At 71.0% G+C, this 57,031-nt stretch carries 52 protein-coding genes (2 of these 52 only partly in view); 17 read left to right on the top strand and 35 right to left on the bottom strand.

What is annotated here, in order from left to right:
• Positions 1-334, bottom strand: the 5' portion of a protein-coding gene (locus FB559_RS19630) for a stage II sporulation protein M (protein ID WP_141956978.1). Its footprint begins 665 nt before the window's first position; the window shows 334 of its 999 coding nt (coding positions 1-334); the start codon lies at positions 332-334; the stop codon falls past the left edge of the window.
• 47 nt (positions 335-381) lie between these two features.
• Here FB559_RS19630 and FB559_RS19625 point away from each other — a divergent pair, with 47 nt between their 5' ends.
• The gene (locus FB559_RS19625; RefSeq protein WP_246121753.1) at positions 382-1,308 is read left to right on the top strand and encodes an RDD family protein; all 927 of its coding nucleotides are present in this window, start codon (positions 382-384) and stop codon (positions 1,306-1,308) included.
• A 3-nt stretch (positions 1,309-1,311) separates the two neighbouring features.
• Here FB559_RS19625 and FB559_RS19620 read toward each other — a convergent pair whose 3' ends face one another.
• The 3 genes from FB559_RS19620 to ahcY (FB559_RS19610) all read right to left on the bottom strand — a co-directional run bounded on the left by FB559_RS19620 (position 1,312) and on the right by ahcY (FB559_RS19610) (position 4,687).
• Complete coding sequence (locus tag FB559_RS19620) at positions 1,312-1,872, bottom strand: hypothetical protein (RefSeq protein ID WP_141956977.1); 561 nt, start codon at positions 1,870-1,872, stop codon at positions 1,312-1,314.
• Between the two features lie 134 nt (positions 1,873-2,006).
• Positions 2,007-3,260 carry an adenosylhomocysteinase gene (gene ahcY, locus FB559_RS19615; RefSeq protein WP_141956976.1) on the bottom strand — a complete coding sequence of 418 codons (1,254 nt, stop codon included), beginning with the start codon at positions 3,258-3,260 and terminating at the stop codon, positions 2,007-2,009.
• Positions 3,260-4,687 (bottom strand): adenosylhomocysteinase, encoded by a 1,428-nt coding sequence (gene ahcY / locus FB559_RS19610; RefSeq protein WP_141956975.1) that lies wholly within the window; start codon positions 4,685-4,687, stop codon positions 3,260-3,262. Before ahcY (FB559_RS19610) ends, ahcY (FB559_RS19615) begins: the two co-directional genes overlap by 1 nt.
• 109 nt (positions 4,688-4,796) lie before the next feature.
• On the opposite strand from ahcY (FB559_RS19610), the gene FB559_RS19605 reads away from it, so the two are divergent.
• The 3 genes from FB559_RS19605 to FB559_RS19595 all read left to right on the top strand — a co-directional run bounded on the left by FB559_RS19605 (position 4,797) and on the right by FB559_RS19595 (position 7,738).
• A complete protein-coding gene (locus FB559_RS19605) occupies positions 4,797-5,135 on the top strand; it encodes a MerR family transcriptional regulator (RefSeq protein WP_141956974.1) in 339 nt (112 codons plus the stop codon).
• 477 nt (positions 5,136-5,612) lie between these two features.
• Complete coding sequence (locus tag FB559_RS19600; RefSeq protein WP_141956973.1) at positions 5,613-7,067, top strand: sensor histidine kinase; 1,455 nt, start codon at positions 5,613-5,615, stop codon at positions 7,065-7,067.
• Positions 7,064-7,738: a response regulator gene (locus tag FB559_RS19595; protein WP_141956972.1), complete on the top strand. Its 675-nt coding sequence runs from the start codon at positions 7,064-7,066 to the stop codon at positions 7,736-7,738. Before FB559_RS19600 ends, FB559_RS19595 begins: the two co-directional genes overlap by 4 nt.
• 68 nt (positions 7,739-7,806) lie before the next feature.
• Here the strand turns inward: FB559_RS19595 and FB559_RS19590 are convergent, their stop codons facing one another.
• The 5 genes from FB559_RS19590 to FB559_RS19570 form a co-directional block, all read right to left on the bottom strand.
• Positions 7,807-8,742, bottom strand: a complete 936-nt coding sequence (locus FB559_RS19590) for a cation diffusion facilitator family transporter (RefSeq protein ID WP_141956971.1) — start codon at positions 8,740-8,742, stop codon at positions 7,807-7,809.
• A 24-nt stretch (positions 8,743-8,766) separates the two neighbouring features.
• Entirely contained in the window at positions 8,767-9,915 is a 1,149-nt protein-coding gene (locus FB559_RS19585) for an SIS domain-containing protein (protein ID WP_141956970.1), read from the bottom strand.
• Positions 9,916-9,946: 31 nt separating this feature from the next.
• Entirely contained in the window at positions 9,947-10,120 is a 174-nt protein-coding gene (locus FB559_RS19580; RefSeq protein ID WP_141956969.1) for a Trm112 family protein, read from the bottom strand.
• Positions 10,117-11,475, bottom strand: coding sequence for a phosphomannomutase/phosphoglucomutase (locus FB559_RS19575; RefSeq protein ID WP_141956968.1), 1,359 nt, complete (start codon positions 11,473-11,475; stop codon positions 10,117-10,119). Before FB559_RS19575 ends, FB559_RS19580 begins: the two co-directional genes overlap by 4 nt.
• Before the next feature lie 62 nt (positions 11,476-11,537).
• Positions 11,538-11,900, bottom strand: a complete 363-nt coding sequence (locus FB559_RS19570; protein WP_141956967.1) for a DUF3499 domain-containing protein — start codon at positions 11,898-11,900, stop codon at positions 11,538-11,540.
• Between the two features lie 325 nt (positions 11,901-12,225).
• Between FB559_RS19570 and FB559_RS19565 the strand changes: the two genes are divergently transcribed.
• The gene (locus tag FB559_RS19565) at positions 12,226-12,681 is read left to right on the top strand and encodes a metallopeptidase family protein (RefSeq protein ID WP_141956966.1); all 456 of its coding nucleotides are present in this window, start codon (positions 12,226-12,228) and stop codon (positions 12,679-12,681) included.
• Positions 12,682-12,789: 108 nt separating this feature from the next.
• Here FB559_RS19565 and FB559_RS19560 read toward each other — a convergent pair whose 3' ends face one another.
• The 4 genes from FB559_RS19560 to FB559_RS19545 all read right to left on the bottom strand — a co-directional run bounded on the left by FB559_RS19560 (position 12,790) and on the right by FB559_RS19545 (position 18,910).
• A complete protein-coding gene (locus tag FB559_RS19560; RefSeq protein ID WP_141956965.1) occupies positions 12,790-14,358 on the bottom strand; it encodes a DUF5719 family protein in 1,569 nt (522 codons plus the stop codon).
• Positions 14,355-17,309 (bottom strand): glycosyltransferase, encoded by a 2,955-nt coding sequence (locus FB559_RS19555; RefSeq protein ID WP_141956964.1) that lies wholly within the window; start codon positions 17,307-17,309, stop codon positions 14,355-14,357. The genes FB559_RS19560 and FB559_RS19555 overlap by 4 nt, the downstream gene beginning before the upstream one ends.
• 179 nt (positions 17,310-17,488) lie before the next feature.
• On the bottom strand, positions 17,489-17,752 hold the full coding sequence (locus FB559_RS19550) for a WhiB family transcriptional regulator (RefSeq protein ID WP_141956963.1): 264 nt from the start codon (positions 17,750-17,752) through the stop codon (positions 17,489-17,491).
• Between the two features lie 264 nt (positions 17,753-18,016).
• Positions 18,017-18,910 (bottom strand): hypothetical protein, encoded by an 894-nt coding sequence (locus FB559_RS19545; RefSeq protein WP_141956962.1) that lies wholly within the window; start codon positions 18,908-18,910, stop codon positions 18,017-18,019.
• 95 nt (positions 18,911-19,005) lie between these two features.
• On the opposite strand from FB559_RS19545, the gene cofD reads away from it, so the two are divergent.
• Positions 19,006-19,950 (top strand): 2-phospho-L-lactate transferase, encoded by a 945-nt coding sequence (cofD, locus tag FB559_RS19540; RefSeq protein ID WP_141956961.1) that lies wholly within the window; start codon positions 19,006-19,008, stop codon positions 19,948-19,950.
• Positions 19,947-21,230 carry a coenzyme F420-0:L-glutamate ligase gene (locus FB559_RS19535; RefSeq protein ID WP_141956960.1) on the top strand — a complete coding sequence of 428 codons (1,284 nt, stop codon included), beginning with the start codon at positions 19,947-19,949 and terminating at the stop codon, positions 21,228-21,230. Before cofD ends, FB559_RS19535 begins: the two co-directional genes overlap by 4 nt.
• A 101-nt stretch (positions 21,231-21,331) precedes the next feature.
• Here the strand turns inward: FB559_RS19535 and FB559_RS19530 are convergent, their stop codons facing one another.
• The gene (locus tag FB559_RS19530; protein ID WP_141956959.1) at positions 21,332-21,697 is read right to left on the bottom strand and encodes an Mth938-like domain-containing protein; all 366 of its coding nucleotides are present in this window, start codon (positions 21,695-21,697) and stop codon (positions 21,332-21,334) included.
• 63 nt (positions 21,698-21,760) lie between these two features.
• Positions 21,761-24,322 carry a bifunctional FO biosynthesis protein CofGH gene (locus tag FB559_RS19525; protein ID WP_141956958.1) on the bottom strand — a complete coding sequence of 854 codons (2,562 nt, stop codon included), beginning with the start codon at positions 24,320-24,322 and terminating at the stop codon, positions 21,761-21,763.
• A 170-nt stretch (positions 24,323-24,492) separates the two neighbouring features.
• On the opposite strand from FB559_RS19525, the gene FB559_RS43980 reads away from it, so the two are divergent.
• A complete protein-coding gene (locus FB559_RS43980; RefSeq protein ID WP_185792299.1) occupies positions 24,493-24,633 on the top strand; it encodes a hypothetical protein in 141 nt (46 codons plus the stop codon).
• Here FB559_RS43980 and FB559_RS19520 read toward each other — a convergent pair.
• From FB559_RS19520 to FB559_RS19500, 5 genes are all read right to left on the bottom strand, one after another.
• Positions 24,618-25,523, bottom strand: a complete 906-nt coding sequence (locus FB559_RS19520) for a DNA-3-methyladenine glycosylase family protein (protein ID WP_246121752.1) — start codon at positions 25,521-25,523, stop codon at positions 24,618-24,620. The genes FB559_RS43980 and FB559_RS19520 overlap by 16 nt on opposite strands.
• A gap of 13 nt (positions 25,524-25,536) precedes the next feature.
• Complete coding sequence (manB, locus tag FB559_RS19515; RefSeq protein WP_281286333.1) at positions 25,537-26,589, bottom strand: mannose-1-phosphate guanylyltransferase; 1,053 nt, start codon at positions 26,587-26,589, stop codon at positions 25,537-25,539.
• Between the two features lie 53 nt (positions 26,590-26,642).
• Positions 26,643-27,770 carry a glycosyltransferase family 4 protein gene (locus tag FB559_RS19510; RefSeq protein ID WP_141956956.1) on the bottom strand — a complete coding sequence of 376 codons (1,128 nt, stop codon included), beginning with the start codon at positions 27,768-27,770 and terminating at the stop codon, positions 26,643-26,645.
• A 19-nt stretch (positions 27,771-27,789) separates the two neighbouring features.
• Positions 27,790-28,143, bottom strand: a complete 354-nt coding sequence (locus FB559_RS19505) for a helix-turn-helix domain-containing protein (RefSeq protein ID WP_141956955.1) — start codon at positions 28,141-28,143, stop codon at positions 27,790-27,792.
• Positions 28,144-28,209: 66 nt separating this feature from the next.
• On the bottom strand, positions 28,210-28,917 hold the full coding sequence (locus FB559_RS19500; protein ID WP_141956954.1) for a class I SAM-dependent methyltransferase: 708 nt from the start codon (positions 28,915-28,917) through the stop codon (positions 28,210-28,212).
• 114 nt (positions 28,918-29,031) lie between these two features.
• Between FB559_RS19500 and FB559_RS19495 the strand changes: the two genes are divergently transcribed.
• The 3 genes from FB559_RS19495 (at position 29,032) to trxA (ending at position 31,030) form a co-directional block, all read left to right on the top strand.
• Positions 29,032-29,580 carry a DUF6886 family protein gene (locus FB559_RS19495; RefSeq protein ID WP_141956953.1) on the top strand — a complete coding sequence of 183 codons (549 nt, stop codon included), beginning with the start codon at positions 29,032-29,034 and terminating at the stop codon, positions 29,578-29,580.
• A gap of 62 nt (positions 29,581-29,642) precedes the next feature.
• Positions 29,643-30,581 (top strand): lysylphosphatidylglycerol synthase transmembrane domain-containing protein, encoded by a 939-nt coding sequence (locus FB559_RS19490; protein ID WP_141956952.1) that lies wholly within the window; start codon positions 29,643-29,645, stop codon positions 30,579-30,581.
• Between the two features lie 98 nt (positions 30,582-30,679).
• Complete coding sequence (gene trxA, locus FB559_RS19485) at positions 30,680-31,030, top strand: thioredoxin (protein WP_141956951.1); 351 nt, start codon at positions 30,680-30,682, stop codon at positions 31,028-31,030.
• A gap of 137 nt (positions 31,031-31,167) precedes the next feature.
• Here trxA and FB559_RS19480 read toward each other — a convergent pair whose 3' ends face one another.
• The 5 genes from FB559_RS19480 to FB559_RS19460 all read right to left on the bottom strand — a co-directional run bounded on the left by FB559_RS19480 (position 31,168) and on the right by FB559_RS19460 (position 37,838).
• On the bottom strand, positions 31,168-32,037 hold the full coding sequence (locus FB559_RS19480) for a class II glutamine amidotransferase (RefSeq protein ID WP_141956950.1): 870 nt from the start codon (positions 32,035-32,037) through the stop codon (positions 31,168-31,170).
• Between the two features lie 26 nt (positions 32,038-32,063).
• Positions 32,064-33,485: a glutamate decarboxylase gene (gene gad, locus FB559_RS19475; RefSeq protein WP_141956949.1), complete on the bottom strand. Its 1,422-nt coding sequence runs from the start codon at positions 33,483-33,485 to the stop codon at positions 32,064-32,066.
• A 215-nt stretch (positions 33,486-33,700) separates the two neighbouring features.
• The gene (locus FB559_RS19470; RefSeq protein WP_141956948.1) at positions 33,701-34,795 is read right to left on the bottom strand and encodes a glycosyltransferase family 4 protein; all 1,095 of its coding nucleotides are present in this window, start codon (positions 34,793-34,795) and stop codon (positions 33,701-33,703) included.
• A complete protein-coding gene (locus FB559_RS19465) occupies positions 34,792-35,688 on the bottom strand; it encodes a glycosyltransferase family 2 protein (RefSeq protein WP_185792298.1) in 897 nt (298 codons plus the stop codon). Before FB559_RS19465 ends, FB559_RS19470 begins: the two co-directional genes overlap by 4 nt.
• 53 nt (positions 35,689-35,741) lie before the next feature.
• Positions 35,742-37,838, bottom strand: coding sequence for a hypothetical protein (locus FB559_RS19460; RefSeq protein ID WP_246121748.1), 2,097 nt, complete (start codon positions 37,836-37,838; stop codon positions 35,742-35,744).
• Positions 37,839-38,290: 452 nt separating this feature from the next.
• Here FB559_RS19460 and FB559_RS19455 point away from each other — a divergent pair, with 452 nt between their 5' ends.
• The 3 genes from FB559_RS19455 (at position 38,291) to FB559_RS19445 (ending at position 41,744) form a co-directional block, all read left to right on the top strand.
• Entirely contained in the window at positions 38,291-39,049 is a 759-nt protein-coding gene (locus FB559_RS19455; protein WP_141956947.1) for a TIGR03089 family protein, read from the top strand.
• 5 nt (positions 39,050-39,054) lie between these two features.
• Positions 39,055-40,461 carry an LCP family protein gene (locus FB559_RS19450; protein ID WP_246121747.1) on the top strand — a complete coding sequence of 469 codons (1,407 nt, stop codon included), beginning with the start codon at positions 39,055-39,057 and terminating at the stop codon, positions 40,459-40,461.
• Between the two features lie 149 nt (positions 40,462-40,610).
• A complete protein-coding gene (locus FB559_RS19445; protein ID WP_141956946.1) occupies positions 40,611-41,744 on the top strand; it encodes an acyltransferase family protein in 1,134 nt (377 codons plus the stop codon).
• On the opposite strand, the gene FB559_RS19440 is transcribed toward FB559_RS19445, so the two are convergent.
• From FB559_RS19440 to wecB, 3 genes are read right to left on the bottom strand one after another with little or no spacing between them, the layout of a single operon-like run.
• Positions 41,674-43,908, bottom strand: coding sequence for a glycosyltransferase (locus FB559_RS19440; RefSeq protein WP_141956945.1), 2,235 nt, complete (start codon positions 43,906-43,908; stop codon positions 41,674-41,676). The genes FB559_RS19445 and FB559_RS19440 overlap by 71 nt on opposite strands.
• 8 nt (positions 43,909-43,916) lie before the next feature.
• A complete protein-coding gene (locus FB559_RS19435) occupies positions 43,917-44,600 on the bottom strand; it encodes a hypothetical protein (RefSeq protein WP_141956944.1) in 684 nt (227 codons plus the stop codon).
• Positions 44,593-45,681: a non-hydrolyzing UDP-N-acetylglucosamine 2-epimerase gene (wecB, locus tag FB559_RS19430; RefSeq protein ID WP_141961793.1), complete on the bottom strand. Its 1,089-nt coding sequence runs from the start codon at positions 45,679-45,681 to the stop codon at positions 44,593-44,595. The genes FB559_RS19435 and wecB overlap by 8 nt, the downstream gene beginning before the upstream one ends.
• A gap of 59 nt (positions 45,682-45,740) precedes the next feature.
• On the opposite strand from wecB, the gene FB559_RS19425 reads away from it, so the two are divergent.
• The 3 genes from FB559_RS19425 to FB559_RS19415 all read left to right on the top strand — a co-directional run bounded on the left by FB559_RS19425 (position 45,741) and on the right by FB559_RS19415 (position 49,605).
• Positions 45,741-47,165, top strand: a complete 1,425-nt coding sequence (locus tag FB559_RS19425) for a glycosyltransferase family 4 protein (RefSeq protein ID WP_246121745.1) — start codon at positions 45,741-45,743, stop codon at positions 47,163-47,165.
• A gap of 13 nt (positions 47,166-47,178) precedes the next feature.
• Positions 47,179-48,447 carry a nucleotide sugar dehydrogenase gene (locus tag FB559_RS19420; protein WP_141956942.1) on the top strand — a complete coding sequence of 423 codons (1,269 nt, stop codon included), beginning with the start codon at positions 47,179-47,181 and terminating at the stop codon, positions 48,445-48,447.
• A gap of 69 nt (positions 48,448-48,516) precedes the next feature.
• Entirely contained in the window at positions 48,517-49,605 is a 1,089-nt protein-coding gene (locus FB559_RS19415) for a glycosyltransferase (RefSeq protein WP_141956941.1), read from the top strand.
• 13 nt (positions 49,606-49,618) lie between these two features.
• Here the strand turns inward: FB559_RS19415 and FB559_RS19410 are convergent, their stop codons facing one another.
• The 7 genes from FB559_RS19410 to FB559_RS46455 all read right to left on the bottom strand — a co-directional run.
• Positions 49,619-51,406 (bottom strand): outer membrane protein assembly factor BamB family protein, encoded by a 1,788-nt coding sequence (locus tag FB559_RS19410; RefSeq protein ID WP_185792297.1) that lies wholly within the window; start codon positions 51,404-51,406, stop codon positions 49,619-49,621.
• A 218-nt stretch (positions 51,407-51,624) separates the two neighbouring features.
• Positions 51,625-52,458 carry a glycosyltransferase family 2 protein gene (locus FB559_RS19405; protein WP_141961792.1) on the bottom strand — a complete coding sequence of 278 codons (834 nt, stop codon included), beginning with the start codon at positions 52,456-52,458 and terminating at the stop codon, positions 51,625-51,627.
• Between the two features lie 23 nt (positions 52,459-52,481).
• Positions 52,482-53,273 (bottom strand): CDP-alcohol phosphatidyltransferase family protein, encoded by a 792-nt coding sequence (locus FB559_RS19400; RefSeq protein WP_141956939.1) that lies wholly within the window; start codon positions 53,271-53,273, stop codon positions 52,482-52,484.
• The gene (locus FB559_RS19395; protein WP_141956938.1) at positions 53,251-54,324 is read right to left on the bottom strand and encodes an iron-containing alcohol dehydrogenase family protein; all 1,074 of its coding nucleotides are present in this window, start codon (positions 54,322-54,324) and stop codon (positions 53,251-53,253) included. The genes FB559_RS19400 and FB559_RS19395 overlap by 23 nt, the downstream gene beginning before the upstream one ends.
• Position 54,325: 1 nt before the next feature.
• The gene (locus tag FB559_RS19390) at positions 54,326-55,057 is read right to left on the bottom strand and encodes a phosphocholine cytidylyltransferase family protein (RefSeq protein ID WP_141956937.1); all 732 of its coding nucleotides are present in this window, start codon (positions 55,055-55,057) and stop codon (positions 54,326-54,328) included.
• Positions 55,057-55,791: a DUF5941 domain-containing protein gene (locus FB559_RS46460; protein WP_185792296.1), complete on the bottom strand. Its 735-nt coding sequence runs from the start codon at positions 55,789-55,791 to the stop codon at positions 55,057-55,059. The genes FB559_RS19390 and FB559_RS46460 overlap by 1 nt, the downstream gene beginning before the upstream one ends.
• 57 nt (positions 55,792-55,848) lie before the next feature.
• Positions 55,849-57,031, bottom strand: the 3' portion of a protein-coding gene (locus FB559_RS46455; protein WP_141956935.1) for a CDP-alcohol phosphatidyltransferase family protein. 476 nt of this gene lie beyond the right edge of the window; 1,183 of the gene's 1,659 nt are visible here — the last part of the coding sequence; the start codon falls outside the window, past its right edge; the stop codon is at positions 55,849-55,851.

The following is a 57,031-nucleotide window of genomic DNA, read 5'->3' as shown; positions in this document are numbered from 1 at the left end:
TGCAGATCACGGCCGAGCCCAGCCACCACCAGCGCGCCCGGTAGGCCATCGCCGGGAACGAGACCGTGAGGAACCGGGTGACGTCTCGCCACATCGGCGCGTGCGAGCCGGTCACCGCCGCGCGGCCCCTGGCCACCAGCGACGAGAGCCGGCCGACGAGCGCGGGCTCCGGTGAGCTGGAACGGACGACCGACAGGTGGGTCGCGGCCCGCTGGTACAGCTCGACGAGCTCATCGATCTCGGCACCCTGTAGCTTTCGCGTGCCGCGGTTGACGAGTTGCTCCAGGCGCCGCCATTCGGCGTTGTGCGCGGCTACGAAGGCGTCGACGTCCACAGACGGGCACACTACTCTCAAGCGGAGATCTCGACTGGAGGGCGCGCGTGCCCATCGAATTGGTGACCGGCGAAGCCGTCGCACTCGACATCCGGGTGGCGCGGCTGGCCAGCCGCGCCCTCGCACTGTTCATCGACATGCTGCTGCAAATCTTCGTCCTTTATTTCTGCCTCATCTTCGTCGGCCTGTCGGCGGCCGTACTCGACTCCGCCGTCACGACCGGACTGGTGATCGTCTTCACGGTCGCCGTGTTCGTCGGCTACCCGACGATCACAGAGACGCTGACGCGCGGCCGTACTCTCGGCAAGCTCGCGGTCGGACTGCGCGTGGTCGGCGACGACGGCGGCCCTGAGCGCTTCCGGCAGGCCCTCATACGCGCGCTGTCCGGCTTCCTGGAGATCTGGGGGCTGGTCGGCTCGCCCGCCCTCATCGCCTCGCTCCTCAACCAGCGGGGAAAGCGGCTCGGCGACGTGTTCGCGGGCACGATCGTCATCCAGGACCGCGTGCCGGTCAACGTCTTCCTCGGCCCGGTCGCGATCATGCCGATCCGGCTCGCGCCGTGGGCGCGCTCGCTCGAGCTGGCCATGCTGCCGGACACCGTGGCGCTGGCCGCGCGGCAGTACCTCACCCGGTTCTGGGAGCTCGCACCCCTCGTCCGCGACGAGATGGGGCAGCGGCTCACAACGGAGGTCCTGTCGTACGTCAGCCCGCCGCCTCCGCCGGGCTTCCGGCCCGAGATCTACCTGTCGGCCGTCCTCGCCGAACGCCGCCACCGTGAGGAGATCCGTCTCGCCGAGCGTGCCGCGCGGCGCCTGGCGATCAGCCGGCGCGGACTCCCGCCGGGTCTCGCACCGCCCCAGCCGCCGATCATGGCCGGCGGTCCGCCCCCACCTCCGCCGTACGGGCCCGGTCCCGGTCCCATGCCGGGCTGGGAGTGGAACCGCGGCGCTCCGGGCAGGCCGCCCGGCCGCTGACCCTCAGGGGAAGTTGGGTGGATCCTCCAGGCCGGCCAGCTCGATGCCGGGAGAGGCGAGGACCACGTCCCCGGCCAGGTAGGACTCGGTGACCTCGCCGGTCTCCAGGTCGGTGACCTCGTAGCGTTCGACCGGCAGCCGTCCCTCGTCCGCGTCGTGCCAGGCGATCTCGGTGAGCCTCCAGCGCTGCGGCACCGTACGTACGCCCAGGGCGGGCTCGGTCAGCACCAGCACGCGTACGTCGGCCTGCTCACGCTCGGCCAGGCCCAGCGAGCGGGCCACGGCGACGAGCAGGCCCGGCGACTCCCCGAGGAAGCCGGCGGCGCGAGCGGAGTTCTCCCGGCCCCCCGTGACCCACAGCAGCTCGGGCCCTGCGGCGCCGCCGCGGAGCACGTGCTCGCCGGCGGTGACCTGGAGCCGCGCCGGCCGCCAGCGCCCGTCGGCGACCAGTTCGACGGTGCCGCCGTCCGAGCGCTCGGCGTTGTAGCGCCACCCACCTCCGTCGGGCGCACAGGAGAAGCGCTCCTCGACCTCGGACTCATGGAGGTACGTTCCGCGTGGCATGGGCCAAATCTATGGGCGAACGCGGGTGCGTACCGCGACCGCCCCTCGGCCGTGCCGCACTCGGCGGCGACGAGAACGTGCCCCGCCGGTCGTGACGACCGTGCGGGGCACGAGTGGCGACCTCGGCGGCCGGGTCAGGAGCCGCGCCGCCAGGACGACAGGTAGATCTCCTGGTCCTGGGTGAGGGCGTCGATCTCGATGTCCATCGAACCGAGCTTGAGCCGGGCGACCTCGGTGTCGATCGCCTCCGGTACGTCGTACACGCCCGGGGCGAGATCCTGGCCGACGAGCCACTCACAGGTGAGTGCCTGGTCGGCGAACGACATGTCCATCACCGCGGCCGGGTGGCCCTCCGCCGCCGCGAGGTTCACCAACCGGCCCTCGGCCAGGAGGACCAGGCGGCGGCCGTCCGCCAGGACGTACTCGTCGGCCTGAGGGCGTACCTCGTGGCGGATCTCGACCGTGAGGTCGGCCAGCGCGCGTACGTCGATCTCCACGTCGAAGTGGCCCGAGTTGGCGAGGATCGCGCCGTCCTTCATCCGGGCGAAGTGCTCGGCGCCGATGACGTCGGTGTTGCCGGTGACGGTGATGAAGATGTCGCCGTCCTCGGCGGCCTGCGCCATCGGCTGCACCCGGTAGCCCTGCAGCACGGCGTCCAGCGCCTTGACCGGGTCGATCTCGGTGACGACCACGCGGCCGCCCATGCCCCGCGCCCGCTCGGCCAGGCCGCGGCCGCAGTAGCCGAAGCCCGCGATGACGATCGTCTTTCCGGCCAGCAGGGTGTTGGTGGCCCGCACGATCCCGTCCAGCGTCGACTGCCCGGTGCCGTACCGGTTGTCGAACATGTGCTTGGTGTCGGTGTCGTTGACCGCCACCATCGGGAAGCGCAGGGCGTTCTCGCGGGCCATCTGGTGCAGCCGGATGACGCCGGTCGTCGTCGACTCACAGCCCGCGCGTACGCCGTCGGCCAGGTCGAGACGCTCGGTGTGCAGCGTGTTGACCAGGTCGCAGCCGTCGTCCAGGACGAGGTCGGGGCCGATCTCCAGCGCCTGGTGGATGTGCCGGTAGTAGCCGTCACGGTCCACGCCCTGCCGGGCGAAGACGGCCGCGCCGTACTCCTTCACGAGCGCCGCGGCCGTGTCGTCCTGCGTGGACAGCGGGTTGGAGGCGGCCAGAGCCACCTCGGCGCCGCCGGCCTGGAGCGTACGGATGAGGTTCGCGGTCTCGGTGGTGACGTGCATGCACGCGGCGATCTTCAGGCCGTCCAGCGGGCGCTCGACGGCGAACTGTTCCCGTATCCGCCGCAGCACCGGCATGGAGCGGTCGGCCCACTCGATACGCCGGACCCCGGACTCGGCGAGCCCGGGGTCCGAAACATCTGAACTCATCAGTACCGGTAATGGTCCGACTTGTACGGGCCCTCGACGTCGACGCCGATGTAGGAGGCCTGCTCCTTGGTGAGCTCGGTGAGCTTCACGCCGAGCGCGTCGAGGTGGAGGCGGGCGACCTTCTCGTCGAGGTGCTTGGGCAGGGTGTACACGCCGACCGGGTAGGCCTCGGTCTTGGTGAACAGCTCGATCTGGGCGATCACCTGGTTGGTGAAGGAGTTCGACATCACGAAGCTCGGGTGGCCGGTGGCGCAGCCGAGGTTCATCAGCCGGCCCTCGGCGAGCACGATGATGTTGTGGCCGTCCTCGAAGGTCCACGTGTGGACCTGCGGCTTGACCTCTTCCTTCGTGATGCCCGGGATCTTCGCCAGGCCGGCCATGTCGATCTCGTTGTCGAAGTGGCCGATGTTGCTGACGATCGCCTGGTGCTTCATCCGCGCCATGTCGGCGGCGCTGATGATGTTGAAGTTGCCGGTCGTCGTCACGAAGATGTCGGCGATCTCGACGACGTCGTCCAGCGTGGTGACCTGGAAGCCGTCCATCGCGGCCTGCAGCGCGCAGATCGGGTCGATCTCGGTGACGATCACGCGGGCGCCCTGGCCGCGCAGCGCGTCCGAGCAGCCCTTGCCCACGTCGCCGTAGCCGCAGACGACCGCGACCTTGCCGCCGATCAGCACGTCGGTGGCGCGGTTGAGCCCGTCGATGACGCTGTGGCGGCAGCCGTACTTGTTGTCGAACTTGGACTTGGTGACCGAGTCGTTGACGTTGATCGCCGGGAAGGCGAGCGTGCCGGCCTTGGCCATCTCGTACAGGCGGTGGACGCCGGTGGTGGTCTCCTCCGTCACGCCCTTGATGCGCTCGGCGGCCTTGGTCCAGCGACCGGAGTCGTCGACCGTACGGCGGAGGAGGTCGAGGACGACCTTCCACTCCTCCGGGTCGTCCTCGGCGGCCGAGGGGACGGCGCCGGCCTTCTCGTACTCGGCGCCCTTGTGCACGAGCATCGTGGCGTCGCCACCGTCATCGAGGATCATGTTGGGGCCCTCGCCATCGGGCCAGTTGAGCGCCTGGTCGGTGCACCACCAGTACTCCTCCAGCGTCTCGCCCTTCCAGGCGAAGACCGGAACGCCCTGCGGGTCCTCCGCGGTGCCCTTCGCGCCGACGACGACCGCGGCGGCGGCGTGGTCCTGGGTGGAGAAGATGTTGCAGCTCACCCAGCGGACGTCCGCGCCCAGCTCGACCAGGGTCTCGATCAGCACGGCGGTCTGGATCGTCATGTGCAGCGAGCCCATGATCTTCGCACCGCGCAGCGGCTGGGACTCGGCGTACTCCTTGCGGACCGACATGAGGCCGGGCATCTCGTGCTCGGCGAGGTTGATCTCCCTGCGGCCGAATGCCGCGAGCGACAGATCGGCGACCTTGTAATCCATGCTTGCTTAGCTCCCTGGGCTCGGTATCAGGACCGAGTCTAGGCCGGGCTCGCCGGGCGATGCACGGCCGAGTGGCCGTTTCTAACACAGATTTGTCAGAATAAGCCTCATGCGCATCACGGAGGCCGCCCAGCGGCTCGGCACCTCGCCCCGCATGCTCCGCTACCGCGAGGCTCTCGGACTGCTCCCCCCGACCCGTGAGCCGCGAGGGCACCGGCGCTTCGGCGAGGACGAGCTGCGCGCGGTGGCGCTCGCGCTGACGCTGGAGAAGCGGTACGACATCAGCCCTGGAGAGCTCGCCTTCGGACTGCGCGTGCTGGCCGAACCCGACGTACGGGCGTCGGTACGGGAGCTCGGCGAGCGTATCGGGCGACTGTCCGCACCGCCCGCACGCGCCCTGGACTTCGAGAAGGAGAAGGCCCTGCGCCTGTTGCGCGGCAGGCGCTAGCGGGCGCCTTCAGGTCGCCGACCGCGGCCTGCGGCCGCCAGGGCGGAGACCCTGGGGCCGGGGCCGTCAGTGACCGCCGCGCGGCGGGGAGCCGATGTGCGTGGAGGGCGGAGACCCTCGCCTGGGTGGCCGGATCGGGACGACCCCAGCCCATGGTGTGCCCGATCGTGCCGCCGATGGGGAGTACCCACAGGAGACCAATGACGGCCGACGGCCACCCGGCGAGGGAGACCGGTCGCGCCATCCGAACCCCCGAGGGTCGGATGACGGACCAGGGACAACGCCTCCGGACCCCCTAGTACGGAGACGCCGTGCCCTTGTCACATCCATGAAGTTACGTCGTCGGCCCCCTCCACCGCGTCCCCCTGAAGGAGGGACCTCGCGTCGTCCTGCAGGTGGACATCGAACCGATCTCAGGGAGGTGAAATCGTTCCGTACGGTGAGGCGAGCATCGCCCTCCGCGGGTGAAGATGAAGGGTGACTAGCGAAAAACCTGACTTCCTCCAGGAAGCCGGACCCGCGGCATGGCGTCTGGCGGCTCAGGTGGTCACCGCCGTCGGCCAGGTCCTGCTGTGGATCATCACCGGCATCACCCGCCTGCTGCGACCGCTCACGAACCGCCTCGTCGCCGCCCTCTACGGCCGGAACACGCCGCCCGCGCCGCCCCCGTACGTCGCGCCCGACGGCACCCTCTACGCGCCGCGGGGCGGCCCTCCCGGTCCACCGCCACGTACGCCCCCGCTGGTGCGCTGGGCCCGCGCCTGGCGCCGCTTCGGCACGTCGTGGTGGTACGGGCCGGTGACCGGTGCGGTGCTCGCGCTCGCCGCGCTGTTCGAGCTTCCCCTGCACCACCTCGATGCGGTCAGCCTCAACGGCGGGTTCGCGCTCGCCTCAACGGTGCCGTTGATGTTCCGGCGCGAGTCGCTGCGGCCCGCCGCGGCCATCACGCTCGGGGCCCTCGCCGCGAGCCTGCTGTCCGGGCAGGCGCTCCTCGCCACGACCGCCTTCGCCGGGCTGTACACGCTGTTCCTGCTGGCCCAGCAGCTGCCGCGCCAGTCCACCGGCGTGCTCGGCGTCGGCAGCGTCGTGACCGTCGCCGTCGTCTACCTCGCCGCCGGCAGTCTCGACCAGATCCCCTGGCCGGCCGCCGTGGTCGCCGTCGTCGCGGCCCTCGGACTGGGTGACGCACGCCGTACGGTCGAGACGGCCGAGGCCAGCATGGACGAGGAGCGGGAGCGCAACAGCGAGACGCTGACACGCCTGAACGCCGTCCAGCACGAACAGGCGGTCCTGCGCGAGCGGGCGCGGATCGCGCGCGAGCTGCACGACGTCGTCGCGCACTCGGTCTCGATGATCGCCGTCCAGGCCGAGACCGCTCCGTACACGATGCGCGACCTGTCCCCCGAGGCCAAGAAGGGCTTCGCGGAGGTGGCCGGCGCGGCGCGCGAGGCGCTGGAGGAGATGCGGCGGCTGCTCAGCGTGCTGCGCGCCGACCCGGGCACCGAGCCCGAGGTGACGCCGCAGCCCAGGCTCGACCGGCTGGGCGAGCTCATCGACAGCCACCGGGGCGCGGGCGGCCAGGCGCAGCTGAGCGTGCACGGTTCCGTACGCCCGCTGTCCACGACCATCGAGCTGTCGGCGTACCGCATCGTCCAGGAGGCGCTGACGAACGCGCGGCGGCACGCGCCCGGCTCACGGGTACGGGTCGAGCTGAACTACCTCGGTGACCGGCTCGCCGTACGCGTCGTCGACGACGGCACCTCGGTCCCGGTCACGAAGGTGGAGGACCGGACCAAGGTGATGGGGCATGGACTCGTCGGGATGCGCGAGCGCGCCACGATGCTCGGTGGCCGCTTCGCCGCAGGTCCGCGTACTGAGGGTGGATTCGCCGTGCAGGCCGAGCTTCCGGTAGGCCAGAATCGGCATTCATGATCCGAGTGCTGATCGCCGACGACCAGACGATCGTGCGCGCCGGTTTCGCCGCACTCCTCGCCGCCCAGCCCGACATCGACGTCGTCGCCCAGGGCGGTGACGGCCGGGAAGCGGTACGGCTCGCCGAGACCCACCGCCCCGACGTCGTCCTGATGGACATCCGCATGCCCGGCATGGACGGCATCGACGCGACCAAGCGGATCCTCGCCGACCCCGCCAACGCGTCGACCCGCGTCCTCGTACTGACCACCTTCGACGTGGACGAGTATGTCTACGAGGCGCTGTCGGCCGGGGCCAGCGGCTTCCTGCTCAAGGACGCGACGGCCGACGACCTCGTCTCGGCGGTACGCGTGGTCGCGCGCGGCGACGCGCTGCTCGCCCCCCAGGTGACGGGACGGCTGATCAAGGAGTTCTCCCGCCAGCGCCGGGCCAGGCCCCGGCCGGCACCGGGCCTGGCGACCCTGACCGCACGCGAGACCGAGGTGCTCGGCCTGATCGCCGGCGGTCTGTCCAACGGCGAGATCGCCCGGAGCCTGGTGGTGAGCGAGCACACGGTCAAGACACACGTCGCGCGGGTGTTCACCAAGCTGGGCCTACGCGACCGCGCACAGGCGGTCGTGCTCGCGTACGAGTCGGGCCTGGTCACACCGGGCGGCGCCAGGGAGGACTGACCGCCCCCGAGGCGCAGGCCACGGGGGCGGTGCCGTTCGCCCGGCCGACCGCACGGGACGGCGACGTGTCAGCCGGCGTTCTCCGGCTTGGTCCGGGCCCGGTCGAGGTCGGGCTCGATGTAGATGTGGCGGGCCATCGGGACGGCCTCCCGGATCCGGCTCTCGGCCGCGTCGATGGCGCGGGCCACCTCGGCGGCCGTGTCATCGTGGGTGACCGCGATCTTGGCCGCGACGAGCAGCTCCTCCGGCCCCATGTGCAGGGTGCGCAGGTGGATGACCCGGTCGATCACGTCGACCGACTCGAGCTCGGCGATGATCTTCTTCTCGATCTCGCCGACCGCGGACTCGCCGATGAGCATGCTCTTGGTCTCCACGGCCAGCACGACGGCCACGAAGGCCAGCAGCAGGCCGATGACGGCCGAGCCCACGCCGTCCCAGATGCCGTTCCCGGTGATCACGGCCAGGGCGACGCAGATGAGGGCGACGACGAGGCCGATCAGCGCCGCGAAGTCCTCCAGGATCACGACCGGCAGCTCGGGAGCACGTGCCCGCCGGATGTAGGCCACCCAGCTGTGCTTTCCCCGGGTGAGGTTGGACTCCTTGATCGCGGTACGGAAGGAGAGGCCCTCCAGCACGATCCCGAAGGCGAGCACGCCGAACGCCCAGAGCGGATCGTCGATGTCGTGCGGCTCGTGGATCTTGTGCCAGCCCTCGTACAGCGAGAAGAGCGAGCCGACGGTGAACAGCACGACCGCGACGATGAAGGCGTAGAAGAAGCGTTCACGGCCGTAGCCGAACGGATGTTTGCTCGTCTCGGCGCGTTTCGAGCGGTTGCGGCCGAGGATGAGCAGGCCCTGGTTGCCCGAGTCGGCGATGGAGTGCACGCCCTCGGCCATCATCGAGGCCGAGCCGGTGAAGGCGAATGCCACGAACTTGGCCACGGCGATGCCCAGGTTGGCGGCGAGCGCCGCGACGATCGCCTTGCTCCCGCCCTCAGCACTCACGGTCGCTCCCGGTCATCACGCTGGTCACGAGATCCTCACTTTGAGTTCTTGGATGGCCGGTACGGGCGTCGGATCCGCCCCGAGGGCCAGCGCCAGGTAGACGCTGGCGTAGTCGGCGTGGGCGATGAGCCCGGCGAGCCGTTCGAGGGGGTGCTCCCCCCGAGCGGCGAGCTCGGTCACCGGCACACCGCGGTCGGCCGCGAGCTCGGCGGACGCCTCGCGCCTCCGTGTCACCTGCGGGTGTTCTTTGGTGTCGCGGATCATGACCAGGCGCAGGCGCGTCGCCTCCGGCTCGTCGACCCGGTCACGGAAGAAGTCGTCCTCCCCGGCGGTGGCTCCCGCCGGCGCGGCGAAGACCCCGTCGAAGGTCATCACCTGGCTGTGGTTGGCTTCCGGCAGCTCGCCTGAAATAGCAGGATATTTCGCATTAATGGCGAGCTGTGCGGCGAACCGGCCCGCCACCACGCCGGTCAGCGGCGAGGTCCCCCAGATCATCGGAATCGATCCGGCGATCTCCACCGCGGTCTGCTTGCCGGGGTTGACGAACGACTCACTGGCCGGCCGGCACAGGTGGCTCATCTCCTCCAGCCGCTCGGCGGTGCGCTCGAGCACCTCCGGGGGGACGTTCGCGAGGCCGAGCGCGCCCGCGGCCAGCAGCGGCGGAATGCTCAGCCCCCACAGCGCCGCGCGGGTCTGCGCGGCCGGCGGCACGGGTACGAACAGGGCGCCGGACTGAACGGCCAGCTCGGCGAGCGGTGACCCGCCGGCGCCGACGCACAGCAGCCGGCAGCCGCGGCGTGCCGCGTCCGCCGCCGCGCCGAGAGTCTCCTCGGTCGCGCCGGAGCGGGACACGACGATCACCAGGTCGGCGGCACCGACCCAGCCGGGCAGCCGGTAGCCGTGCACGGTCGTGATCGGCACCGGGCAGCCGAGGCCGCAGATCGCGGCGAGCACCTCGCCCGCGATCCCGGAGCCGCCCATTCCGGCGACCACGATGGCGCGCGGCCGGCCGCCCTGGGCGATCCGGTCGATCCCGGCCTCGGTGGCCAGGAGCTGGGCCTCGCGGACCTGCGCGGCCGCCGAGGCGACATGGCGCAGCATCTCGCCCGGGTCCGCCTCGGCCAGTGCCTCCGGATCATCGAGGAGGCCGTAGTCGGGCTCGGGAAGACTCATCGGCGCGCCGGCCCTCCGATGTGCTCGTCGGTCATACAGGAGTCCTGGCCTCGTCCACCAGCAGGACCGGGATGTCGTCGCGGACCGGGTAGGCGTACTTGCAGGTGCCGGTGCAGACGAGCTCTTCCGCGGCCTCGTCCGACCTCAGCGCGCCATGGCAGTTGGGGCAGGCGAGGATCTCCAGCAGCCAGGAGTCGATCTTCATTCGTTTCCCTTTCGCACGATCTCGAGGACCTCATCCCGTACGGCGGCCATCGTCTCGTCGTCAGTGGCCTCGGCGTTGAGCCGCAGCAGGGGTTCGGTGTTGGAGGCCCGGAGGTTGAACCACCAGTCGTCGTGGCCGACCGTCAGCCCGTCGAGATCATCGACGGTCACGCCCGGACGGCTCTCGAACTCCGCGCGCACCTGCGCCATCGCGCCGTCCTGGTCGGTGACCTTGCTGTTGATCTCTCCGGAGGCGGCGTAGCGCGTGAACTCGCTCAGCAGGTCCGACAGCGGCCGCTCCTGACCGCCGAGCGCGGCCAGGACGTGCATCGCGGCGAGCATGCCGGAGTCGGCGAACCAGAAGTCGCGGAAGTAGTAGTGACCCGAGTGCTCGCCGCCGAACATGGCGTCGGTCTCGGCCATCGTCTGCTTGATGAAGGAGTGACCGACGCGGGTGCGCACCGGCTCGCCCCCGTGCTCACGGACGATCTCCGGGACGGCCCGCGAGGTGATCAGGTTGTGCACGATCCGGCCCGCGCCGCCGTGTCTGCTCAGCTCGCGTACGGCGACCAGCGCCGTGACGGTCGAGGGTGCCACCGGCTCACCGCGCTCGTCCACGACGAAGCAGCGGTCGGCGTCGCCGTCGAAGGCCAGCCCGATGTCGGCGCCCTGCTCGCGCACCGCCGCCTGCAGGTCGACGATGTTGGCGGCCTCGATCGGGTTGGCCTCGTGGTTGGGAAAGGAGCCGTCGAGCTCGAAGTAGAGCGGGACCAGGTCGATCGGCAGGCCTTCGAACACGCTCGGGACGGTGTGCCCGCCCATGCCGTTGCCCGCGTCGACGACGACCTTCAGCGGCCGGATGCCGGACAGGTCCACGAGGGTCTTCAGATGCTCGGCGTACCCGGACAGCAGGTCGCGCGTGCTAACGGAGCCGGCCGGACCATCGTGGGCCGGCACGCCGCCGTCGACGAGCTCGCGGATCTCGGCCAGGCCGGTGTCCTGGCCGACCGGCTTGGCGCCGGCGCGGCAGAGCTTGATCCCGTTGTACTGGGCGGGGTTGTGGCTGGCGGTGAACATCGCGCCCGGCATGTCGAGGCTGCCACTGGCGTAGTAGAGCATGTCGGTCGAGCCCAGCCCCGCCTCGATCACATCCGCGCCCTGTGCGGTGGCGCCACGGGCGAAGGCGGCCGAAAGCGGACCGGACGAGGTGCGCATGTCGTGCGCGGTCACGATCGCCGGAGCACCCGTCACGCGTACGAAAGCCGCGCCGACGGCCTCGGCGATCTCTTCGTTCAGCTCGTCGGGGACGACGCCCCGGATGTCGTACGCCTTGAAGATCTTGGTGAGGTCACTCACTCCTGGCCCCTTGCTTCGGCACGATGTCGTAACGACGTATCGAGAGCCTACCGGGGATGGAGTCAGGGCTTGCGGGGCGTGTCCGAGCGCAGGACCCGTAGGTGGCCGCGCCTGCCGACTTCGGTGCCCTGCCCGACCGGCTCCTGCCGGGGGGCGATGGGCTTGGCCGCCTCGCGTACGGCGTTGGCGAGGGCCTCGAGGTCGTCGCTGCTCGGCTCGGACTCCTCGGCGGGAAGGCGGACCAGCTCCCAGCCGACGGGCGCGGTCAAGCGCTCCGCGTGCTCGGCGCACAGGTCATAACAGTGCGGCTCGACGTACGCAGCCAGCGGGCCGAGAACAGCGGTCGAGTCGGCATAGACGTACGTGAGCGTGTAGACAGCAGACTGCTTGCACGCGGTGCGGGAGCAGATGCGGACGGGGCTCACGACGGGAACGTATCCCCTCCCCCCGTACCGGCGCCACTATCCTCACTTCGTGTCGCCGTATTTCAGGCGCCCACGTGCATAACGGATCTTTGTCGCGGCGGCCCTTCGCACGAGTGGAGCGGGCGTCCACAGAGCGGCAGAGGCCGCTCAGCAGGTAATACGCCGGGCGGGACGGAGGAAACGTCGCAGCGAGTCGTGGCCGGTCATCCGGCGTGACCGGTTCCGCAATCTCAAATGTGGAGGGTGGCGTGACCAAGACATGACTCAGAGCGGATCGCGTGACCGGTCGAACCATCCGCACCCCGCAGGGCGTTTCGGGCGGACTATGCTCGAAGATGTGCGATCACGCGTGACAGGCTCCAGCACGCGCCGTCGTGACCGCCGCGGCCGCGGTATGCGCGGGCCGCTCGCACCGGCGGAGGCGCCGATCTCCCGCACGCGTGCCGAGCGCTTCGATGATCTCGTACGCGACGAGGCCCACCGGCTCGAGCAGCGCTGGAGCCGGCAGCTGGCCGGGGTGGAGTTCGCCGTCGAGGAAGTACCCGCGATCGACCCCCACGCCCTGGAGCCGGACGCGATACCCCTCAGCCGCCTCGTGCCCGCCGCTGACGGCCGCCCGCCCCGGATCGTGGTCTACCGCCGTCCGGTCGAGGCACGCGGCGGAGAGGACGAACGCGACCGCGCCCGCCTGATCCGCGACGTCGTGGTCGAGGAGGTGGCCGAGCTGCTCGGCCTCTCGCCCGAGTCCATCGACCCGACCTACGACTCTCCCGACGACTGAATGCGTTTCCGCGGCGGTTCCGGCAATGGATCGGCATCCGCCGTCGCGGCGGGCACGGGTGAATCGAACCGTCAACATCCATGACCGTCGTGCCGTGAGGACGCCGCTCTAGGGAAGCGGCGTGTCCGTGACGGGGGGCAGCACCGCGAACATGCGAGCCGGGGCGATCGGTAGCAGAGTGATCCCCTGCTTCTTGATCTTGAGCAGCCGGGCGGCGTACACGGGCCCGGAACCCGGTGCGGGCACGATCGTCAGGCCGTAGTCGTCCCCGCCGGCCGGCGGTGGCATCTTCACCTCGACGGTGTGGCCGGCCCGCACGCTGACGTTCTGCGCGGTGCCGGTCGGGCCCTGGGCCATGACCTGGGTGAGGCGTACGGTGGCGGCCGGTCCGGGAGCCGTCAGCAGCAGCGTCGTACTGTCCCGGTCATCGGCCACCAGGCCGACCCCACCGGCCTGCCCGTTCCGCGTCGCGGAGGTGAGCGGCGGCGTCGCCGCGGTGACCGCGAAGTCGTCGCCCTCATCGGCGACGACCACCGCCACGATCGGCCGGTTGGAGACGAGTCGCAGCCCGGCGAACTTGCCGCCCAGGCCGACATCGAACGGGCTGACCGCGAGCGCCGGCGCCTGGAGGTTGCGCTGCCCGGTGGGCGAGAACGTGCCCGCGGACGACATGCCCTGCACGCTCACCGACACCTCGTCACGGCCGGGGACCGCGACCAGCAGCCGCCGGTGACCGCTGCCGGCGGGCAGTCCCGGCACGACGACGCGGGTGCCGGGTACGGTCGCGGGCAGCCAGTCCGCGCCCTTCTTCCGCTCGACGCGCACGGCCGCCGCGATCCGCCCGGTGGCGGCGTGGACGTGCAGCGCCAGAAGCTTGGCACTCGCCGCCGCGTCGCCGAAGCCCTCCACCTGCACGCCGACCTCGACCACACGCGTGGAGTGCGGACCGACGAGGACGTCGTTACGGCCCTCCGGCGTCTCGATCGAGCCCTCCGGGCTCAGCGCGGCCACGACGGCCGTCACGGGCCGGTCGTCGACGTTGGTGAGGTACAGGCTGACGTCCTTGGCGTCCGCGGGCCCGGGGCCGGCGAACCACAGGTCGGTGCCCGGCTGGACGCAGCGTGTGCCGGCCAGCCCGCCGCCGGACGTGGTCTGCTCGACCGTCAGGCCCGGCGCCATGGAGCCGTACGCGCCGAACACCCACGGCCCGGCGCCCTTCTTGACGTCGGTGGACCACGCGGTGCCCGGCGTGGTCAGCGTGACCGGTGTGCCGGCGGCCCACGCCTTTCCCGCTCCGCGGGCCCCGGGCGGGGTGAGCGCGCTGACCCGCGCGCCGTGCGTGTCGGGGCAGACGGGGTTGGCCGAGGTGACCGGGACGCTGACGACCCGGCGGGGTGCGGAGGAGGCCGGACGTGCGAACGACGCGACGCCGTACAGCGCGACGAGGGCGAGCACGATCAGGGCGGCGAGCGCGAAGCGGTTGCCGGGCAGGCGGTTCATCCACTGCGGCCGGGTGTTCGCCGAGGAGAGCCGCGCGGCGAACGCCGACACCGCACGGACGACCGCCCGCACGAGCCGGAACACCGCGCGCACGGTCGCGCGCGCCGCACGGTAGACGGTCCGCGTGGCAGGCCCGAGCGCCTTACGGACGGTCACCAGCATCGACCCGGCGCTCACGACTCCACCCCGCTCAGCAGTGCCGGGGTCTCCTCGGTGCGCACGTGGCCGCCGCGACGGCGGCGGTGGCGCCGCGGGCGTTCGACCCACTGCTCCGACGGCAGCGCCAGCAGCGCGACCAGCACCAGCGCCAGGCCCTGCGCGGTGACCCACAGATGACGCAGCACCATGCCCCGGTGCAGCGTGAAGGATCCGCCCGAGGGCGGCACGTCATAGGCCTCCGCCCAGCCGTCGACGGTGTGCCCGCGCACCGCGTGGCCGTCGATCGTGGCGTGCCAGCCGCCGCTCGCCGGCTCGGCCAGCAGGAGAGTACGGCCGGGCGCGCCCGAGGGGATCCGGACCCTCGCGTCGATCGAGCCGGCCGCCAGCGGCGTGACCGTGCGCCCGTCGACGAGCATCAGCCGCCCGGCGGGAGCGACCGGCTGCCAGAGACCGAAGCGCGAGCTGCGGCCCAGCCGGGCCAGGTCGGGTACGGCGTCGAGGGTGCCCGCGAGCGGGTCGCGATCGGGATAGGGCACCAGAACGTACCCCACGCCGAAGCGGGCCAGCGCCGAGGCGCCGCCGGTGCCGGAGGTGAGGGCGGCGACCGCCGCGCGCAGGTGTCCCCGTGCGGCCTCGGGTGCCGGCACGGACTCCTCACCCGGTATCGGCAGGCGGTCGCGGAGCACCGTCGCCGTGATCGGCTCCCCCGGGCGCTGGGCGAGGACGAGGACGCGCGGCCGGGTCACGTGTGAGGCGACGTCCAGCGGGATGGCGTCGGGGTTGGGCCTGACCAGCGGCCCGTGCGTGCCGTGGACGATCCAGGCGCCCGCGGCGAGCAGCGGTGTGGACACCGCGACCAGCACACCGGCGATCGCCGCCGAACGTACGAGGAGCCCCGGTGCCCACAACCGCGCGACCGCGGCGTGCAGCACGCCCGAGGCCGCCAGGACGACACCGGCCGCGGCGAAGGTCAGCGCCACCCCTGGCCAGGCCGGCCTGGCCAGGACGAGGATCGCGACCAGCAGGCCGGCGAGCGCGAGCAGCCAGCCGGTCAGCACCGCCGTACGCTGCCGCGGCAGCAGCAGGGCCGCCAGCCCCGCCGCGGTGAGCCCGGCGGTGGCCCAGAACACCGGTGCGCCGGGACCACCCGGGTTCAGCATGATCAGTTCACCCGCGGCGGGCCGGGCGACGGAGGCACGGAGCCCCGCCTCGCGCAGGAACTCCGACGGATGGGCCAGCAGGTGCAGCGTCCACGGCAGCAACAGGAGAGGCGGCACGCCCAGCGCGATGGCCAGGCGGCGGCCGGCGTGCGGCCGGTGACCGCCCAGGGCGTACCTCGCAGGCAGCCCGACGAGCAGGGCGAGCGGCCAGGTGAGCGGCGCGAACGCCATAGCGATGGTGAGCAGCAGCGCGACCGCCCAGGCGGCGTGCCGCGAGGAGGCGGCGAGCATGCCGCCGGCGAAGACGCCGATCAGGGGCAGCAGGACGATGACCACGACCGTGCCGATCCGCCCGGTCGCGATGGCACCGGTCGCGACCGGCAGCAGCGCGTACGTGACACCGGTCCAGACGGCCACCGTGGCGCCGGCGCCACGGAGCCGGCGCATGGCGGTGTAGGCGGTGAGACCGGCCAGCGGAACGCACGCGATCAGCAGGACGAGGACCGCGAGCCACGGCTTGCCCAGCAGCAGGGTCGCAAGGAGGGCGAGCACCCCCGCGTACGGCGGGGCCCCCGAGCCTGATCCGAGGCCGACGGGGTGCCAGCCGGTGAGGTATTCGGCCCACAGGTCGCTCGCGCCGCCCCAGGCGGGTACGAGCGCGCCGCCACCGAGCCGTCCGCCCTTGGTGATGAGGCCGTGCTCGGCGACCAGGGCGACCACGGTGAGTGCGAGCGTCATCAGCACGCCCGGACGCCGGAGCCAGCGCCGCAGCATCCCGGGTTCGGCCGCCGGCAGCGGAATCCGCCTGCCGACCAGCAGGTCCGGCAGCCGCCGCAGCGTCGGCCAGCGCGGCTGGAACCGGCTGACGCCGCTGGCCGTCAGCCCGGGGCGTCTGCGCCGGCGCAGACGCGGAGCGCGGAAGAGCGCACCGCGCAGCGCCGCCAGCTCCGCGCCCGCGGCGCCGGGCCGTTTGGCCGTGGCGAAGAAGACGGCCCGAACCAGGGAGGCGATGACGTTGAAGGGCAGTGACAGGGCGAGACCGGACAGCGGCAGGTTCGCGAACAGCACGAGCAGCGCGCTGCGCCGGTCGTCGGCCGGGAACGCCACCTGGCGTTCGCCCCGGGTCGCGGCCTCGGCGTGGAAGACCACGGCGTCGGGCGCCACCAGCACGCGGTGACCGGCGGCGTAGGCGCGCCAGCCGAAGTCGACGTCGTCGCGGAAGAGGCCGAAGGCGGGTTCGAGGCCGTCGAGTTCGTCCCACACGTCGCGGCGCACGAGCATGCCGGCGGTGCTGACGGCCATGACCTCGCGGATCGTGTCGTGCTGGCCCTGGTCGAACTCCCGTGGGTCCAGCCCGGTCTCGCGGCGGCCGGTGCGGTCGATGGCGATGCCCGCTTCGAGCAGGACGCGCCGGTCGTTCCAGTCACGCAGCTTGGGCCCGAGGATCGCCGCGGGCGGATGGGACTCGGCGGTGCGGAGCAGGCTCTCCAGCGCGTTCGGTGCCGGTGCGGAGTCGTCGTGGAGCAGCCAGATCCATTCGACGCGGTCGGCGACGCTGCCGGTTTCCGGAGCCGGGACGGCGATGCCCGCGGCCGGGTGTGCGACGGTCGCCGTGACGGCGTCGGCGTAGCGGGTGCCGGACGGTAGTGAGATGAGGTTGCCTTCGCCGACGACCTCGGTGAGCATCGCGGGTCCGGCGTCGGTACTGCCGGTGTCCGCCGCGACGAGCCGGTCGATCGGATGGCTCTGGGTCAGGAGCGCCTTGAGCGTCTCCGGCAGCCAGCGCGCGCCATCATGTGTGACGAGCACCGCTGTGACGACGTGACGGTCGAGTTGGGGCGCCAATATTTACATCCGAGTGGTCAGCCGGACCGGGCTCAGCTGCCCGGCACGGCTGACCAGAATACGCGAAGCCGCCCGTCACGCACGCCTTGTCCGGCAAGGCCGACGGTGAAGCTCACCGATGGCGTGCGATTCCTTCGCCGGCGTCAGCCGGCGGCACGCTTGAGCTTGCGGCGCTCGCGCTCGGACAAACCACCCCAAATACCGAAACGTTCGTCATGGCCGAGCGCATATTCCAGACACTCCGCACGTACATCGCAAGCGCGGCACACCTTCTTGGCCTCGCGAGTGGAGCCACCCTTCTCCGGAAAAAAAGCTTCCGGATCCGTCTGCGCACACAGGGCGCGCTCCTGCCAGCCCAACTCTTCACCGTCTGTGCCGTGCGCCAGCGGGATGAGCACCTCGCCCATAGCGCACCTCCTAGCCCCGTGGAGCCCCCCTGGTCACGCCTTCCCTGTCACTATCCCCCGGGAAGGCGTTGAACTACACCCATGAAATTACACGCGTGTGGAGGCGCAGACGTCAAGCGGAATCGGATGCGAAAGGTCTGCCCCGTCTAAAAAAACCCGGCTGACCTGCGTAAACATGATCAGGAACCGAGCGCGACGGAGGGAGGACTTTATCTGCGCAGCGCTCGGACCGGCCCGCGATGGGGGTGTTTCTCCGTCCGGCGATTACTCCGGCGGCCGGTACGGATCACTCGACGGCGACCGATCCGACGGCGCCTCATCCGGCCCGTCGTCCGGCGCCTTCGCGATGTCGCCCTGACCGTACGCACGGGTCCACTCGCCCTCGGAGTCCTCGCTCTGCGCCGGCGAGGACTCGGGGGCGGACTGCGGAGGCGCGGGCGGCTGTGGCGGCGCCGGAGGAGACGCGGGCGGCTGCTGCGGCATGGGAGGGCGAGCCCCGGGCTGCGGCTGCTGGCCATATCCGGGCTGGCCGTAACCGGGAGGGCCGTACGGCGCCCGTACGTAGCCCTGCGGCGGGTACTGCTGCGGCGGCTGCTGGCCGTAGACCGGCGGCTGCTGGGGAGGTCCGTAGCCCGGCTGGCCGTACGGCTGACCGTAACCCTGCTGCGGGTACTGCGGTCCCACCGGCGTCGCCGGTCCGAAGGACTGGTAGACGGTGAGAATCCAGTAACCACCCACACCGAGGACGGCCAGCTTGGCGAGCCCGTACAGGAACATCGTGAGCTTGGCGGACAGCGCGCTGTCGAGCAGCAGACCCGCGTTGCCGTTACCCGCCCCCAGGCCGGCCAGCATGCACACGATGTTCACCAGGGCGACGACGCCGAGGACGATGAGGGCCGCGAGGGCGATGTTGCGCGCCTGGCGCGTCGGGCCGCCGCCGAGGCGGGTCACGAGCAGCACGGCGATGACGGCCAGCCCGGTGAGCGTCACGCCGGTGAAGAACGCGTCGTTGTTGACGTACGAGAACGCCGTGTAGGTGAACGGCGGGCTGCCGCCGCCGGGCAGGAGGCGGATCAACCCCGCGATGACCTGGAGTGCGGCCGATCCGAGCAGAACCCACGCGCCGGGCTCTCGAAGCCGCTGTACGTCTTTGTTCACGAACCCGCTCCCGTGAGTAATCGGTTTGTGTCAGCTTCGCACACGCACATGGCCCGTCGCATTTGCTCCAGGGCAGTGGTGTCAGACTTGTCGGCATGCGCATCGTGGCACTCGCGGGCGGAATCGGCGGAGCTCGTTTTCTGCGCGGACTCCAGCACGCCGATCCCAAAGCGGACATCACCGTCGTCGGCAATACCGGTGATGACATTTCGCTCTTCGGACTTCGAATCTGTCCCGACCTGGACACCGTGATGTACACCCTCGGAGGTGGCATCAACGAGGAGCAGGGATGGGGCCGTGCGGAGGAGACCTTCACCCTGCGGGACGAACTCGCCGCCTACGAGGTCGGGCCCTCGTGGTTCACCCTCGGGGACCGCGACTTCGCCACGCACATCGTGCGGACGCAGATGCTGGAGGCGGGCTATCCGCTGTCGGCGGTGACCGAGGCGCTGTGCGACCGCTGGCGGCCCGGCGTGCGCCTGCTGCCGATGTCGGACGACCGGGTCGAGACGCATGTCGTGATCGAGGACGACGAGGGCAGACGCGCGGTCCACTTCCAGGAGTGGTGGGTACGCCTGCACGCCGCGGTCCCGGCCCGGAGCATCGCCGCCGTCGGCGCCGAGGACGCCAAGCCGGCGCCGGGTGTGCTGGAGGCCATCGAGGCCGCCGACGTCGTGATCCTGCCGCCGTCCAACCCGGTGGTCAGCGTCGGCACCATCCTGTCGGTGCCGGGGATACGGTCCGCGGTCGCGGCCAAGACCGTGGTCGGGGTCTCCCCGATCATCGGCGGCGCTCCGGTGCGCGGCATGGCCGACGCGTGCCTGACCGCGATCGGGGTGAGGACCTCCGCCGGCGCGGTCGCCGAGCACTACGGCGCGGACCTGCTGGACGGCTGGCTGGTCGACACCGCCGACGCCGCTCTGGCGGGCGATCTGGGCGGCATCACGGTACGCGCCCGCCCCCTGCTGATGACCGACGTCGAGGCCACCGGCGAGATCGCGCGCGCGGCGATCGACCTCGCGTCGGAGCTGCGGGCATGAACCCCCTTCCGACGACGTTCGAGGTCTTCGGCGTCCCCGGCCTGCCGGAGGTCCGCGAGGGCGACGACATCGCGGCGCTGATCGCCGGGACCGATCTGCGCGACGGGGACATCGTCGTCGTCACCTCCAAGATCGTGAGCAAGGCCGAGGGAAGGCTCCTCGTCGCCGGCGACCGGGAGAAGGCGATCGACGCCGAGACCGTACGCGTCGTCGCACGCCGCGGCGGCACCCGCATCGTCCAGAACCGTCAGGGCCTCGTACTCGCGGCCGCCGGGGTCGACGCCTCCAACACCGAGCCGGGCACCGTGCTCCTGCTCCCGGTGGACCCCGACGCGTCCGCCCGCGTGATCCGCGCCCGGCTCCGCGAGCTGACCGGCGTACGCCTCGGCGTGATCGTCTCCGACACTCTCGGGCGGCCATGGCGGCTGGGTCTGACCGACGCCGCGATCGGCGCCGCCGGGGTGGTTCCGATGGATGACCTGCGGGGCCGCACCGACGCGTACGGCAACCTGCTGGAGGCCACGATGACGTCGGTGGCCGACGAGGTCGCGTCCGCCGCCGAGCTGGTCAAGGGCAAGCTCAGCGGTGTGCCCGTCGCGGTCGTACGCGGCCTGGGCCACCTGGTCACCGGCGAGGACGGACCGGGCGCCCGCGTGCTGGTCCGGTCGGCCGACGAGGACATGTTCCGGTACGGCTCGGCGGACGTCCTGCTGGCCCGCCGTACGGTACGGGAGTTCACCGACGAACCGGTCGACCGCGCCGCCGTACGCCGCGCGGTGTCCGCGGCGGTCACCGCGCCCGCGCCGCACCACACCACGCCGTGGCGGTTCGTGCTGGTCGAGGAGGCCAAGGACCGCCTGCTCGACGCGATGCGCGACGCCTGGGAGGCGGACCTGCGCCGCGACGGGTTCTCCGAGGAGTCCATCACGCGCCGGCTGCGACGGGGCGAGGTGCTCCGGCGCGCGCCGTACCTCGTCGTGCCGTGCCTGGTGATGGACGGCTCACACGACTACCCGGACCCGCGCCGGTCGAGGGCCGAACGCGAGATGTTCCTGGTCGCGATGGGCGCCGGGGTCGAGAACCTCCTCGTCGCCCTCGCGGTCGAGGGCCTGGGGTCGTGCTGGGTGTCGAGCACGATGTTCTGCGCGGACGTCGTCCGCGACGCCCTGGACCTGCCGGCGAACTGGGACCCGATGGGCGCCGTCGGCATCGGCCACGCCGCCGCGCCCCCGCGCGACCGCCCGCCCCGCGACCCGGACGACTTCATCGCGGTGCGTTAGCGCCAGGAGGGCCTGTCGGCCCAGGGGGGCGACCCCCTGGGACCCCCGCTGTGGAGGGCTCCGCCCCCCACGCCCCCCACGGGCTGGGGCCGGTGACGGCCTCAGCAGGTCGAGTGGAACAGCCCGCCGGCGGCCTCCGTCTCGGCCAGCCGGTTGTAGAGAGCGACGGCCTCGGTCGTCTCCTCCACGTGCACGATGATCCCTTGCTCGTCGAGGAGTGCGAGGGTCTCCGGCATCGTCCGCAGGCGTAGCTCCATACCGCGGCTGAGCACGACCACCGTGCAGCCGCGGTCGATGAGCTCCTGGACGTCCACCGGCTGGATGCCCGGCTCATGCCGGGTGCCGTGCTCGTTCCAGTCCCAGACGCGGCCACCGCCGGGATAGAGCGTGAAGTCCTTGCCGGAGGGCAGCCCCTCGACTTCCATCCGTCCCCACGAGATGTGGGTGACCTGAGGTGACCGATTCATGAGTTCGATTCTCACCTACGGAGCGGGCGCCACCCGACGTCTTTTCTCACGGCGGCGGAGCAGTCACGAGACGACGGGCAGGAAGTGGCCGACTCCGTCCGTGGCGCGGGCGGCGGTCACGCGTTCGGCCGGGACCTCGCCGTACGTCGTCGTGCGCTGCCGTGCCGGGCGGCCGGCGCGAGTGGCGATCTCCTCCAGCGCGGACATCGTCTTGAACGAGCCGTTGTCCGAGCCCGCCATGCGGCTGATCGTCTCCTCCATGAGCGTGCCGCCGAGGTCGTTGACGCCGCCCTGGAGCACCTGGGTGCACAGGTCGTCGTCCAGCTTGACCCACGAGCACTGGATGTTGGGGATCGCCCCGTGCAGGAGGATGCGGGCGAGGGCGTGCACGGCGCGGTTCTCGCGCTTCGTCGGGCCGGTACGCGCCAGCCCGGCGAGGTAGATCGGCGCGTTGTGGTGCACGAACGGCAGGAGCACGAACTCGGTGAAGCCGCCCGTGCGCTCCTGGATCGAGCGCAGGACCTTCAGGTGTGCCACCCAGTGGGCCGGCGTGTCCACGTGCCCGTACATCATCGTCGAGGTCGTCGGGATGCCCAGGTCGTGCGCGGTGGTGACCACCTCGACCCACTCGGACGCCGGCAGTTTGCCCTTGGTGAGCACCCAGCGCACATCGTCGTCGAGGATCTCGGCGGCCGTACCGGGCAGGGAGTCCAGGCCCGCGGCCTTCGCCTCGATCAGCCAGTCGCGGATGGAAAGGTTCGTCCGTGAGGCGCCGTTGACGACCTCCATCGGGCTGAACGCGTGCATGTGGATGTCGGGCGCGCGCTTCTTCACCTCGCGGGCCAGGTCGAAGTAGGCCGTGCCGGGCAGGTCCGGGTGGATGCCGCCCTGCATGCAGACCTCGGTCGCGCCGGCCGCCCACGCCTGGTCGACCCGGTCGCCGACCTGCGACAGGGAGAGCGTGTACGCGTCGGCGTCGGTACGCCGCTGGGCGAAGGCGCAGAACCGGCAGCCGGTGTAACAGACGTTGGTGAAGTTGATGTTGCGGGTGACGACGTAGGTCACGTCGTCGCCGACCGCGTCGCGGCGGAGGTCGTCGGCCAGGGCCGCGAGCGCCTCCAGCTCCGCGCCGTCGGCCTGCAGCAACGCGAGGGCGTCCTCGTCGGACAGCCCGCCCGGGTTCCGCTCGGCACTGCGCAGCGCGGCCGAGACGTCACGGTCGAGCCGCTCCGGCGTGTTCGTGGCACGGATCCTGGTGCCGACCTCGGCCCAGTCTCCGTACACCTCGTCGAAGTCCTCGCGCCGGTCGGACGTGCGGCCGATGGAGTCGATCTCGGTGTGCAGGTCGGTACGGCCCTGGTCGGCCCAGCCGCCGTCCGGCTCCTGCCAGGGGAGGCCCTCGGGGCGTACGTCCTCGCGGGCCAGGCCGTCGGGCTGCGCCAGCGCCGCCACGTGCGCGCCGAGCCGCGGGTCCAGCCAGGGCTCCCCGCGCCGTACGTACTCCGGGTAGATCGTCAGGCGCTCTCGCAGCGTGAACCCGCTCTCGGCGGTACGCTCGGCGAGCTCGTCGATCTGCGGCCACGGGCGTTCGGGGTTGACGTGGTCGGGCGTGAGCGGCGAGACGCCACCCCAGTCGTCGATGCCGGCCCGCAGCATCAGCGCGTATTCGGAGTCCACCAGGTTGGGCGGGGCCTGCACGCGTGTCTTCGGGCCGAGCACGAGCCGGGTGACCGCGATCGTGGCGGCCAGTTCCTGCAGGTCCGCGTCGGGGGTGGCACGCATCTTGGTGTCCGGCTTCGCGCGGAAGTTCTGGACGATGATCTCCTGGATCCCGCCGTACTCCCGCGCGACCTTGCGGATCGCGAAGATCGACTCGGCCCGGTCGCGCACGGTCTCGCCGATGCCGATGAGGATGCCGGTGGTGAACGGGACGTTGGAGCGGCCCGCGTCCTCCAGGACGCGCAGGCGCACCGCCGGGTCCTTGTCGGGCGAGCCGAAGTGCGCCTCACCCTTCTGCTCGAACAGCCGCCGGGACGTCGTCTCGAGCATCATCCCCATCGAGGGTGCGACCGGCTTGAGCCGCTGGAAGTCCTGCCAGGTCATGACGCCGGGGTTGAGGTGCGGCAGCAGGCCGGTCTCCTCCAGCACCCGGATCGCCATGGCGCGTACGTAGGAGAGCGTGTCGTCGTAGCCGTGGGCGTGCAGCCACTCACCGGCCTGCTTCCAGCGGTCCTCCGGCCGGTCGCCGAGGGTGAACAGCGCCTCCTTGCAGCCGAGCGCGGCACCCTGCCGGGCGATCTCCAGCACCTCGTCCGGGCTGAGGTAGGGCGCGTCGAGCCGGCCGGGCACGGTGGCGAAGGTGCAGTAGCCGCAGCGGTCACGGCACAGGCGCGTGAGCGGGATGAACACCTTGCGGCTGTAGGTGATCACGCCGGGCCGGCCGGCCGCCTCCAGCCCCGCGTCGCGTACGCGCGCGGCGTGCTCGAGCAGTGTGTCGAGCTGTTCACCGCGGGCGCCCAGCAGCACCTCGGTCTCGGTGAGGTCCAGCGACTTGCCGTCACGGGCGCGGGCCAGGGCCCGCCGTACGGCGGTCGGCGAGGGGGGTACGTCGGCAGGATCACTCATGTCGGCAACATACGCCGAGGGTGGCCGAGGTATTCCCCTCGCCCCCACCGCCCCCTGAACGTTCAGCATCGCTTACACGTTCTCTGCAGAAACTATCGCTGGTCCTGAACGGTTTTCCGACGCAGAATAAGGAGTGAAAAGAGGAACACTCATTACAACTGGAGGCCGCAATGACCTGGATCATCCCGGTCGTACTCGTGGTCCTCGCGGTGCTCGGCCCGCTCTTCGGCGCGGACAGCCGCGATGGGCTCAGCACGACGCCGAACCACTTCTGGCTGCCGCGCCGCGGCACGCGTCAGAACCCCCGATAGTCCCGTACGGACATCCGCGGACCGCGGCGGGGCGCCCCCCCGCCGGACAGCTCCAGCATGCGGGTGACCCGGTAGCGGTGCCCGGCATAGGGCCTGAGCAGCTCGAGCATCCCGGCGTCGTCGACCTTCTGCCCGGTCAGGGCCCAGCCGACGATGCCGGGGATGTGATAGTCGCCGACCGAGACCGCGTCGGCGTCGCCCAGGGCGCGCTGCCGGATCTCCGCCGAGGTCCACACCCCGATGCCCGGCAGTGACCGCAGCCGCCGGTCGGCCTCGGCCGTGTCGCCGACCTCCAGCCGGCTCGCCACCCGCGCCGCGCCGATGATCGTACGGGCGCGTACGGCCTCGATCCCCGACTTGTGCCACTCCCAGGACGGGATGCCGACCCAGACGCGTGGCGGCGGCGGCACCCGCAACGGCCGGCTCATGTTCGGTGGCCGGGGTCCGGGCGCGGCCTCGCCGAACTTGTTCACGAGATAGCGCCAGGCCCGCCAGGCCTCCTTGCCGACGACCTTCTGCTCCAGCACGGCCGGCACGAGCGCCTCGAAGACGTTGCGGCTCCGCCCGACACGGAAGTGGCCGAACCGCCGCACGGCCGTGCGCAGGATCTCGTGCGCCGGGGCGAACGACGTCGGGTCGTCCGCGGCGCCGAGCAGCTCGGGCAGGCCGTCCAGCAGCCACGGCGCTCCCGGCCCCCACGCCTCGCCCGTGATCGTGTCCCCGCGGCGCAGGACCCGCAGTGTGCCGGGCCCCTCCGGCGTCGTGGACGCGCGCCACACGGCGCCGTCCGGGGAGATGGTGAAGGCGGGATCGCCGATGCCGCGCCGGTGCGGCCCCAGGGTCAGCCCCAGGTCCACCGGCCATGACGGCCGCCACTCACGGGTGAGCACGCTTTCCAGGGTTTCAGACGTCGGAGGAGAACCGCACGGCGGTCGGCGGCAGCTGGGTGCCCGGCCACAGCCGGAGCCCTCCCCGCAGCTCGTTGCCGGCGCCCACCATCGCACCGTCCCCGATGACGGCCTCGTCGATCACGGCACCCGCGCAGATACGGGCGCCCCTGCCGATCACCGACCGGGAGACCCGCGCGCCCTGCTCGACCACGGCCCCGTCGAACAGCACGCTGGACTCCACGGTCGCGCCCGACTCGACCACGGCGCCGGCGCCCACGGCCGTACCCCCGGAGACCGCGGCCTCCGGGGCGACCACGGAGCCGTTCAGGAAGAGCACACCGCCGCCCGGCGTGACCGCCGGGGAGACCATCCGGCCGAGCACCAGGTCGCACGAGCCCTGCACGAACGTGCCGGGGGTGCCGATGTCGAGCCAGTAGGCGCCCTCGACGTACCCCATGATCGTGGCGCCGGAGGCGAGCAGGCCGGGGAAGGTCTCGTACTCCACCGAGACGACCCGGCCCGCCGGGATGGCGTCGATCGTGGAACGGCGGAACACGTAACAGCCGGCGTTCACCTGGTTGGTCGGCGGCTTCGGGGACTTTTCCACGAACTCGATGACCTTGCCCTCGGAGGTCGTCGGCACGGCACCGTAGCGCCGCGCGTCGTTGACCAGGGTGAGGTGCATCGTGATCTCGGCGCCGGACTTTTCGTGCATGGCGATCTGGGCCACGAGGTCGTGTCCGGACAGGATGTCGCCGTTGAGCACGACGACCGGGCTGTCCGCGTCGCAGGTGAGTTTCCGCGCGGCGTTGCGGATGGCGCCCGCGGTGCCGAGTGGTTCTTCCTCGGTGACGTAGACCAGCTCCAGGCCGAGCCGGGAGCCGTCACCGAACGCCTCGGTGAACATCGACGCGCGATAGGACGTCGCGAACACGATGCGCCGGATGCCGGCCGCGCGTGCCTTGCGAAGCTGGTGTTCCAGCAGCGGCACACCGGCGGTGGGAAGCAGTGGCTTGGGGGTGGAGATGGTCAGCGGCCGCAGCCGCGTGCCCTTACCTCCGACCAGCAGGATCGCTTCCAGCGGTACCCTCCCTCGTGGATGTCCGGACGGGCCACAGACTACTGTTCGGTGGCCCGCTGGTAGGAAGCGAGATGCGCCTCGGCGGACGCCGTCCAGGTGAACTCCCCGGCACGCGCGGCCGCCGCGTCCGCGAGCGTGCGCCGGCGGTCCTCATCGGCGATCAGCGCGCTCAGCGCGGTGGCGATGCTGCCGCTGTCGGGCTCGGTGTAGGCGACCGCGTCGCCGCCGACCTCCGGCAGTGAGGAGCGGTGCGTCGTGAGCACCGCCGAGCCGCACGACATGGCCTCCAGCACCGGCAGCCCGAACCCCTCACCGCGGCTCGGCAGCGCCACGACGAGCGCGCCGCCGAAGAACCCGGGCAGCGAGGACCAGCGCAGGTAGCCGGGGCGCAGCACGCGCAGCTGGTGCGGGACGTCGGCCAGCGCCGCGTCGACCTCGTCGTCCCAGCCACCGCTGCCCGCGAGCACGAGTGCGGGCACGTCGTTCATGTCGCCGACGGCCTGGACCCAGCCGCGGATCAGGTTGGGGACGTTCTTGCGCGGCTCGAGCGCGCCGAGGAAGGCGATGTAGGGGTGGCCGTGCAGACCGAGGCGGTCGGAGACGCGTCGCCGCTCGTCATCACCGGGCCGGTGGAAGATCGCCTGGTCGACGCCGTGGTAGGCGACGTCGATGCGGGTCGGGTCGGCGCTCAGCAGCCGGACCATCTCGTCACGAGTGGCCTTGGAGGGCACGATCAACCGGGCGGCGCGGCGTACGGCGGTGCGGGTCGCCGACTTGATGTAGGTCGCCTTCACCGGGTTGTGCGCTTCGGGCTCGGCGAAGTAGGTCACGTCGTGGATCGTGACGACCACCGGCACTCCGGGCCGCAGCGGGATCGAGTAGTAAGGCGCGTGGATGACGTCGGCGCCGACCTGCTGGGCGATGAACGGCAGCCCGGTCTGCTCCCACGCAAGCCGTGCGGACCGGTGCGCGATCACCGGCGGCCCGGCGACCACACGCGCCTTCGGCGCGAGAGCGTTGTACCGCTCCTCATCCGCGCGCTGGCACGCGATGGCGAGATCGGCGTCCGCGCGGTGCAGCGCGGCGATCAGGCCGTCGACATATCGCCCCAGCGCACCGCGGTCAGCGGCTACAGCGGTCGCGTCGACGAGGACCCGAGGCACCACGTTGACAGTCGCCCCCTTGTTAGGTGCCGAAGTGGTGGGGATCACTCCCCGATCGGAAGCCTACGCCGTTGACCTCCTCCCCGGTCTGAAGGCTGGGGATTCCTTCCCTCGCGAGTCGGTATTCCTGGTTCATCGGAACGTGCCCCCCGGAAGGCTCCAGGGTTGGTCCCACCTGCCTGCGACTTGTGGCGGAGCACATCGTGGAGCTGGGGAAAGGGCTCGCGCCGGCTTGCGGCACATACGAGGTGTTCTCACCCTCGTTCTTGTACCGGCGGGCGCGCTCAACGAGCGCCTTGTTCCAGAACGGCCGAACACAACCGAACGTGCGATGCGAAAGCCTCGCCTGTTCGGTAGTCGGATGAAAGCCGGTCATCGGCCTGGTCGCGCCCTGAAAACATGGTTCGCGGCTCAATTGGTCGCGGTCGGCCTGCCCGCAGGATCAGCCTTTCTTGCGCGCCCTGATCAGGACGATGCTGCCGCGGTCATTCGGGCTGCGGCGATCCGCCAGTGCGACGAGTGGCGTCAGCGGCGCGGCGGCGTTGAATCCGACCCGGCCGCCGTAGGCCGAAAGCGACAGGTAGAGACGCTCGGTGGTGCGGCTGCGGAACTGGTAGGAGTAGTCGGCGAGCTCCATGTCGCGGTCGCCGAGCAGGCCGGCCAGGCTCTCGTGCGTGTAGGTGTGCTGCACGTGGTACTTCGCGCAGTGCGCCTCGCGGAGCTTGGGCCAGTCATGCGAACGGCTGAGCACGTCCGCGGACATGAACAGCTCACCGCCCGGCTTGAGGATGCGCGACATCTCGTCCAGTGCCTTGCCGCCGTCGTCGAAGTGCTCGATGGCGCACACCGACAGCAGGGCGTCGAAGGACCCGTCGGCGAACGGCAGCTTGAGCGCGTCGCACTCGATCAGCGCCGGGTTGTGCTTGAGGGTGCGGCCGTAGAGCATCTTGCCGCGGGCGAGGTCGATGGAGACCGCGTCCGCACCGCGCTTGCGCGCCTGCCCGGCCCAGTAGCCGTCGCCGCCGGCGACGTCGAGGACCCGCTTGCCGGTCAGATCGTCCCCCATCCAGCGGAGGAGCGTCCCGGCCTCGCGGAAACGGCACACGTGCACCTGGTGGCCAACGAAGGCCTTTGCGTCGTTGAGTTTCATGGCGCATCCACTCTACGGGCGGAACCGAGCGGGTATCTGCTGATCACCCAGTGTTCACCGGCCGCACGGCCACGCGACTGATAGAGAGATGGCACGCGACCGGAACCGGGCCAGGTGCTGCACTTCTCCGAAGATCCCACGATCACGCGTTTCGTGCCGCACGCCGTGGCGGGCGCACCGGGGCCGGAGGCCTATGTCTGGGCGGTGGAGGCCGACCGGGCGCCGGACTACTGGTTCCCGCGCGACTGCCCCAGGGCGATGGCCTGGGCGACGCCCGAGACGACCGAGGCCGACCGCGCGCACGTCCTCGGCCCCGGTGGCGGCGACCGGGTGCACGCCGTCGAGTACGGCTGGCTCGGCGCACTCCAGACGGTGAAGCTGTTCGCCTACCGGCTCCCCGCGGCCTCCTTCGAGCCGTTCGACGGCCCGGTGTCGCACGCTCACGTCGCCACCCGGCCGGTCGAACCACTCGGGCCGGCCGAGCCGGTCGGCGATCTCCTGCGGCTGCACGAGGAGGCGGGCATCCAGCTACGCGTGCTCCCCGGCCTCTGGCCGCTCTGGGACACCGTCATCACGACCTCTCTCGGCTTCAGCGGCATCCGGCTGCGCAACGCACGACCGCGAGGTGAATTCTCCGCTCCGTCCCGCCCACATCCCAGGTAACGGGGGATGCCGCGTGCCCCTGGGTCGCTCACCACTCCTCACTCACCGACTACCCTGACCGGGTGATCTCCCGGCTGCGAGCGAGTCGACTGCCGCGCGTGGCGCTGGTCGTCGTCGCGCTCGTCTTCTGCGTCTATGGCCTGGCCTCGCGGTGGGACGAAACACGCCACGCGGTGACCGCGCTGTCCTGGCCCTACATCGGCGCCGCCCTGGTCGCCGGGCTCCTCGGGCTCGGCGCCTGGATGCTGGCCTGGCGTTCGCTGCTGGCCGGAATGGGCTCGCCGCTACCGCTGCGCGCGGCCGTGCGGATCTACTTCGTCTCCCAGCTCGGCAAGTACATCCCCGGCTCGGTGTGGGCGCTCGTCGCCCAGATGGAGCTGGCCAAGGAGCACCACGTGCCGCGGCAGCGCGGTGCCAGCGCGGCCCTGCTCGCGATGGCCACCACGATCGCGACCGGGTGCGCGGTGGCCGCCGTGACGTTGCCGCTGACCTCGGCGGACGCCACGCATCGCTACTGGTGGCTGCTGGTGCTCGCACCGATCTTCCTGGCCCTGCTGCATCCGCGCATCGTGGCCTTCGCGCTCGACCGGGCGCTCCGGCTGGCCAGGCGGCAGCCGCTGGCGCGTACGGCCGGGCTGGGCACCATGGTTCTGACGGTGGCCTGGACGACGCTGGGCTGGCTGCTGTTCGGCGTGCACGCGTGGCTGCTGGTACGCGCTGCGGGCGGGTCGGGGTTCTTCCTCGCCACCGGCGCGTACGCGCTGGCGTTCACCGCCGGGTTCCTCGTGATCATCGCGCCGGGCGGCGTCGGCGTGCGTGAGGCGGCGCTCACCGTCGCCCTCGGGCCGGTGCTGGCCTCCGGTGCTCCCCTGGTCGTCGCGCTCGCCTCACGCGTCGTCATGACCGTCGCCGACCTCGCCTGGGCGGGGGCCGCGGTACTGCTGGGATCGCGTCACCCGGCCGTGGACGAGGTCGAGGCGGCCGCGGCCCAGTCCGAGTAGACGAACGCCCACCCGAGGGAACAACCTGGGTCGTTCCCGGCTTATGACGTCCAGAGCTGTCGCTGCCGTACGGGCGGCGCGCCTGGAAGGAGACACCCATGGCGGATGCGCCCTCTGCGCCCTTCACCGTGACCGACGCGGACTTCGACGAGACCGTGCTGGCGAGCGAGACGCCCGTGCTGGTCGACTTCTGGGCGGCCTGGTGCGGGCCCTGCCGCATGATCGCGCCGGTCCTGGAGCAGCTGGCCGGAGAGTACGCCGGCAAGCTGAAGATCGCCAAGCTCGACTACGACGCCAACCCGGACGTCCCGGCGCGCTACGGCATCCTGGGCCTGCCGACCCTGCTGCTGTTCAAGGGCGGCGAGCCCGTCCAGCAGATCGTCGGCGCCAAGCCCAAGCGCGCCCTGCTCAAGGAGCTCCAGCCCCACATCGAGGGCATCAGCGCCTGAGGCGTTCCGGAGGTTTCACCCGGTACGGCGTAGTCGCGATGGTGATTGTGCGGGCTGACGATCTCGGCGACCAAGTGGAACCTCAAGGTCAGCGCACTACCGAGCCCTTCTGCGGCAAATCTCCCGCAGCGGATCCGCTACGCCGTTTGCTGGGATGCGGCGGCTTCCGGGCGCAGATCGGTCAGGTCGAGCCGGTGGCGGGGTTCGTGGGGAAGTGCGATCGTCCGGGTGACGCCCAGGTCCGGGCCGACGTGGAGGAGCTCTCCTGCTTCCATCAGGCGCCAGGCGGGATTGTCGTCCATGCGTTCGCTGGCCACCACGACCGCGGGCGCATCGGCCAGGTCGTGGCAGTGGACGCGCAGGTGACCGGCGGTGCCGCTGTGGTCGAGTTGCCGGTCGCCGTGGTAGCCGCCGCGCCGGCGTTCGAGCACGTACAGACCGTGGGTCTCGGGGTAGCGCAACGCCCAGAGTTCGTCCGAGGTCGTCACGATCATGTTGAGGGAGTAGACGGGCAGGCGGTCGGCGATCCAGCGGGCCGCGCGGACGATGCCGTCGGCGACGTCCCCGCCGTGGGCCCGGATCTCGCGTGTGATCAGGGCGAAGAACCGTTCGGAGTCAGTGTCCCCATGGACCAGCGAGAGGTCCGGGCCGAGCTCGGTGTCGAGCTCATCCAGGTTCTCGATCACGCCGTTGTGCGCGAAGAGGCGCCCATCCTGCTCGAACGGGTGAGTGTTGCGGTGTTCCAGGCCGCCGGTGGAGGCGAAGCGGAGGTGGGCGAGAAAGGTCGTCGACGCGATCTGCCTGGCCTCCGCGGCGAAACAGCGGTCCTCGTACGCGGCGACGGGCGCCTTGTGCACACGTGGGGCTCCGTTGGCGTCGAAGTAGCCCAGCCCGGTTCCGTCCGGATCTCGCCGGCTCTGCTCGCTGAGACTGTCGGGCGCGTCGAGCAGCCAGAACGTGGCGTGGGTACGCCGGGGCGAACCACTCATGCCGAACAGACGACACATCGCGCACGCTCCTCATCGATTCCAGATCACGGGTCGCTCTGCTGCCGGTGCCCGGCCGTGATGCCATGCGCGAACGCACCGGCGTCGTCGAAGTCGCGATGAGGCTCGCGCTGCCGCCGCAGACGTGGCAGGACCCGGCGCATGTCCTCCAGGAGCAGGTCGGCCAGGTCATGGCTGAAACCGTTGCGGACGACGATCCGCAACACCGACAGGTCGGTACGGTCCGGCGGGAACGCGTAGGCCGGCACCAGCCACCCGTGTTCGCGCAGGGCCGCCGAGATGTCGAAGACGGTGAAGTTGGTGATCTCCGGGCGTACCCGGAAGGCGAAGACCGGCGCCTGGCCGCCGTCCGTGATCAGTTCGAACGGGCCCAGTGCGGCGATCTTGCCGGCCAGTCGCGTGGCGACGTCCCGGCAGGTGCGCTGGACGCGGCGGTAGCCGTCGAAGCCCAGCCGCAGGAAGTTGTAGTACTGCGCGATGACCTGGGCGCCGGGACGGGAGAAGTTCAACGCGAAGGTGGGCATGCTCCCGCCCAGATAGTTGACGTGGAAGACCAGGTCATCCGGCAGCGCCTCGGCATCGCGCCACAGCGCCCAGCCAAGGCCGGGCATGACCAGCCCGTACTTGTGGCCCGAGGTGTTGATCGAGGCCACGCGGGGCAGACGGAAGTCCCAGACCAGGTCCGGATCGAGGAAGGGCGCGATCATCGCGCCCGAGGCCCCGTCGACGTGGATCGGCACGTCGAGACCGGTCCGCTCTTGCAGGTCGTCCAGCTCCGCCGCGACCTCGGCCACCGGCTCGTAGCTGCCGTCGAACGTCGAGCCGAGAACGGCGACGACCCCGATGGTGTTCTCGTCGCACAGCTCCACCGCCCTCTTCGGGCTCAGGTGATAGCGGTCGCCCTCCATCGGCACGTAGCGTGGCTCGACCTCGAAGTAGTCGGCGAACTTCTCCCAGCAGACCTGGACGTTGACGCCCATCACGAGGTTCGGCCGGCCGTCCGCCCGGTCTCCGCGGCGGTGCCGCCAGCGTCGTTTGAGCGCGAGCCCCGCAAGCATGGCGGCCTCACTCGAGCCGGTCGTCGAGCATCCGATCACGTGGCGCGGGTCCGCGGCGTGCCACAGCCGGGCCAGCATGTGCACGCAGCGCAGCTCCAGCTCGGCGGTCTGCGGATACTCGTCCTTGTCGATCATGTTCTTTTCGGCGCACTCGGCCATGAGCCGTCGTGCCTGAGGTTCGGCCCAGGTGGTGACGAACGTCGCCAGGTTCAACCGCGCGTTGCCGTCCAGCATCAACTCGTCGTGCACCACCTGGTACGCGGTCGCCGGATCCATCTCTCCATCCGGAAGGGCATACCGCGGTATGGTCACCGGCTCCCGGCTGAACAGCGGATTCACCTGCAGTTCAGGCGTGGCGGGACCGCCGTGTTGTGGCTCCTTCGACGCCATCGGCTGACTTCCCCCGAAGCTGTGGGCCCCGACGGCGGCCAAGACGGCCGGCAGGGCCCTGACCGGCGATCACAGGATTCCCCACACGGCGAGCTCCAACCTTGACCAGGCGCTTCCGGGCCGCCGCGTACGACGCTCAGACGCCCGGGAGACCGCTCTGGTCGAGCGCCGGTCAGCGTGAGCCGATTGCCGCCTCTCGATCCGGACGCCGGCTCTCAGCGGCTGAGCAGTTGGTCCAGGTAGAGCTCCCAGTGAGGTTCGGCGTCGACCGGTTTGACCCCTGCCCGGAGCCGGGCCGGCTCGCCGGGGGCATAGAAGCGCTTCAGCGCGTCCGTCAACGACTCCGCGTCGTCCGGTTCGCACAGGACGCCGTCGACGCCCTCCCGTACGTGGTCGGCCAATGTGCCCGCCCGGGTGGCGATCACCGGGACGCCGTGCTCGTAGGCCATGAAGACGTTCTGCGAGGCCGTCGCGGTGCGATAGGGCAGCACGAGCGCGTCGGCGCCGGCGAACAGCTTGGGCACGTCGTCCGCCGGGACGTACCCGGGTCGTAGCTCGACCCGGGAGTCCAGCCCGAGCGAGGAGATCAGCGCGCGTGTGTCCTCGACCCCGCCCCAGAACTCCCCGGCCACCGTCAGCGTGACGTCGTCGATCTCCGCGAGCGACCGCAGGAGTACGTCGAGACCCTTGTACGGCCTGACCATGCCGAAGAACAGCAGGTGGTTCGCGGGTTCGGCGTCGGGGACGACGATGCGGTGCCCCCCAGGCGGCGTCGGCAGGTGCGCGGGCAGCCCGGCGGTGAGCACGGGAGTGCCCGGAGCCAGGTCACGGGCGAGCTGGGCCTGCTGGGCCGAGTGCACGAGGGCGCCGTCGGTACGACGGAGCAGTCGTCGCATCAGCGGCACGTCGTAGGGCTTGCGCTCGTGCGGCAGCACGTTGTGGCAGAGGGCGACGAGCCGTGGTCCGCCGGCCTTGTGGCCGAGACCGTACGCGATCCCCAGGTAGGCCGGGATCTGCACCGGAGAGAGCACCACGAGCACGACGAGGTCGAAGGAGCGCAGCCGCCGGCCTGTGCGGATCCAGCCGTCCGGGCGGTACCAGGCCAGCGTGCGGCGGGTGTCCGGGTACGGGACGCCCTCCGGCCTGGAGATCGTCTGCTCGCCTGGATAGAGGAAGGACGGGTACTGCGCCTTCCACGACTCCAGTGTCACCTCGTGACCCGCGGCGACCAGCCGGTGCGCGAGCTCGGTCGTGTGGTGGGCGCCGCCGCCCTTGTACGGGAAGGCCGGCCCGACGATCGCTATTTTCACGTGTCTCCCCGCGACCGCACGATCAGGTCGGCGAGCAGTGCCATCGAGCCGATGATCAGCCCGGTCACGAAGATCATGACGGTGTTGTTCGCGAACCGCACCGGGTGCACGACCATGTCGAAGACGCCCTTGGCGATGCCCAGCCCGATCAGCCACAGCGCGGGCGGCATGAGGACCTTGAGCGGGTTGAAGTACATCACCATCCGCAACACCTGCAGGATGTAGCGGTAGGCGTCGTGCACGAAGTGGAACTTCGAGCTGCCGGCACGCTTGGCGTAGTCGATCGGCACGTAACGGATGTCGTGCTGGTTGGACAGGAACGCCAGCGTGATGGTGGTGACGCAGGAGAACCCCGGCGGCAGCAGCTTGAGGTACGGCTCGGCGACGTCCTTGCGGAAGGCGCGCAGCCCGGAGTTGAGGTCCGGGATCTTCTGCCCGGCGAGACGCTCGGCCGTCTTGCGGATGAACCACTTGGCCGGCACCCGCAGCAGCTTGTGCGTGCCCTCCTCGGTGGTACGCGCGCCGACCACCTGATCCACCGACCGGTCGGTGTCGAGGATGTCGACCAGCTCGGGGATGCGGTCGTTCGGATAGGTCATGTCCGCGTCGGTCCAGACGACGATGTCGCCCTTGGCCTGCTGGGATCCGATGCGGCGTACGGTGCCGGAGCCGCCGTTGCGGTGGAACGGCACCACCTGCATATTCGGGAAGTGCGGCGCTGCCTCTTCGAGCCGGGCCAAAGTGCCATCGGTGGAGAAGTCGTCGACGGCGAGCAGCTCGTAGGTGTGTCCGCTGGCGTCCATCGCCTTGCAGATGCGCTCGACCTCGTCGATGACGTGGTCCTGCTCGTTGTAGCAGGGCAACACGATCGTCACATGGGGCGTGTTAGTCACGCCCGGCGAGGATACTCGGACTACCTGGTCCACGAGCCAAGGGTACGCAGTGTTCACCCTGCGTACACAGGATCGGCCATCCAGACGTTGATCGTCAGTGACCAGGTGCCCTGGGGAGCGCTGACGAGGCTGCTCGAATCCCGGCGGGTGAAAACGTGGAAGACCTGGCTGGCACGGCCGTACGGGGCGACGTCGGCGGAGTTCGCGCCCAGGAGCACCGGGCGGCGGCCGGCCGCGGCGACTTTCCTGGCGATACGGGAAACATCCTCGGCGGCGGCGGTGCTGGAGCCCGGCCGTGCCTGGATCCGGCCGGACGGCACGCCGCACATGCCGCGGATCAGCTGGGTGAACCGGTCGGCCGTGACGCGCTCGACGATGAGCACGGTGGCGCGCGGCCCGATCCGGTGGCACATCGACCGCGCCTGGGCGACCTCTCCCTGCTCGGTCGGGGTGAACGCCAGCCCGGCCGACGTCAGCACGGTGGGCACCATGATCAGCGCGACGCCCGCGACCGCGGTGGCCGCCGCGATCTGGGGACCGTACCCGAGGCGCCGCACGTTTCGCACCGCCCACGCCACCAGCCACAGGGCGAACAGCAGCAGGCCCGGAAGCACGACGACGATCAGCCGGCGGCTCCCCCACGGCTGGTCGGGCGTGATCCCGGGCCGCCAGAGCGTCGTCACCGTCGTCCACGCGATCACCGCGTACGGCAGGGCCCACTCGGTACGGCGCCGGCGCAGCAGCTTGCGGGCGAGCAGGCCGGCGCCGATCGTGGCGAGCAGCGTGGCCGGCACGCCGATGTACCAGGTCACCCAGTGCAGGCTCAGCTCGGAGTACTGACGGTTGGGGTCCAGCGGCAGCCGCAGGGACTTCTGCAGGGCGGCGATGTAGGCGGCGTTGGCCCGGTCGTCGGGGTTGTCCGGCACTCTGCGGACGATCTGGAACTTCGGCCGGGCGGCGAAGAAGGCCATCACCGCGAACGTGACCGGCACCACCAGGTCCGGCAGCCGGAAGCGCGTGAGATCGGGCAGCCCGCGGCGGCGGATGACCAGGGTCGCCAGCGCCGAGACCACGACCACGGCCACACCGATGTAGAGCAGGGGGACCAGCGAGCCACCGACATAGTGGAGGTACGGCCGGGACATCGTGTAGCCCTCGATCAGCCCGGCCGCGACGCCGGCGACGAGCCCGGCGAACAGCGCCGGCCCCGTGCGTCTCCGCAGAGCCACCAGCAGCCCGGCGTACGCGACGACCGGCAGCACGTCACGCAGCCCGTCGATCCGCACGAGGATCGTCAGCCCGAGCGCCAGCCCGCCGAGGAGCGCGGGCAGCCTGCGGTCCGAGCGGACCGCGTCCAGCGTGAGGGCCAGCCCGCCGCACATCAGCACGAGGGCGGCGGTCTCGCTGTAGATCGACCGCGAGATCATCATCATCGGCCAGGTCAGCGCCAGCGCCAGCGCTCCGGCCGGCGCCCAGCGCGGGCCGATCAGCCGGGCCACCAGACCGCCGAACGACAGGACGGCCAGGCCGCCGAGCACCGGCATCACGGCGAGCATGGCGTACGGGCCGGCGAGACGGCCGACCGGCGCCAGGATCATCGGGGTGCCGGCCATGAACTGCGGCCAGAGCACGCTCCCGTGCTGGTAGAACGCCGGGCTGCCGAACGACAGCGCGGGGTCCGCGCCGCCGAACGCCTGCTGGAGCGCGTGGATCGGCAGCGACCCGTGGCCGGCCAGCCAGGTGGCGAAGTTGAAGTACGAGGCGGGGTCGCGGCGCACCACGATCTGCTGGGAGTACGTCGCGAGCTGCAGCGCGCAGAACGCCACCGTGACGGCGAGCAGGCCGGCCACCGTCCACCACGAACCCCACCGGCCACCGTGGCCCGCCGGCGGGCGCACGGCCCGCAGGCCGAACGTCAGCACGAGCGCGGCGACGGGGACGAACAACGCGATCGCCGGCAGGGGCGTGAACACTCCTGCCATGAGCAGCGGCAGGGCGACGGCCAGCCAGGAGACCAGCACAAGCGCCGGCACGAGGGTGAGGCGCGCCAGGCAGAGGCCGGCCCGGGACACGTCCGGCTCATCGCCCGCCGTGCCGGCGGCCGCGGCGCCGCGGCGCGAACGCCAGTCGTCGGTCTCGCAGGTGTTCATGCGGCACCTCGGCGGTTCGACGGCGGTCCGTCATCCGGCACCGGCCCCAGGGCGGGTCCGACACGCCCTGGCGCGACGCGGCGACCTCGCGGGGAATCGAGCCGGTGGTTGTACCGCAGCTGCACAGCGTGACCTTACCAATGGTTCGTTGCCGACCATGGGCCATGGTCAGACGCCGGTTTCGCGGGTAACGGCAGCGGCCCGCGCGCGCCGGTCCCGCGGACCGGCGCGACCAGTCAGGCTAGAGCAGACGACGTACGCCCCTACCCCCGAAAGCCCCCGATCGGTCTCCCTGCGGGCGGGACACCCGACTCCATCCGGGTGCCCGGCTCGCGCGGGGCGTCGGTCGCCGGCCAACACCAGGCCGACTCCCTCCTCCGCCTTGCGACGCGCCGCCTGGACACCGCTCGCTACGGACGAGGACCTCGGATGAGGCCCTAGTCTTCACTTTCATGTCGCATCCCGTTGACCTGCTGCGTCGGGCGCTGGCCGCCGAACCGTCCCGTCCCCTCGTCACCTTCTATGACGACGCCACAGGCGAACGCGTCGAGTTCTCGGTGAAGACCTTCGACAACTGGGTCGCCAAGACCGCGAACCTCCTCATCGACGGGCTCGGCGCCGAGCCGGGCGCCAAGGTGGTGCTCGCGCTGCCGCTCCACTGGCAGACCGCCGTCTGGCTGTTCGCGTGCTGGTCTGCGGGGCTGACCGCGGTGCCGGTGGATGAGGGCGACATCCCCGCGGACGCCGACATCGTGGCGGCGGCGCCGGGCCGCCTGGACGCGGCGCTCTCGACCGGGGCCGAGGTGGTCGGCCTGTCGCTGCACTCTCTCGGCGCCCCGCTCGAGGAGTGCCCGCCCGGAGTCACCGACTACGCGATCGAGGTGCGTGCCTACGGCGACCGTTTCGGCGCGGCCGTGTCGCCGGACGCTCAGACCGTCGAGATCGGCGGTGAGGTCATGACCGGCGCGGAGCTCGTCGCGGCGGCCGAGGCGCTGGGCCTGCCCCCGGCGACACGGATGCTGACGACTGTGTCCTACGCCACACGGGACGGCCTACTTTCGGGACTGATCGGCCCACTGGCCTCGCAGGGATCAGTAATAATCAGCCAAAATCCGGATGAAGCACGACTGGACCGTCGTATATCTCTGGAACGGGCCACAGCGGTGATTCGCCCAGGTTCGACCCACTCAGCCACTCGACCTAGCCTTTAGGGCCGATGTTCAGCGACTACGAGTACACCGAATACGGCACCCCCCTCGACCAAGGTCCGAACCGGGGGATGCTCTGGCGTGTGCTCGGCTGGGTGGCCGTGGGACTGGCCGTGGTCCTGGTCGGGACCAGCCTCGTGGCGTACGGGACGTACCGCAAGCTGCAGGGCAACATCACCCATGAGGACGTCACCGCCGAGCTCGGCACGCACCGGCCGCCAAAGCTCAACCAGGCTCTCAACGTGCTACTGATCGGCTCGGACCAGCGCAACGGGGCCAACGCCAAGTACGGCAAGGCGGAGGGCGAGCGCTCCGACACGATCATCCTGCTGCACTTCTCCCCCGGCGGTAAGAAGGCCATCGGCATCAGCTTCCCCCGCGACTCGATGGTGCAGCTGCCGGAGTGCACGACGCCGGGCGGCAAGAGCATCCCGGGTGGCCTCAACATGATCAACTCGTCGTTCAACAACGGCGGGGCCGGCTGCACCATGCACACCATCGAGACGCTGACCGGGATCCGCGTCGACCACTTCGTGAAGGTCGACTTCTCCGGCTTCAAGCGGGTCGTGGACGCCCTCGGCGGCGTCGAGATCTGCCTTCCGCAGCGCGTCGACGACAAGGACAGCAAGCTGCACCTGTCCGCCGGCCGGCACATCGTGAAGGGCGACACCGCACTCGCGTACGTGCGCAACCGGCACGGTCTCGGCGACGGCTCGGACACGGACCGGATCAAGCGGCAGCAGAAGTTCCTCGGCGCGGTGGTCAAGAAGGCCACCAGCAACGGCACGCTGACCAACCCGAGCAAGCTCTACAGCTTCTTCGACGCGGCCACGAAGTCGGTCACCACCGACAAGGACTTCACCATCGATGAGATGAAGAAGGTCGCGGGCAGCCTCCAGGGCATGTCCGCGGGCAAGGTGCAGTTCATCACGGTGCCGTGGGGGGCCTACGCGCCGGACCCCAACCGGATCGCGTGGCGGCAGCCCGACGCGAACAACCTGTTCGCCGCGGTCCGCAGTGACAACCGGATCCAGGCTCCCGCGCCGGCCACGCAGGCGAGTGTGCCGCCGGCCCAGATCAAGGTCCGGGTGCTCAACGGGACCAGTACGCCCGGCCTGGCCCAGCGCGTCGGCGACCAGCTCACCGCGCGCGGCTACTCCGTGCTGGGCATCGGCACCTCGTCCACGAAGCTGAGCCAGACCCAGCTGCGCTACGGCAGCGGCGCCGACCAGCAGGCCGCCGCCCTCGGGCAGGTGGCACCCGGCGGCAAGCCGGTCGCCACCCAGTCCGTCACCGCGGGTGTGGTGGACCTGGTCCTCGGCGCCGACTGGGAGGGGCTCAAGGGCACGCAGCCCAAGGCCATCCCCAAGACCGCGGACGCGGTCAACGCCGCGGACGACCCCTGCAAGGGGTAGTAGCCGCCGCGGGAAAAGCTCCCGGAGAAGGGCCACTGAGAGCTTCCTGAGAGTTTTTCGACCTGGCGTCCGATCATGGGGCAGTGTAGGTATGGTCGTTCGGCCCGGCTCTTCCGGGGCCCATCCACCGTCTCTTCTCACTGGAATCGATGACTTCGCCGAGCACACCTCCCACCGCCCCGCCGGACACCCCGACGCCCATCCCGGCCGACGCGTCTCCGACCAGGTCGATCGCCACGTCACCGGAGACGGTCATCGAGCAGCGGCCCGCACGGCGACCGCGCGACCCGTTCTTCGACAACGCGAAGTTCATGGCCATCGTGCTCGTCGTGGCCGGCCACTCGATCGTGAACCTGCGCGACGTACGGATCGCGCACGCGGCCTACCTGTTCGTCTACACGTTCCACATGCCGGTGTTCATCGTGATCACCGGCTACTTCTCGCGTAACTTCACGTTCAGCGGCGGCAAGGCCCGCAAGCTGATCACGAACCTGGGCGTGCCCTACGTCGTCTTCGAGACGGCGTACTCCACCTACCACTGGGCGGTCGGGCACTCCAAGTTCGAGATCAGCGTGCTGGATCCCTACTACCTGACCTGGTTCCTGATGGCGCTGTTCCTGTGGCGCCTGTCGACGCCGGTCTGGCAGCAGATCCGCTGGCCGGTGGGGGCGGCCGTGATCCTCTCACTGCTCGCCGGGACGACCGATCTGCCCAAAGACCTGGAGATGAACCGCACGTTCGGCCTGGTGCCGTTCTACGTGCTCGGACTGATGCTCAAGCCCGAGCACTTCGAGGCACTGAAGCGCCCCAAGGCACGGGTGGTCGGCGCGATCACGCTGGTCCTCGCCTTCGCGTTCACGCTGTCCGTCGCCGACCGGCGTATGGCGACCAGCTGGGTGTACTGGAAGGCCGGCAACGCCGACATGCACGTGAACAACCTGGTCGGCTCGGGCATGCGCCTCGGGCTCCTGGTGGGGGCGGGCATCCTCGTGATGGCCTTCCTCACGATGGTGCCCGCCAAGCGCACCTGGTTCACCAGCCTGGGCGGCGCCACGCTGTACGCCTACCTGCTGCACGGGTTCTTCACCAAGCTCCTGGAGTACATGGGCTGGTGGGACAGGCCGTTCCTGCACACGATGCCCGGCGTGGCCGCCACGGCCGTGGCCGGGGCGCTGCTCGCGACGTTCCTGTGCACCCCGCCCGTACGCAAGGTCATGCACTGGGCGCTGGAGCCTGATATGTCGTGGGCGTTCGTGCCGCTGCGGCGCCCCCGGAGCGTGTGACCAGCTCGGCCCACTGCTCGCTGACGAGATCGAGGGCGTAGGACCGCCGGACCTCGGCGCGTGCCTGCGCCCTCTCCTCTTCCCATCGGCCCTCCGCGACCATCGCGGCGATGCCCTCGGCCATCGCGGCCGGGTCCTCGTGGATCCAACCTCGGTCGTAGATGCGGTCCGAGCCCTCCCAGGGCAGCAGCGCCGGCACCGCGCCGGAGGCCATGCCCTCGGCCGGTGCGAGGTGGAAGCTCTCGTCGTCGCTGGTGGACAGCACGAATCCGACGCGGCGCAGCCAGGAGGCGACATCGGGGCCGGCCGGGTCGAAGACGACGCCCGAGGCGAGCAGCGGTGAGCGGCGGATCCGGCGGAACAGCGCCTCGAAGCTCTCCCGCTCCTCGGTACGGTTCCAGATCCACGGCAGGTCCCAGGGCAGCTTGGACTTCACGAACAGCATGAACCTCGGGTCCTTACGGCGCAGGTGTTCGAGCACGTCGACGGCGAGGTCGAGCCGCTTGCGCCACGGAGCCATGCCGATGACGCCCAGGTGGTGCTCCGCACCGGGCAGCTTGGCCCGGCCGAACTGCGCGTCGTCCACCCAGTTGGGGATGACGGTGACCTTGTCGGCGGGCCAGCCGGTCATCTTGCGGGTCAGGTCGGCGTAGTGCGGGCTCACGCACACCACCTGGTCGATGGCGTTGATGTCGAGGCGTCCCGGCCACGCGCCGTACAGCTCGAAGCGGTGCAGGCGCACGACGAGGCGCTGGTCAGGACGGCCGTGCTTCTTCAGCCACTCGCTGTACCAGACGGCGTTCGGCCCGCACCATTCGCAGACCACCACGTCGGCCCACTCGGCGAGCTCGCGGCTCACCTCCGGATCGTGCTTGCCGAGGGCCGGCCACTGGTCGACCCGTACCTCGACACCCGGGAGCGAGCGCAGGTAGTCCAGCAGGCGGGTGAAGAACTTCAGGTCGTGCCCGGCCACCACGACCTTCGTGGGCGCCGCTCCCGCGGGCGCCGGCGGGAACGCCAGACGCAGGTAGCCGCGGAGCCGGTCGGCCGCCGCGGCGAGCGTGAAGTCGCGTGCCGCCTCCAGGCAGCGGTTCCGCGCCCATGTGTACGTCGCGGGGTCGGCCGCCTCGGCCAGGACGTCCACGACCTCCTGCTCGGTGTTCGCGAACAGGGGATAGTCCGCGCCGAGGAGGTTCTCGTGCATCGGGGTGCGGTTCAGCACGACCGGCAGCCCGAGCGAGCCCATCTCCAGGACCTTCGTGGACAGCTCGAGGCTCGCGTCCAGGTCCGGGTGCCGCCAGGACAGCCCGATGTCGCAGCCGGACGTCACCCGCATGGCCTCCGCACGCGGGTGACCGCCGTGCCAGACCAGGCCGGGGGTGGACTCCAGCGCGACGCGCATCCGGCGGGAGAACCCCGGGTCCGTACGATCGTTGTGGATCTTGTCGCCGATCATGTGCAGCTCGGCGTCGACGCCCCGCGCGGCCAGGCGGCGGGGCAGTCCGGTCATCTCGTAGGTGTTCCAGCGCGGCGCGAACTTGCCCGTGTAGACGAGCTTCAGCGGCCGGCCCGGCGTGTGCCCCGCCTTCGGCTCCAGGCCGGGAGGCAGCGCGACGACCGGGGGGAACAGCACGCACTTCCCGGCCGCCTTGTGCAGCACGCCCTCGAGGAAGCAGCGCAGCTCCTCGGTCTGGCAGAGCAGGAAGCGCGACGCCTTGGCCACCGCGGCCAGCTCACCGCGTACGCCCTTGCTCGCGGCCATCTCGGCGGTGTTCTGCGGCACGTCGGTGAGATAGGTCCACAGCCGGCCGGCGAGCGGCGTCCCGGTGAGGCGCACCGCGAGCCGCCGTCCACGTACGACGACGAGGTCGTACGGCTCTGCGGTGTCCAGCTCGGTGAGCAGCCGCGCCGCGGCCTCGACCGTCAGCGACCCGGTGGCGTCCTCGGGAAGCCGGCGCACCGTGACCTCCGGCAGCTTCTCCAGCGGTGCCACCAGCCGGTCCGTACGCACCGGGGCCTTGAGCACGAAGGTCACCTCGACGCCGGCCTCGTGCAACGCCTGCACCATCGCCTGAGCCCAGATCGCCGACCCGTCGATGATGTTGAGGTCGACGTCGCCGTACACGAGAGCGCGCACGCGGTTTCCTTTCGCGGTGGAAGTCATGGATTTCGTCAGGGCCGGTCGATGCCGAACCGGGCACAGAGCCCGGGGAGCGCCTCGTCCAGCTCGGTGCCGTCCTTCAGCGTCGCGTCCCAGCCCAGCCCGGCCAGCCCAGGAGAGGTGCCCAGCAGCACGAGAGGGCGGCCGCGGCCCCGCGCGACCTCCATCAGGCCGAGGAGCGCGCGCTCGCGGTCCGGCACACCCGGCACGCCGAGGTAGGCCCACGGGCCGCCGGCGGCACCGGCGGCGGCGTCCACGATCACGAGGTCGACGTCGGCCGTGTCGAGCAGCAGTGCGGCGTCGTGCGGCATCAGCGGCACGACATGCGCCGTACGGGACAGGCTCTGGGTGGCCTCCGGGCCGAGCACGCCGGCCACGATGACGCCCTTCTCTGACGCGCCGAGCGGTGAGCCGGCGATGAGCCGGTCCTCGTCACGAGCGCTGAACATCGGGCGTTCACGCGCGTCGACCGAGGTCACGACGTTGGGTGCGCCGCGGTGCCGCCACATGCGGTACAGCTCGCGCGGCAGCGCCACGACGCCCTTCCCCGGCTTGCGGGCGGCGTCGGTGACGGCGCGGCCCACACGCAGCGAGGTCGACGCCTCCAGCGCCGAGACCCGCGCCTCCAAGATCTGCACCCGTGCCTCACGGTCGGCCAGAGCCGCCTTCAGCCGGGCCACCTGACGGTCAGCCATCGAGCCAGTCCTCCACAACTCGTGCGATGCGCGGCCCTGCCTTGCCGTCCCACAGCGGCGGGACCTCGCGCTCACCCGCGTCCGCCGCCAGCGCCCGCTCGACCGCGGGCACGAGGCCCTCGGCCGTGACGAGCCGGTTCGTGCCGTGGGTGATGGTGATCGGCCGCTCGGTGTTGGGCCGTACGGTCAGGCACGGCACGCCGAGGATCGTCGTCTCCTCCTGGACGCCGCCCGAGTCGGTGACGACGACGGCGGCCCCGCGTACGGTCGCGACGAAGTCGACGTAGCCGAGCGGCTCCAGCAGCTTCACCCGGGGATGGTCATCGAGCCCGGCCTCGGTCAGCACCTTGCGCCCGCGCGGGTGCACGGGCATGACGACGTCGGCCAGGTCGGCGATCTCGTGCAGCCGCTTGACCAGCCCGGCCGCGATCTGCGGGTCGTCCACGTTCGCGGGCCGGTGGAGGGTCGCGACGATGTAGCGCTCGGGCAGCCCGTGGGCGGCGCGCACCGCCTCGGTGTCGAACGCGTCGAGATGGGAGAGCAGCGTGTCGATCATCGGGTTGCCGACGAAGTGCACCCGGTCGACACCCACGCCTTCGGCGGCCAGGTGACCGACGGCCTCCGGGCTGGTGACGAACAGCAGGTTCGAGAGCTGGTCGACGAGGCGCCGGTTGACCTCTTCGGGCATGGTCATGTCGAAGCTGCGCAGCCCGGCCTCGACATGGGCGACCGGGATGTGCAGCTTGGCCGCGACCAGGGCGGCGGCGATGGTGGAGTTCACGTCGCCGTACACCATGACCAGCTCGGGTGAACGCTCGATGAACTCCTTCTCCAGCGCGATCATGATCGCCGCGGTCTGCGCGGCGTGGCTGCCCGAGCCCACGCCGAGGTTGGCGTCCGGTTCGGGCAGACCGAGCTCGCGGAAGAAGACATCGGACATGCGTTCGTCGTAGTGCTGCCCGGTGTGGATCACTCGCTGCCCGCGCCGCGGGCCGCCGGCGGCCTGCCGAGACGCGGACAGCGCGGCGATGACGGGGGCGGCCTTGACGAAGTTCGGCCGGGCGCCGAGGACGTGCGTGATCACGTTTGCCTCTCGTTCATTGAAGGTGCTTAGCCTCGCCCGCCATGCAGGTGGCCAAGATGATCTTTTTCTCCGCGGCGCTGGCCTGGCGGCATGCACGCGATGACCCACGCCGCGCGTTCCGGCTCGCCGTACGCCTGGCGCTCCGCGTCGTTCCAGGGAGGGTACGCCCTCGTCTGACAAAGTGGGGCAAGCCGACTCCGAAGGCCGACGAGACGCGTGACCTGCGCGAACTTCTCGGCGACGCACGGACGGGCACGGCCGCGCCGCAGCGGCGCGCGGGCTCCGACGCCACGCGAATCCTGCACTTCGTCACGAACTCGCTGCCGGCCACCCAGGCCGGCTACACCGTGCGGACGCAGCGGATCGCCGTCGCCCAGCGGGAGCTCGGGCTCGATCCGCACGTCGTGACGCGGCTCGGCCATCCGCTCGCCCAGGGGGTCGCGGACGCGCGGCCGGAGTGCACGGTCGACGGGGTCACCTACCACCGGCTCCTGCCGTGGCTGCCGCCGCGCGGCCCGGTACGGGAGATCCGCAAGGCGGCCGACCTGGCCGGGCGCCTCGTCGAACGGCTGCGCCCCTCGGTCCTGCACGCGGCCAGCAACCACATGAACGCGGCCGTCGCGCTGGAGCTTCGCGACCGTCACGGTGTGCCCGTGGCCTACGAGGTCCGCGGCTTCCTGGAGGACTCCTGGCTGTCGCGGGACCCGGCGCGTACGGAGGCCGATGAGTTCTACCGGCTCACCCGTGAGGTCGAGACCGCACGGATGCGCGCCGCCGACCTGGTCGTGACCCTCGGCGAGGCGATGCGCGAGGAGATCGAGAGCCGCGGCGTGGACAACGTGCTCGTCGTGCCGAACGCCGTCGACGACTCGTTCCTGGCGCCCCTGCCCGACGGCGCCAAGCTCCGTGCCGAGCTGGGCATCGCGCCCGGCGACATCGTGGTGGGCCTCACCTCGACGTTCTACGGCTTCGAGGGCATCTCCACGCTCATCGAGGCGGCCGCCCTGCGCCGTGACATCACCCTGCTGCTCGTCGGCGACGGCCCGGAGCGGGCCGCCCTCGAACGCCTCGTCGCGGAGCGGCGGGTTTCCGCGGTGTTCACCGGGCGGGTGCCGGTCGATCAGGTGCGTCGGTATCAAGCCGTCCTCGATGTCTTCGCGGTCCCGCGAACGGCGGACCGTGTGTGCCAGCTGGTGACTCCGCTGAAGCCCTTGGAGGCCATGGCAGGAGGGATCCCAGTAATAGCAAGTGATGTCAGAGCGCTCCGCGAAATCATCGAACCAGGCGTGACCGGCACGTTAACAGTTCCGGAAGACCCGGAAGCATGGGCCAATTGCCTGGAGGAGCTCATTTACAGTCCCAAGACACGGGGCGAAATCGGACAGGCCGGTCGAGAGTGGGTCGCGGAATACCGGACCTGGCGGGCGGTGACCGCTCGCTATCTCGATCGCTATCGGCAAATCGCCCAAGGCAGCATCTGAAGGGAGCCACCTGGTGGACCTGGTGGTCATTGGACTCGGATACGTCGGCCTCCCCCTCGCACGGGAGGCGTGCCGCGCCGGGCTTAAGGTCGCCGGTCTGGACCGCGACCCTCGCGTCGTGGCCGGGCTCAAGGCGGGGCTCTCCCATGTCGACGACGTCAGCCCGGCCGAGATCGAGGAGATGCTCGCGGCCGGCTTCACGCCCAGCCGCGACGAGTCGATCCTCGAGGGCGTGCGCACCGTCGTGATCTGCGTGCCCACGCCCCTGTCGGCCGACGGCGGCCCGGACCTTACGGCCGTGCAGAAGGCGTCTCAGACGGTCGCGCGGCACCTGAACCCCGGCACGCTGGTGGTCCTGGAGAGCACCACCTACCCGGGCACGACGGAGGAGATCGTCGGGCCGATCCTGGAAGAGTCCGGGCTCAAGGCCGGCGATGACTTCCACCTGGCGTTCTCACCGGAGCGGATCGACCCGGGCAACCCGGTCTACGGCGTCGCCAACACGCCCAAGATCGTCGGTGGCCTCACTCCGGCCTGCGCTTCGGCGGCCGCCGGGTTCTACGGCAAGTTCGTCGAGCAGGTCGTGCAGGCCAAGGGCACCCGCGAGGCCGAGATGGCCAAGCTGCTGGAGAACACCTACCGGCACGTCAACATCGCCCTGGTCAACGAGATGGCGGTGTTCTGCCACGAGCTCGGCATCGACCTGTGGGACGCGATCGGATGCGCCGCCACCAAGCCGTTCGGGTTCCAGGCGTTCTACCCCGGGCCCGGCGTCGGCGGTCACTGCATCCCGATCGACCCGAACTACCTGTCCTACAAGGTCCGGTCGCTCGGCTACCCGTTCCGCTTCGTCGAACTCGCCCAAGAGATCAACGACCGGATGCCCCGCTACGTGGTCGAACGCGCCCAGGCCCTGCTCAACCGGGAGGGCCGGGCGATAAAGAACGCCAAGGTCCTGCTGCTCGGCGTGACCTACAAGGCCGACATCGCCGACCAGCGCGAGTCGCCGGCCCGCCCGGTCGCCGCCCGGCTACGCAAGATGGGCGCCGACCTGACGTTCCACGATCCGCATGTGGAGGACTGGGAGGTCGACGGCACACCGGTGCCGCGCGCCCGTGTGCTCTACACCGCGCTGGCCGAGGCCGACCTCGTCGTGGTGCTCACCAACCACGCCGAGTACGACACCGACACCCTCACGCGTCACGCGCGGCTGCTGTTCGACACGCGCGGCGGTACCCGTATGGCCGACGAGTCGGCGGCCGAGCGCGTCGAATTGCTTTGAGCCGATGGCCGCGCGGAATTCACCCGGTGTTTTCCTTTCACCACCAGACTCCCCGGTGAAGTGAAAACGATGCGGGTTTTCGTCTGTACGGTCGTCCACCATCCAGAGGACGCGCGAATTCTGCACCGGCAGATTCGCGCATTGCTCGACGCGGGCCATGAAGTCACGTATATGGCGCCATTCCGCGCGTGCAACGTCACGCCATGGCCGGAGATCGTTCCGGTCGACGTGCCGCGCGCGACCGGGCGCCGGCGGCTCCACTCGCTGCGGGCCGCCCGGCGCATCCTCAAGGAGCGCGGCCGGGACGCGGACCTCGTGCTGCTGCACGATCCCGAGCTGTTGCTCGCGGTCCCGCGGCGGCTGCGTTCCCGTACGGTCTGGGACGTCCACGAGGACACCGCCGCGGCGCTCGGCGCCAAGGGCTGGCTGCCGGCTCCTCTGCGCGTACCTCTGCGGTTCGCCGTACGGCGGCTGGAGCGTCGGGCCGAGCGGCGGCTGAAGCTGCTCCTGGCCGAGGAGGGTTACCGCGAGCGGTTCCGTGAACGGCATCCGGTCGTGCCGAACACCACGAACGTCCCGGACTCCCCGCCCGCGCCGCCGGGCGATGACCGGGTGGTCTACGTGGGACAGCTCTCACTGGCCCGCGGCGCGGCCGACCTGATCGAGCTGGCCCGGCTGCTGCACGACGACGGGGTGACGCTCGAGCTGATCGGCGCGGCGGACGCGAGCGTGCGGCCCCTGTTGCGCGAGGCGCAGCGGACCGGCCTCCTGCGCTGGTACGGCTTCGTGCCCAACGACCGCGCGCTCCGCATGGCCGAAGGCGCGATCGCCGGGCTGGCCCTGCTGCACGACTCACCGAACTACCGGCACTCGATGCCGACCAAGGTCGTGGAGTACATGGCGCGCGGCCTTCCGGTCATCACGACGCCCAACCCGATCGCCGCTGAGATCGTCACCCAGGGCGCCTGCGGGCTCGTCGTGCCGTTCCAGGACCCGCAGGCCACCGCGGCCGCGGTCCGGCGGCTGCGCGACGACCCGGCACTCCGCCTCGACATGGGCAAGCGCGGTCACGAGGCCGCGCGTGCCCGCTACCACTGGCCCGAGCAGGCACGCCTGTTCGTCGCCCAGCTCGAGGACTGGGCCGCGGCCAAGGTCTGACACCGGGCCCGCGTCAGCTGCCGGTGCGCAGGCGGGCCGCGATCAAGGTGGCCAGGTGCTTGGCCGTGCTCGAGAGGCCGGCGGTGACCGTGACGATCGTGCGGCCGACCCTCATCACGACCGTGCCCGACGGGACGCCCAGGCCGTACGCCGCGTCTCCGGCGCTCACCGGGTCGCGCACCCCGCTCAGGGTGTCGCGCGCGGCCCAGAACAGCGCCGCGGCGCTGCTCGGGTCGGCGGCGACCCACTGAACCGTGACCGACAGCGTGCTCGCCTCCCGCTCCGGGCCCGCCGAGACGGCGGAGGCGCCCCGCTCCCGCCGGCTCCGCTGCCGGTAGGTGCATCCGGCCGGTACGCGCAGCCCCTCGACGTGCGCCGATGAGGACACTTCGGAGTAGCCGGGCGGAAGGTCCTGCTTGCTCAGCAGCGCGCAGGCGTCGGGCCAGTCGTGGGCCGGGACCCCGGCGAGCTCCGGCGGCCCGGTGCCGCGGACCCCGCCGCGCAGCGCGACCAGCCGCGCCCCGCCGTACGGGCGCGGGCGCGCCGTGGGTACCGCCACATAGAGCAGGCCGCCGCCCGCGGCGAGCCAGGGGCGCACGCCGTCCAGACCCGGACGCATCACGAGCGGCGCGGGCACCGTCGTGCCGTCACCCGTCTCAGGATCGATCACGTCGATCCCGGCGGGCAGTAACGGGTCGGCCAGCCGGGAGCGCAGGCCGTACAGGAGGCCGCCGGCGACCGACAGCGCGGTGTATCCGGACATGTCTCGGCGCCAGGACATCGCGCCGGACGCGATCTCCACCGACTCGAGCCGCCGCGTCGCCATCCCGTCCTCCGGCCGGCCGGTGAGGTCGTAGGCGACGAGGAGGTGACCGCCGGTCACCCCGATCGGGCACATCTCGCGGCAGACGTCCTCACCCTTACGGATCAGGAAGGCGTGGCCGCGCCGGTCATAGGCGTAGAGGCCGAAGCCGTCGAAGACGGCCGTCACGTCGCCGTCGACCGAGACGGCGGCGTGAGCGGCGTTCGTGACGAACAGCGTGCGGCCGGTGCGCGGGTCGAGGGTGAGGGTACGGTCTCGCGCACCGCAGTCGAGCCTGAAGGCGGCGAGGGTCTCACTGCTGCCAGAGCCGTACGGCACCGCCTCGGGCAGCAGGCAGCCGTGCGCGAGTCGTTTGCTCCAGAGCCGGCGGCCGCTCGTGGCGGAACGGCCGTACAGGGTGTGCCGCCCGTCCTCGGTGACGATCACCACGCCGCCGCCCGCCGGCCAGCGCAGCGTGGTCCGCTCGGTCGCGGCCGGCAGGTCACCGCGCTGCCGCCACAGGAGGGTGCCGCTCACGGCGTCGAGGCCGACCATGAGGCGCTTGCCGCGGTGGCCGGTGCGTTCGAGATACGCGATGAGCACCTGGCCGGTACGCGCCCAGCCGAGCAGCGACCACTGGCCTCGGTAGTAGTGCCAGCGTTCCCTGCCGGTGCGCGCGTCGCGGACGGTCAAGCCGTGTCCTGACACGACGACGAGCTCACCGTTCATGATCGCGTAAGCGACCCGGTCGTACGCCGGCAGCTCGCTGTCGCCGACCGGGGTGCTCAGCTGCCAGCTCATGGTGACGGGACCGGGAGGTGGCCCGAGATCGGCGAGCTGCGGTCGCGGTGCGTGCGTCACCGTCCGGTTCACCTGCCACCATTCGGCCTGCAGGATGAGATGGTCCGCCAGTATCGCGCCGCACACGATGGTGACCAGGGTCGCGAGAACGCCCGGCACGGCGCGCCATCGGCTCCGCGCGGACTCGACCGTGCTCACCTCCAACCACTCGGGAACTGCCGAGCGTAACGGGGTTGGACGCCTGCCACCGATGATGGCGACATGACAGAGCCGGTCAACCCTGAACACGCCGTGGCGTGGTGAGGGCATGACCCAGAGGGTTTCGCCGCGGTCTTCCACCGCCGCCACGCGCCGACTTACGGCGGCACGCGGAGGCCACCTACGTCTTCTCGGTACGTGTCGCGGCGGGTGACCTGTCAGATGACCGGAGGACGGCCCAGGCGTGTCATCCGCCAGACCGTGCGCCACGAGATCGGCCGGCGCGGGCCGGCGGGCTTGCGCCAGCCCTCGCGGAAGCCACCGAACCACGGGCGCAGCGAGGCGAGCTTGCGCTCGCGCGCCACGGTCATCCCGATCCAGACCGTCAGGTACGTGAACGCGACCGGCCACGGCAGGTTACGCCGGGCCAGCCAGACGCGGTTGCGAGCGTTGAGCCGGTAGAACATCGCGTGCCGCGTGGGCGCGACGGCCGGGTGGAACATCACGCAGTCGGCGTCGTAGACGATGTGGTAGCCGGCGTTGAGCGCCTGCCAGGCGAGGTCGGTCTCCTCGTGGGCGTAGAAGAAGTCCTCGGGCAGGCCGCCGGCGGCGTCGAACACCGCGCGCCGCACCGCGCACGCCCCGCCCAGGAACGTCGTGACCTCCGAGGACCGCAGCGGGTCGCCGGCGCGCAGCCGCGGGACGTGCCGCCGCTCTCCGGGACCGCCCTCCGGGTCGCGCACGCGGAAGGAGACGATGCCCAGCTTCGGGTCGGCCGTGAACCGGTCCCGCAGGTGGGCGCCGAGGTCGGTGGACTCGTAGTAGCCGTCGTCGTCGAGGAACAGGATGAGGTCGCCGGTCGAGGCCTCGACGCCCCGGTTGCGGCCGGCCGGGATGCCGACGTTCTCCGGGAGCCGCACGACGCGTACGGTCTCCGGCCAGGAGCCGGGGATGTCGGCGCCGTTGCCGACGAGCACGATCTCGACCTCCACGCCCTTCTGGGTCAGGGCGCTGTCGACGGCCTTCTTCAGCTCGACCGGGCGATTGCCCATCGTGAGGACGACGACGGAGATCCTCACTTGAGCCTCCGTGAGGCGACGACGCTCACGAAGTGCAGGCCCGTCTGGAGCACCGCCACGATCGCGACAGCGGCCGTCAGCACCCGGGTGGCGGTGAGCCCGCCCGTCACCTGGTCGACCACCGACGCGGCCACGATCAGCAGCGACAGCTCGACGGCGCCGATGATCCGATGGAGCTTCAGCATCGACACGGCCTCGCGGGCCAGCGCCAGGCCGGTCGACTCGGGCCGCAGCGCGCGGTCACCGGTCTCCGGGTCGGCCGGCAGCCCCGACTTGGCGCGGGCCACCACGACGTTGTCGGTCTCCGCCTTGATCAGTGCGGCGCCGAGCGCCGCGAGCAGGCCGAGCTCGACGTACCCGCCGTTCTCCCACGCGCCCTGGGCCCGTACGCCGAGCCCGATGAGCAGCGTCACCTCGGACATGTAGTGCCCGATCCGGTCGAGATAGACGCCGGTGATCGAGGTGCGCTTGCGGAACCGCGCGACCTCGCCGTCGGAGCAGTCGAGCAGGAGGTAGGCCTGGATGAGCAGCGCGCCCACGATGGCCCACACGAGGCCGGTGGTGCCGTGCCCGGTCACCGCGACGGCCACACCGCCGAGCATCCCGCAGGCGATCATCATGTACGTCAGCTGGTTCGGGCTGAACCCGATCCGGACGAACATCCAGGTGAAGTAGGGCGAGACGTTGCGCATGTAAAGGCGCCCCGCCCAGTGCTCCTCGTTGCGCCGGTCTTTCAGGCCGGGGGGCTGACCGCCCGCCCTGACCTCATCCAGCGAAGGTGCCGACATATTCACGTACCGCTTTCAGCAGGGCACTCTCGTCCAGGGCGAGATGCTCCAGGATGGTGTACCGGCCGGGCCGGGTCTGGGGAGCGTACGCCACCGCCTGTGCGAACTGCTCCGCGGTCAGGCCGACGTCATGGGGAGTCTTGGGCAACCCATGACGGTCGAGGCTCGCCACGATCTCGCCGAGGCGCTCGGCGCCCTCGCCCAGATGCGTCGCGCGCAGGTGGTAACAGAACGCCGCTCCGAGACCGGCGAGTTCGCCATGGTTGGCGGTGCCGGGGAACAGGTGGTCGATGGCGTGCAGGATCTCGTGGTCGCCGCCGCTCGCCGGTCGCGAGGAGCCGGCGAACGACATCGCCATCCCCGACAGCACGAGCCCCTCGGCCAGCACGGTCAGGAACTCGTCCGAGTCGATCGACCGGGGCTGGTAGAGGAGCGCCTCGGCGGCGACTCTCGCGAACGTCAGCGCGAGCCGGTCGATCGGGTCGCCCTGCTCGCGGTTCGACAGCACCCAGTCCTCGACCGCGGAGAAGTTGCTCAGCACGTCACCGATGCCGGCACGCACGAGGCGCTCCGGCGCGGCATGCACGTAGTCCAGGTCCACGATCATGGCGAGCGGCATCGTCACGCCGAACGACGCCTTGCCCTTCTCGTGCTCCAGCGACGCGGTGGGAGAGCAGATGCCGTCGTGGGAGAGGTTGGTCGCGACGGAGACCATCGGCATGCCGGCGAGCGTCGCGGCGTACTTGGTGGCGTCGATCGTCCGTCCGCCGCCGATGCCGACGACCGCCTCGTACGATCCGCCGCGCAGCCGGGAACCCAGCGCCATGGCCGCGTCCACGGAGGCGCCCTCGACCCGGAACACCTCGCATTCGGCCAGGCCGGGCCGTACGTGCTCGGCGATCTGGTCGCCCTGGCCGGGTCCGACCGCGATGGCCACCCGGCCTTCGGTCGCGATGCGCCGGTCGGCGAGGAGCTCGCCGAGGTGGGCGATCGCGCCCCGGCGTACGTCGATCGACAGCGGAGCGGGGAGCATCCGCGAGAGCAGGGGCATCTCAGTAGGCCTTGGCGATCCGGCGGGCTTTCTCCAGGTCGTCGTGGTTGTCGACCTCGACCCAGTCGATAGCGCCGATCGGCGCCACCGAGATCTTGCCGCCGCGGTTCACCAGCTCCTGGTAACCGTCCTCGTAGTAGAGGTCCGGGTCGCGCTCCCACGTGGCCTTCAGCGCGGCGGCCAGCGGCTCGGCGGCGGCCGGCTCCAGCAGCGTGGCGCCGATGTACTCACCGTTCGCGCTCGCCGGGTCCATCAGCTTGGTGATGCGCTCGAGGTGCCCGTCGGCGTCGAGGATGACCTTCATCTCCTCGTCGGCGAGCTTCTTCACATCGTCCACGGCGAGCAGGATGTCCGGTCCGCGGTTGCCGAGCAGGGTCCGCTCGACGCTCACCGGGTGCACGGTGTCGCCGTTGACCATGAGCAGGCCCTCGCTGAAGTACTCGCGGGCCAGCCACATGGAGTAGGCGTTGTTCCACTCCTCGGCCTTGTCGTTGTGCACGAGCGTGATGTCGACGCCGTACCGGCTCTCCAGGTCGGCCTTGCGCTCCTCGACCGCGCCCGCGCAGTAGCCCACGACGATGACGACGTCGGTGAGCTCGACCTCGGCGAGGTTGCCGAGCGCGATGTCCAGGATCGTCGTCTCGCCGTCGACGGGCACGAGTGCCTTGGGGAGCGTGTCGGTGTACGGGCGGAGCCGGCGCCCCGCGCCGGCGGCGAGAACCATGCCGATCATCAGACGGTCTCCTGAGTTTCCTTGGCCGCGGCGCGCTCTGCGGCTTCTTCTGCTGCGGTCTCCTCGGCCGAGGGCGGCGACTCTCCGTCGTCCTCGAGGTTGACCATGACGCCCTTGCCGGTACCGGTACGCGTCCAGGTGTAGACGCTCTCGATGCCGAACAGCAGCCCGAGGTAGACGGTGAGCACCGCGATGGTGATCGGCAGTACGCCCGCGAGGGTGGCCACGGCCGCGATGAGCAGCCGGCCGTCCCAGCCGAGACCGGCGACGAAGACCCACCTGGCCGGCCACAACCTCTGCCGCGTGCGGTAGACGGTGTCGTAGTGGTGGTAGGCGAGCACGCCGATGAAGGCGTACGTCAGCGGCTTGGACACGTCGTGCGCGAAGGCCAGCGTCGCCAGGTAGACGTACTCGATCGCCCGCATGATCGGCGGCACGAGCCAGTCGAGGCGGCCGCTGTGCGGGTGGGTCGCGGCGGGGCCGGCGAGCAGGAGGGCCAGCACCGGAGCGAAGATCGCCGGGCTGGTCTGGCCGTTGACCCCGGCGATCAGCAGGATGCCGGTGACGATGGCGGCCACGAGCAGCGGGAGCAGGGGCGGGAGCTGGCCGCCGCTCAGCCGGCCGAGCGTCTTGGAGATCGGCCCGTCGTCGCGGTAGGCGACCAGCCGGTCGCCGTGGAAGGTGAACGCCTCACTCGGCGCGTCCTTCCGCTGGGGCGCCGCCCCTGATGACATACCCCCAGGAAGCACGGTGCTCACTGGTCGCTCACTCCCTGCGTTTCAATTGTGGTCTCAGGCATTGATGCGGGCCGTCCTGGGCTGGGTCAGTGACCGGAGGAAACGGCCGCCGATGGTGTAGCAGGCGGCGAGCGTGCCCCAGGTGAGCAGCGCGATGAACGTCACCTTCGCGTTGAAGAACATCGCGGTGAGCGCGATGAGCGCGAACCGCTCGCCGATCGGCAGCACGATGATCTTCTTGAACCAGTGGAAGACCCGGATCTTCTCCGAACGCGCCGACAGCCAGACCGCGAGGTGGCTCACGCCGCCGCCCTTGGGACGGCTCTTCGCGGGCTCGGGCTCGTCGAGCATGCTGTCGTCCGGCATCCCCAGGGGGACCACCGGGAGCGGCTCCGGCGCCTTGCGCCGCTTGGACGCGCCGAACGAGAAGTCGACCATGTGCCGGCAGGTCTGCAGGGTCAGCGCGGCGACCGCGAGGTACCAGACGTCGCCGCCGTGTACGGAGCTGCCCGCCACGGCCGCGGTCGACCCGACCGCCAGCCCGGCGAAGACGGTGTACTCCTTGGCCCGGTCGAACGTCGCGTCGAGCCAGGCGCCCAGCGTGCTGAACTGCCGGCTGTAGCGGGCCAGCTGCCCGTCGACGCAGTCGAAGACGAAGGCGAAGTAGAGGCTGATCCCGCCGAGGAGCATGCCCCACCGCTCCCCGGTCGCGAAGAACGCCGCGGCCACCACCGAGATGCCCATCGAGATCGCGGTGACGCCGTTCGGGGTCCATCCGCGCCTGGCGGTCCAGCGGGCGATGAAGCGCGAGTAGGTGCTCACCGCGTAGGTGGTGAAGAAGCCGTCGTTGTTCTTCACGGCCGTGTTGAGCCGTACGCGGTCCTCGTCGACCGCGTCCACGGCCTGCTGGGCCGCGTCGGCCTGCTCCTGGTCGAGAACGCGCTCGCAGACCAGCTCACGGCTGCCGCGGGCGGTGACCTTGACACCCGAGCGCACCATGCCGGTGAGCAGCAGGGCGGGGGCGTCGTCGCCGATGACCGGGGTGCTGGTGAGGGCCGCGGGCAGGCCGGTGTCCTGTGCCTCGGCCTCGCCCAGGAGCTCGGCGATCTCGTCGGGGCTCTGCCAGAGGATGCGGACCGGGCTGATCTCGGTCAGGCCGTCCGGCAGGTCGGCGAGCTCGGCGAACCGCTCGGCCACGTCGGCGAGGGTGGCGGTCTCTTCCTCGCCCACTCTCAGC

The sequence above is a fragment of the Actinoallomurus bryophytorum genome, assembly GCF_006716425.1.
GTDB classification, from domain to species: Bacteria; Actinomycetota; Actinomycetes; order Streptosporangiales; family Streptosporangiaceae; genus Actinoallomurus; species Actinoallomurus bryophytorum.
This window is presented reverse-complemented; position numbering and strand designations above follow the sequence as displayed.

Bases quoted from the DNA above. Each gene is read 5' to 3' on its own strand.
- FB559_RS19550 (WP_141956963.1), bottom strand. From the start codon at position 17,752: ATGGGCGAGGTGCTCATCCCGCTGGCGCACGGCACAGACGGTGAAGAG.
- FB559_RS19395 (WP_141956938.1), bottom strand. From the start codon at position 54,324: ATGCCCCTGCTCTCGCGGATGCTCCCCGCTCCGCTGTCGATCGACGTA.
- FB559_RS19405 (WP_141961792.1), bottom strand. From the start codon at position 52,458: ATGGGCAATCGCCCGGTCGAGCTGAAGAAGGCCGTCGACAGCGCCCTG.
- FB559_RS19390 (WP_141956937.1), bottom strand. From the start codon at position 55,057: ATGATCGGCATGGTTCTCGCCGCCGGCGCGGGGCGCCGGCTCCGCCCG.
- FB559_RS43980 (WP_185792299.1), top strand. From the start codon at position 24,493: ATGACCTGGATCATCCCGGTCGTACTCGTGGTCCTCGCGGTGCTCGGC.
- gad (WP_141956949.1), bottom strand. From the start codon at position 33,485: ATGGCGTCGAAGGAGCCACAACACGGCGGTCCCGCCACGCCTGAACTG.
- trxA (WP_141956951.1), top strand. From the start codon at position 30,680: ATGGCGGATGCGCCCTCTGCGCCCTTCACCGTGACCGACGCGGACTTC.
- FB559_RS19460 (WP_246121748.1), bottom strand. From the start codon at position 37,838: ATGAACACCTGCGAGACCGACGACTGGCGTTCGCGCCGCGGCGCCGCG.
- FB559_RS19425 (WP_246121745.1), top strand. From the start codon at position 45,741: ATGATCTTTTTCTCCGCGGCGCTGGCCTGGCGGCATGCACGCGATGAC.
- FB559_RS19450 (WP_246121747.1), top strand. From the start codon at position 39,055: ATGTTCAGCGACTACGAGTACACCGAATACGGCACCCCCCTCGACCAA.
- FB559_RS19440 (WP_141956945.1), bottom strand. From the start codon at position 43,908: ATGACTTCCACCGCGAAAGGAAACCGCGTGCGCGCTCTCGTGTACGGC.
- FB559_RS19535 (WP_141956960.1), top strand. From the start codon at position 19,947: ATGAACCCCCTTCCGACGACGTTCGAGGTCTTCGGCGTCCCCGGCCTG.
- FB559_RS19435 (WP_141956944.1), bottom strand. From the start codon at position 44,600: ATGGCTGACCGTCAGGTGGCCCGGCTGAAGGCGGCTCTGGCCGACCGT.
- FB559_RS19455 (WP_141956947.1), top strand. From the start codon at position 38,291: ATGTCGCATCCCGTTGACCTGCTGCGTCGGGCGCTGGCCGCCGAACCG.
- FB559_RS19585 (WP_141956970.1), bottom strand. From the start codon at position 9,915: ATGAGTCTTCCCGAGCCCGACTACGGCCTCCTCGATGATCCGGAGGCA.
- ahcY (WP_141956976.1), bottom strand. From the start codon at position 3,260: ATGAGTTCAGATGTTTCGGACCCCGGGCTCGCCGAGTCCGGGGTCCGG.
- FB559_RS19565 (WP_141956966.1), top strand. From the start codon at position 12,226: ATGCTCGAAGATGTGCGATCACGCGTGACAGGCTCCAGCACGCGCCGT.
- FB559_RS19580 (WP_141956969.1), bottom strand. From the start codon at position 10,120: ATGAAGATCGACTCCTGGCTGCTGGAGATCCTCGCCTGCCCCAACTGC.
- FB559_RS19525 (WP_141956958.1), bottom strand. From the start codon at position 24,322: ATGAGTGATCCTGCCGACGTACCCCCCTCGCCGACCGCCGTACGGCGG.
- FB559_RS19415 (WP_141956941.1), top strand. From the start codon at position 48,517: ATGCGGGTTTTCGTCTGTACGGTCGTCCACCATCCAGAGGACGCGCGA.
- FB559_RS19530 (WP_141956959.1), bottom strand. From the start codon at position 21,697: ATGAATCGGTCACCTCAGGTCACCCACATCTCGTGGGGACGGATGGAA.
- ahcY (WP_141956975.1), bottom strand. From the start codon at position 4,687: ATGGATTACAAGGTCGCCGATCTGTCGCTCGCGGCATTCGGCCGCAGG.
- FB559_RS19605 (WP_141956974.1), top strand. From the start codon at position 4,797: ATGCGCATCACGGAGGCCGCCCAGCGGCTCGGCACCTCGCCCCGCATG.
- cofD (WP_141956961.1), top strand. From the start codon at position 19,006: ATGCGCATCGTGGCACTCGCGGGCGGAATCGGCGGAGCTCGTTTTCTG.
- FB559_RS19500 (WP_141956954.1), bottom strand. From the start codon at position 28,917: ATGAAACTCAACGACGCAAAGGCCTTCGTTGGCCACCAGGTGCACGTG.
- FB559_RS19400 (WP_141956939.1), bottom strand. From the start codon at position 53,273: ATGTCGGCACCTTCGCTGGATGAGGTCAGGGCGGGCGGTCAGCCCCCC.
- FB559_RS19620 (WP_141956977.1), bottom strand. From the start codon at position 1,872: ATGCCACGCGGAACGTACCTCCATGAGTCCGAGGTCGAGGAGCGCTTC.
- FB559_RS19505 (WP_141956955.1), bottom strand. From the start codon at position 28,143: ATGACCGGCTTTCATCCGACTACCGAACAGGCGAGGCTTTCGCATCGC.
- FB559_RS19595 (WP_141956972.1), top strand. From the start codon at position 7,064: ATGATCCGAGTGCTGATCGCCGACGACCAGACGATCGTGCGCGCCGGT.
- FB559_RS19445 (WP_141956946.1), top strand. From the start codon at position 40,611: ATGACTTCGCCGAGCACACCTCCCACCGCCCCGCCGGACACCCCGACG.
- FB559_RS19480 (WP_141956950.1), bottom strand. From the start codon at position 32,037: ATGTGTCGTCTGTTCGGCATGAGTGGTTCGCCCCGGCGTACCCACGCC.
- FB559_RS46460 (WP_185792296.1), bottom strand. From the start codon at position 55,791: ATGTCATCAGGGGCGGCGCCCCAGCGGAAGGACGCGCCGAGTGAGGCG.